Here is a 42,998-nt window from a genome sequence, read left to right as displayed (position 1 = left end):
GTCGCCTTGCCCAAGAGCCCGAGAGTCGTCCGCGTGCGAGCGGCCGTGACCCCGAGAGAGGCAAGCGCTGTCCGTGTGCCCGGCGCCCGGCCCTTGCCGGTTTCTCGGGCCTACGCCTTGCGCAGGCGGAAGGCCAGCGACAACCCCTCGTCGGTGAACGGGTCCCCGTAGGAGTCGTCCGCCTCGCCCTGGGCGAAGTCCGTGGCCAGGACCTCGTCGGCGATCAGGCTCGCATGCTCGGACAGTGCCGCGATGACCGCCGGGTCCGTGGCGGTCCAGCGCAGCGCGATCCGGTCCGCCACGTCGAGACCGCTGTTCTTGCGGGCCTCCTGGATCAGCCTGATCGCGTCACGGGCGAGGCCCGCCTGACGCAACTCCTCGGTGATCTCCAGGTCGAGGGCCACGGTCGCGCCCGAGTCGGAGGCCACCGACCAGCCCTCACGCGGGGTCTCGGTGATGATCACCTCGTCCGGGGCGAGGGTCACCGTCTCGCCGTCGACCTCCACGGACGCCGTGCCCTCGCGCAGGGCCAGGGACAGCGCCGCCGCGTCGGCGTCCGCGATGGCCCTGGCGACATCCTGGACGCGCTTGCCGAACCGCTTGCCCAGCGCGCGGAAGTTCGCCTTGGCCGTCGTGTCGACGAGGGAGCCGCCCACCTCCGAGAGCGAGGCCAGCGAACTGACATTCAGCTCGTCGGTGATCTGCGCGTGCAGCTCGGGGTGGAGGGACTCGAAGCCCGCGACCGCGACCAGCGCCCGGGACAGCGGTTGCCGGGTCTTGACGCCCGACTCCGCGCGCGTGGCGCGGCCCAGCTCCACCAGCCGGCGGACCAGGACCATCTGCCGCGACAGCTCCGGGTCGATCGTGGACAGCTCCGCCTCGGGCCAGGACGCCAGGTGCACCGACTCGGGCGTGCCCGGGGTGACCGGCACGATCAGGTCCTGCCAGACGCGCTCGGTGATGAACGGGGTCAGCGGGGCCATCAGCTTCGTCACCGTCTCGACGACCTCGTGCAGGGTGCGCAGCGCGGCCTTGTCACCCTGCCAGAAGCGGCGGCGCGAGCGGCGGACGTACCAGTTCGAGAGGTCGTCGACGAACGCGGACAGCAGCTTGCCGGCGCGCTGGGTGTCGTACGCCTCCAGGGACTGCGTGACCTGGTCGGTGAGCGCGTGCAGTTCGGAGAGCAGCCAGCGGTCCAGCAGCGGGCGGTCGGCCGGCGCCGGGTCCGCCGCGGACGGGGCCCACTGCGACGTGCGCGCGTACAGAGCCTGGAAGGCGACCGTGTTCCAGTACGTCAGGAGCGTCTTGCGGACGACCTCCTGGATGGTGCCGTGCCCCACGCGACGGGCCGCCCACGGCGAGCCGCCCGCCGCCATGAACCAGCGCACCGCGTCCGCGCCGTGCCGGTCCATGAGGGGGATCGGCTGCAGGATGTTGCCCAGGTGCTTGGACATCTTGCGGCCGTCCTCGGCGAGGATGTGACCCAGGCAGACGACGTTCTCGTACGACGACCTGTCGAAGACCAGGGTGCCGACCGCCATCAGTGTGTAGAACCAGCCGCGGGTCTGGTCGATGGCCTCGGAGATGAACTGCGCCGGGTACCGGCTCTCGAACAGCTCCTTGTTCTTGTACGGGTAGCCCCACTGCGCGAACGGCATCGAACCCGAGTCGTACCAGGCGTCGATGACCTCCGGGACGCGCGTGGCCTCCTGGGCGCACTCGGGGCAGGCGAAGGTGACCTCGTCGATGAACGGGCGGTGCGGGTCGAGGCCGGACTGGTCGGTGCCGGTCAGCTCGGAGAGTTCGGCGCGGGAGCCGACGCAGGTGAGGTGGCCGTCCTCGCAGCGCCAGATCGGCAGCGGGGTGCCCCAGTAGCGGTTGCGGGACAGCGCCCAGTCGATGTTGTTGTTCAGCCAGTCCCCGTACCGGCCGTGCTTGACCGTGTCCGGGAACCAGTTGGTCTTCTCGTTCTCCGCCAGCAGCCGGTCCTTGATCGCCGTGGTGCGGATGTACCAGGACGGCTGCGCGTAGTAGAGCAGCGCCGTGTGGCAGCGCCAGCAGTGCGGGTAGCTGTGCTCGTACGGCACGTGCCGCAGGAGCAGGCCGCGCGCGGCGAGGTCCTCGGTGAGCTTTTCGTCGGCCTTCTTGAAGAAGACGCCGCCCACCAGCGGCACGTCTTCCTCGAAGGTGCCGTCCGGGCGGACCGGGTTGACGACCGGCAGGCCATAGGCGCGGCAGACCTTGAGGTCGTCCTCACCGAAGGCGGGGGACTGGTGGACCAGGCCCGTACCGTCCTCGGTCGTCACATATTCGGCGTTGACCACGTAGTGGGCCGGCTCGGGGAACTCCACCAGCTCGAACGGGCGCCGGTAGGTCCAGCGCTCCATCTCGGCGCCGGTGAACGTCTGCCCGGTGGTCTCCCAGCCCTCGCCGAGCGCCTTGGCGACCAGCGGCTCGGCGACGACCAGCCGCTCCTTGCCGTCGGTCGCGACGACGTAGGTGACCTCGGGGTGCGCCGCGACCGCCGTGTTGGACACCAGGGTCCAGGGGGTGGTCGTCCACACCAGGAGCGCGGCCTCGCCCGCGAGCGGTCCGGAGGTGAGCGGGAAGCGGACGTAGACAGACGGGTCGACGACCGTCTCGTAGCCCTGCGCCAGCTCGTGGTCCGACAGGCCCGTGCCGCACCGCGGGCACCAGGGGGCGACGCGGTGGTCCTGGACCAGCAGGCCCTTGTTGAAGATCTCCTTCAGCGACCACCAGACCGACTCGATGTACTCGGGGTCCATCGTGACGTAGGCGTCGTCGAGGTCGACCCAGTAGCCCATCCGGGTCGTCAGCGAGGAGAAGGCGTCGGTGTGCCGCAGGACGGACTCGCGGCACTTGGCGTTGAACTCGGCGATGCCGTACGCCTCGATGTCCTGCTTGCCGGAGAAGCCCAGCTCCTTCTCGACCGCCAGCTCCACCGGCAGGCCGTGGCAGTCCCAGCCCGCCTTGCGGCCCACGTGGTAGCCGCGCATGGTGCGGAAGCGGGGGAAGACGTCCTTGAAGACGCGGGCCTCGATGTGATGGGCGCCGGGCATGCCGTTGGCGGTGGGCGGGCCCTCGTAGAACACCCATTCGGGGCGGCCCTCGGACTGCTCCAGGGTCTTGGCGAAGATCTTCTGCTCGCGCCAGAAGTCGAGCACCCCGTGTTCCAGGGCGGGCAGGTCCACCTGAGCGGGCACCTGGCGGTACGTCGGCGCTGTCATCTGCGGGCTTCCTCCAACGGAGAGTGCTGCCTTCCGTCGGAGGGACGAGAGCCTTCTGCCTGTCGACGCCGTGTGCGGCGCGCTCCCGCGGTACCACCCTCCTTGGCCCCCCGGTGCGTCGCGGACGCCGGTGAGCCCCCTCATTGAGGTCGCGATGCCGGTTCTACTCGCCGCGGCGGGGGTCCTCCACGGCTTTCTTCCAGCGGCTCCGGGGTGATCTTCACGTCGCGCTCGCCCCCGGGCTTCCACCGTCCCCGGGTCGCTCTGGGCTGCGTACGCCGCTACTCGTCCCCATCCACGCTTTTCGCTCCGCCCAGTGTACGGCGCCCCGGGGACAGCGGCCGACCCGGTTTCCGGCACCGGTGGCGGGGGATCCCCGCAGGTGGTGAGATGACCCGAATGGAGAGGTACGGGTGTTCGTATCCTGGGATGCCCGGCTCGGCGGATTACCCGGCGGGCAGTTGGGCACAACGCATGAAGGCTTGCCGCGCGGGGGTCGCGGGGCGGGCGGATCGGGCGGCGTGCCCCGTTGCCGCGGGACCCAAGTCGATTTATCGTCCCAGCACGATTCGCGAGCAAGATCACAATATGTGAAGGGGCCGCGGCCATGGTGGTGAAGAAGACCGCCGTACAGCAGTCGGCATCGGGCAGGTCCCGGGCCGCTGCCGCGGGTGCCTCCGGCGGCCCCGCCAAGGGCGTGGGAGGCAAGAAGGGCACGCAGGGACGGGCCGCGAAGACGTCGCCCACCTCAAAGCGGGCGCCCTCGAAGAAGGCGGCCGAGACGGCGGTGGCGAAGGGCCCGGCCAAGGAGACCGCCGGAGCGGCGACTCCCCGGAAGGCCGCCGCGCGGAGAAAGACGGCCGAGAAGGCCATGAGCAAGGAGACGGCACCGAAGGCCGCCGAGGAGAGCACTCTGAAGGAGCCGGCCGCCGAGGAGCCGCAGCCGAAGCGGCCGGCCGCGAAGGAGACGGCCGCGAAGAAGCCGACTGTGAAGGAGACGGCCGCTGGGAAGAAGGCGGCCGCCAAGAAGCCGGCTGAGAAGAAGACGGCGGCTGAGAAGCCGGCCGCGAAGGAGACGGCGCAGAAGAAGACGGCCCAGAAGAAGGCCGCCCGGAAGAAGACGGTCGCCAAGAAGGCGGCCAAGGGGTCGGCGGCCGCCGAGCGGACGGTGGCGCAGAAGGGCGGCTTGCCGAAGGACGCCGCCAAGGGCGCGGGCAGCAAGAGCACGGCCAAGAAGGCGGGCGCGGCGCAGGCCGCGAAGCAGACGGGAGCCACGACAGTGGTTGCGAAGAAGACTCCTGGCACGGCCACGGCGGCCAAGACCGCCGTCCCCAACGCACGCCTCGCCGCGGCGGCGGAACCCGGCGAACTCGCGGTCCGCCCGGGCGAGGACCCCTGGACGCCGGAGGAGGTCGAGGAGGCCCGCGCGGAGCTGCTGTCCGAGGCGACGCGACTGCGCACCGAGATCAGCTCCTCCGAGGCCTCACTCGTGGGCCTGATGCGGGACTCCGGGGACGGCGCGGGCGACGACCAGGCGGACACCGGCACCAAGAACATCACGCGCGAGCACGAGATGGCGCTGGCCGCCAACGCGCGCGAGATGCTCGTCCAGACCGAACGCGCCCTGCAACGGCTGGACACGGGCACGTACGGCCTGTGCGAGAACTGCGGCAACCCGATCGGCAAGGCCCGGATGCAGGCCTTCCCGAGGGCCACCCTGTGCGTCGAGTGCAAGCAGAAGCAGGAACGCCGCTACTGAGCGCGTGAGCCGTCACGGGCGTGCCGTAGTCTCATCCTCAGTCAGGTACCTAAGTTGAGGGACTCACGTGGCAGAGGCGGAGCGCATCATCGGTACGCCGGACACCCCGGACGACAGCGACGAGCGGACGGCCGGAGCGGACGAACAGCACATCCCGGCCGAGCGGCCCCGGGGCAGGCGCCGGATCGCCGTGCTCTTCGCGGTGGCCGTCTTCGCGTACGCCCTCGACCTGGTCAGCAAGATGATCGTGGTCGCGAAGCTGGAACACCATGCGCCGATCAAGGTCATCGGGGAGTGGCTGGAGTTCAACGCCATCCGCAACCCCGGTGCCGCCTTCGGGGTCGGACAGGCCTTCACGATCATCTTCACCGTGATCGCGGCGGCCGTGATCGTGGTGATCATCCGTCTGGCCCGCAAGCTCTACAGCCTGCCCTGGGCGATCGCGCTCGGGCTGCTGCTCGGCGGCGCGCTCGGCAACCTGACCGACCGGATCTTCCGTTCGCCGGGCGTCTTCGAGGGTGAGGTCGTCGACTTCATCGCCCCCAAGGGCTTCGCGGTGTTCAACCTGGCCGACTCGGCGATCGTCTGCGGCGGCATCCTGATCGTGCTGCTGTCGTTCCGCGGCCTCGACCCGGACGGCACCGTCCACCGGGACTGACCGCGGCGGACCCCGGATCCGGCCCACGGGGCCGCGGGACTCCCGTACGGGACTGTCGGTCCCGTCCGGCATACTCGACGGGTGAGCACGATTCCCGAGATCCGCACCCTGCCCGTGCCGGACGGCCTGGAGGGCGAGCGCGTCGACGCCGCCATCTCCCGCATGTTCGGCTTCTCCCGGACGAAGGCGGCGGAGCTGGCCGCGGCCGGCAAGGTACAGGTCGACGGCGCGGTGGTCGGCAAGTCGGAGCGGGTGCGCGGCGGGGCCTGGCTGGAGGTCGAGATGCCGCAGGCGCCCGCACCGGTCCAGGTGGTCGCCGAACCGGTCGAGGGCATGGAGATCGTGCACGACGACGAGGACATCGTGGTGATCGTCAAGCCGGTCGGTGTCGCGGCCCATCCGTCGCCGGGCTGGAGCGGGCCGACGGTCATCGGCGGGCTCGCCGCCGCCGGCTACCGGATCTCCACCTCCGGCGCGGCCGAGCGCCAGGGCATCGTGCACCGCCTCGACGTCGGCACGTCGGGCCTGATGGTGGTCGCCAAGTCCGAGTACGCGTACACGTCGCTCAAGCGCCAGTTCAAGGAGCGCACGGTCGACAAGCGCTACCACACGCTGGTCCAGGGCCACCCGGACCCGACCAGCGGCACCATCGACGCGCCCATCGGCCGTCACCCCCAGCACGACTACAAGTGGGCGGTCACCGCCGACGGAAAGCCCTCCGTCACGCACTACGACCTGATCGAGGCGTTCCGTGCGGCCTCCCTGCTCGACGTGAAGCTGGAGACCGGCCGCACCCACCAGATCCGGGTCCACATGGCCGCCCACCGCCACCCCTGCGTCGGCGACCTCACCTACGGCGCCGACCCCACGCTCGCCAAGCGGCTGCGCCTCGGCCGTCAGTGGCTGCACGCCGTGCGCCTCGGCTTCGAGCACCCCGGGGACGGCACCTGGGCCGAGTTCGCCAGCGACTATCCCGAGGATCTTCAGCAGGCGCTGGACCGGGTCCGCGAGGAGACCTACGCGTGACCCCGTCGTACACGGTGCGCGTCGCCGAGGACCCCGCCGACCGCGAGGCGTGCTTCGCGGTGCGCAAGGAGGTCTTCGTCGTCGAGCAGGGGGTCCCGCAGGACATCGAGTACGACGCGTACGACGCCGACGCCGTGCATGTCCTGGCGGTGGGCGCGGACGGCGAGCCGCTCGGCACCGGCCGGCTGCTGCACGGCGCGCAGGCCACCCAGAAGACCGGCGGCGACCCGTCGCTCGGCTCGCTGGGGCGGCTCGCGGTCCGCCGGGAGGCGCGTGGGCTCGGCGTCGGTGTGGCCCTGGTGCGGGCCATCGAGGAGGCGGCACGCGCGCGTGGCCTGACGGCGGTCGACCTGCACGCCCAGACGCACGCCCTGGGTTTCTACGAGCGGCTGGGCTATGTGCCGTACGGGCCGGAGTACCCGGAGGCGGGGATCCCGCACCGGGCGATGCGGCGCGCCCTGTAGCCGCCGGCACCGGGCGGGCGCAAAGGGGGACGGCGGGTGGGCGCAAAGGGGGACATGGCAGGCTTGAACACTGTTGTGTGATCGTCGACTCCCGGAGCGCCGGCCGTGGATCAGTTGGCCCTGTTGTTCGTGTTGCTGCTCGGGGCTCTGATCAGCGTCCCGGTGGGGGACCGGCTCGGGCTGCCGGCGCCGATCCTGGTGACCCTGCTGGGCATTGTCCTCGCGGTGCTCGACTTCGTGCCGAACGTGAACATCCCGCCCGAGCTGATCCTGCCCGCGCTGCTGCCGCCCCTGCTGTACGCGGCGGTGCGGCGCACGTCCTGGCGGCAGTTCGCGGCCAACAAACGGCCGATCTTCCTGCTGGCCGTCGCCCTGGTGTTCGTCACGACCGTCAGCGTGGCGGTCGTGGCCAACGCGATCGTGCCCGGACTGCCGATCGCCGCGGCGGTGGCGCTGGGCGCGCTGGTCGCCCCGCCCGACCCGGTCGCCGCCACCGCCGTTGCCGGGCAGCTGGGACTGCCACGCCGGCTGGTGTCGATCCTGGAGGGCGAGGGGCTGTTCAACGACGTCACCGCGATCGTGCTGTACCACGTGGCGATCGCCGCCGCGGTCGGCGGCACCTTCTCGCCCTGGCGGGCCGGGCTCGACCTGGTGCTGTCCGCCGTGGTCGCCGTCGCCGTGGGACTCGCCCTGGGCTGGGGCGCGAACAGGCTGATGGACGTGCTCGGGGACGCGACGCTGCAGATCGGGCTGACCCTGCTCGTGCCGTACGTGTCGTACGTGCTCGCCGAGGAACTGCGCGGCTCCGGTGTGCTGGCCGTGCTCACCACCGCGCTGTTCATCTCCGAGTACGCCACCGACGCCGACGATGTGATGACCCGGCTCGCCGGGCACACCTTCTGGGACATCGTCGACACGCTCGTCACCGGGGTCGCGTTCGGCCTGATCGGGCTCGAACTGCACAACGCGATCCGGACCGCCGCCGGTCACTGGGCCCAGATGCTCGGCTGGGCCGCCGCCGTGGTGGGCGTCGTGGTGTTCGTGCGGCTGCTGTGGCTGCTGCCCGCCACCTGGCTCACGAAACGGCTGCACGCGAAACGGGACTTCGACGAGGACATCCCGATGAGCATGCGCGAGACCGTCGTCATGTGGTGGTCGGGGATGCGCGGGGTGGCCTCGGTGGCCTTGGCGCTGGCCATTCCGCTGAAGGCCGACAACGGGTCACCGTTCCCCGACCGGGACGAGATCGTGTTCATCGCGTTCGGGGTGATCATGGCGACGCTGGTGCTCCAGGGGCTGACCCTGCCGTGGCTGGTGAAGCGGCTCGGCGTGCGGGCCGACACGGAGCGGGAGAAGGAGTTCGAGAAGCAGCTGGCGGTGCGGGCGGCGCGGGCGGCCAAGCGCAGGCTGCGGGAGATCGAGGAGGTCGAGGACCTGCCGGAGGAGCTGTCCGAGCAGATGCTGCGGCGGGCCTTCGACATCGGTGTGCGGATCAGTCCCGACATCGGCGAGGAGGAGCGCCGCGAGGCGCATGACAAGCGGGTGCGGCGGGTGAAGCGGCTGCGACGGATCCAGGGGGAGCTGCTGAGCGCGGCACGGCACGAGGTGCTGGCGGCGCGGAGCGAGCCGGGGGCGGATCCGGAGATCGTGGACCGGGTGCTGCGCCATCTGGACGTGCGCAGCCTGCGCTGATGCGATCGGCTCGGCTGGCTCGGCTCGGCCTGGCTCGGCCTGGCTCGGCCTGGTCCGGCCTGGTCCGGCCTGGTCCGGTCGGGTGCGGGACGGCGGTCGGTCGTGGGTGCCGGTCCGGGGTATGGGTCCTGGGGTGCCGGTCCTGGGGTGCCGGTCCTGGGGTGCCGGTCCGCGGGTGGTCATATGAGCACATGGGGGCTGTGGATATCCGGAGGCCCGGGTGGCGCCGCGCTCGTACTCTCGGATCATGGCTCGCAACATTGTGATCAGTGGTGGTGGGACGGGGATCGGGCGCGCGGCGGCCCGCGTCTTCGCGGCGGACGGGGACCGGGTGCTGCTGCTCGGCCGACGCGGCGAAGTGCTGGAGCAGGCGGGAGTGCCGGGGGCGCTGACGTACGCCGCCGACCTCGGCGATCCCGCGGCCGTGCGCGGCGTGGCGCGGTTCGTCGCCGAGGAGTTCGGCACCGTGGACGTGCTCGTGCACAGCGCCGGCGGCAACGGGGGCCGGGAGCCCGGGGGACCCGCCGAGGACCCCCTCAACGCCGTCGCGCACACCTGGTCGGTCAACTTCCGGATCAACACCCTGACCGCCGTGCTCCTCACAGAGGCACTGAAGGAGCGGCTCGCCGAGCCCGGCGGGCGGGTGCTGTTCCTCAGCTCCATCGCCGCCTACCGCGGCTCCGGAACCGGGGCGTACGCGGCGGCCAAGGCCGCCCTGCACCCCTACACCCACGATCTGGCCCGGCAGTTGGGCCCGCGCGGCATCACCGTGAACGTGGTGGCGCCCGGCTATGTGGAGGACACCGAGTTCTTCGGTGAGGCGATCGAGGAGGCGAGACGGGAGCGGCTGGTCGCCGAGACGTCCACCGGCCGGGCCGGCACCCCGGGGGATGTCGCGGCCACCCTGCACTGGCTTGCCTCGCCCGGCGCCGCACACATCACGTCCCAGATCGTCCAGGTCAACGGAGGTGCGGAACGCGGCCACTGACCGACCCGGCGCGGCCGCCGGCCGGCCAGGTCACCCCCGGTCCGTCCGTGGCGGCCCGTGCGCCCGCCGTGCTGCCGGGCCGTCCTGGGCGGGGATGCCGCCCGGCGGTTGCACCGCGTCCGCGGTGTTCACCCGGGGCAGCGCGTACGGGTGCTCCGCGCCCAGCCAGCGGATCATCTGCTCGCGCACCGTGACCCGGACCGTCCACACGTCGTCCGAGTCCTTGGCGGTCACCAGGGCACGGACCTGAATGGTGTTCGGCGTCGCGTCGGTGACCGCGAGGTTGCACGCGCGGCCGTCCCAGGCCGGGCACTCGCGCAGGATGTCGCGCAGCTTCTCCCGCATCGCCTCCAGCGGCGCCGAGTGGTCCAGGTGCCAGTAGACGATGCCGGTCATCTGCGGGGTGCCGCGCGACCAGTTCTCGAACGGTTTGGAGGTGAAGTACGACACCGGCATGGTGATCCGGCGCTCGTCCCAGGTCCGCACGGTCAGGAAGGTCAGCGTGATCTCCTCGACCGTGCCCCACTCGCCGTCCACGACCACCACGTCGCCGAGCCGCACCATGTCGCCGAACGCGATCTGCAGCCCCGCGAACAGATTGGCCAGCGTGGACTGGGCGGCGACACCGGCGACGATGCCGAGGATGCCGGCCGAGGCCAGCAGCGAGGCGCCGGCCGCGCGCATCGCCGGGAACGTCAGCAGCATCGCCGCCGCGGCCATCACGCCGACCACGGCGGCCACCACGCGCATGATCAGCGACACCTGTGTGCGCACTCGCCGGACCCGGGCCGGATCGCGGTGCACGCGGGCGTAGCGGGAGTAGGAGGTCTCGACGATCGCCGCCGCGATCCGCACCACCAGCCAGGCCGCCGACCCGATCAGCACCAGCGTCAGCGTCCTGCCCACGGCGACCCTGTGGTCAGGCAGCAGGCGGGCCGGCTCGTAGGAGCCCCTGAGCAGGGCAGCGGCCAGCAGCAGCTGGTACGGGATCCGGCCGCGCCGCAGCAGGCCCCACAGCGGGGTCTCGTGGTGCCGTGCGTCGGCCTTGCGCAGCAGCAGGTCCGTGGCCCAGCCGATGAGCAGGGTCAGAAGGACACAGCCACCGACCACGATCAGGGGGCGGAGCACGTTTTCCATGCCTGAAAACGTAACCGGCCCCGGCCGCCCTGAACCTGCGGATCGGTGACGGGAGGGATCAGACCGTGTGGCGCTGTCGTACCCGGCTGGCACGATGGCGGCATGAACATCATGCTCTTTCACTCGGCCTATGGCCTCAGACCGGCGGTGCGCGCCGCGGCCGACCGGTTGCGGGCCGCCGGGCACGAGGTGTGGACGCCGGACCTCTTCGCGGGGCGCACGTTCGAGACGGTCGAGGAGGGCATGGCCTGCAAGGACGAGATCGGCAAGGAGGAGCTGCTGAAGCGGGCCGTGCTGGCGGCGGCCCCCTACTCGGAGCGCGGACTGGTGTACGCCGGGTTCTCGCTCGGAGCCTCCCTCGCGCAGACCCTGGCCCTCGGCGACGAGAAGGCGCGCGGTCTGCTGCTCCTGCACGGCACGTCGGACCTCGCGCCGGGCGTCTCCGTGGACGGCCTGCCGGTCCAGCTGCATGTGGCCGAGCCGGACCCGTTCGAGACGGACGACTGGCTGAGCGCCTGGTATCTGCAGATGGGCAGGGCAGGCGCGGACGTCGAGGTGTACCGGTACGCCGGGGCCGGCCATCTGTACACCGACCCCGGGCTGCCGGACTACGACGAGGAGGCGGCCGAGGCCACCTGGCGGGTGGCACTCGGCTTCCTCGACGCTCTGTAGTCCCCGGCTACACCGGGTCGTAGGCGCGCTCGACCTTCTGGGTGCCGTTGCGCGTGCGGTACGAGCGCGCCCAGGAGGAGGTCGCGTCCGCGGCGGTGCGGTCGGACAGGGTGTAGTAGTCCATCTGCGCGCGGTCGGCGGTGAGGTCCAGCACGCCGTAGCCGTGGCGGTCGGTGTCGACCCAGTGGACGTGCCGGTTGGCCGCGCGGATGATCGGCGCGGCGATCGCCGAGACGGTGCCCTCGGGGACTTTCACGATGTCGTCGAGATTGTCGGAGGTGACTGAGGTGACCACGAACTCGGTGGCGGCCGACGGCGACAGCGGGTAGGTCCCGGCGTCCACGGGCACGTCGTTGGCCCAGGCCATGTGGATGTCGCCGGTGAGGAAGACGGTGTTGCGGATCGCGTTCGAGCGTAGATGGGCGAGGAGTTCGCGGCGGTCGTCGGTATAGCCGTCCCACTGGTCGGTGTTGAGGGCGAGCCCTTCCTGGGGCAGCCCGAGCAGCTTGGCGAGCGGCCCGAGCAGGTCGGCGGTCAGCGAACCGATCGTGAACGGCGCGATCATCACCGAGTTGCCGACCAGCCGCCAGGTGGTGTCGGACGCCTTCAACCCGGCCTTCAGCCAGTCGAGTTGCGCGCGGCCGGTGATCGTACGGTCCGGGTCGTCCACCGAACCGCTGCCCGTGGACACCTGCTGCGAGCGGAAGGAGCGCAGATCGAGCAGGGACAGGTCGGCGAGCCTGCCGAAGCGCAGCCGGCGGTAGGTGGTGCCCTCGGTGGCCGGGCGCACCGGCATCCACTCGAAGTAGGCCTGCCGGGCGGCCGCCTGGCGGATGCTCCAGGTGCCCTCGGCGCCCTCGGTGTGGTTCTCGGCGCCGCCGGACCAGGCGTCGTTGGCGAACTCGTGGTCGTCCCAGATCGCGATGACCGGCGCTCGCTGGTGCAGGGCCCGCAGATCGGGGTCGGTCTTGTACGCGCCGTGCCGGGCACGGTAGTCGGCGAGCGTGGTGATCTCGTGCGTGGGCGTGTGCGGGCGGACGACCCTGCCGCGGGTCCCGTAGTCGCCGGACCCGTACTCGTAGATGTAGTCGCCGAGGTGCAGCCAGGCGTCCAGGTCGCCGCGCGCCGCGAGGTGGCGGTACGCGGCGAAGTGGCCGGCCTCCCAGTTGGCGCAGGAGACCACGCCGAAGCGCAGGCCCGTGACGGTCGCGTCCGCCGCCGGCGCGGTGCGGGTGCGCGCCACCGGGGAGTCGGCGCCGCCGGCCGAGAAGCGGAACCAGTAGTCCGTGCCCGGCCGGAGGCCGCGGATGTCGGCCTTGACGGTGTGGTCGGCCGCTGCCGTCGCGGTCGTGGAGCCCCGGGCGACGACGTCCAGCAGGGCCTTGTCCCGGGCGACGACCCAGCTGACCTCGGTGTCCGGGCCGATGCCGGAGCCGGGGACGGCATCGTCGCCCGGGGTCACCCGGGTCCACAGCAGGATGCCGTCGGGCAGAGGGTCGCCGGAGGCGACGCCGTGCAGGAAGGCGGGGGCCTGCGCGGCGGCCCAGGCGGGCAGCGCCGCGGCGAGCGGCGCGGCGGTTATGGCCGCGCCGGCGGTGGCCGCGGCGGCCTTGACGACCGTACGGCGGCGTGGCGAGGGGGAGTTGGTGCCCTCGGGTGCTCTGTATCGTCTGGTCACGACCGATCAGGTTACTGATCGGTACGAACGAGAGCGGGCGAACATGGGGAAGTTCGCCCGCTCTTCATCCCGGCGCCAGATCCGGGCGCCAGATCCGGGCGCCAGATCCGGGCGCCAGATCCGGGCGCGGGATCCGGGTGTCAGCCCTTGAGGGCCGCGTCCACCACCCGGTTGAAGTCGTCCACCGTCATGGGCGGGTTGCCCTGGCTGTCAGCGGTGAGGATCTTGCCGTCCATGACGAAGCTAGGGGTGCCCGTCACGCCGTCCTTGTTGGTGTCGAAGGCCTTCGACATGGCGAGGGCCCAGGCGTCGTAGGTGCCGCTCTTCACCGCGTCCTGGAACTTGGTGTTGCCCTTCAGCGCCGGCACGGTGTCCGCGACCTTGATGAGGTAGTCGTCGCTCTTGAACTTGTCGTCGGTCTCCTGCGGGTGCCACTTCGCCGAGTAGAGAGCCGCCTTGTAGTCGAGGAACGCCTCCGGGCTGACGTTCAGCGCGGCACCCATGGCGCTCATCGCGTTCTTGGAGCCCTCGCCGTTGCTGCCGACCTTGCCCTTGCCCAGCGAGTCGCCGTCGAGGAATGTGCCGCCGATGTACTGGATCTTGAACTTGCCGTCGTCGACGTCCTTCTTCAGGATCGGACCGACGGTCTGCTCGAACTGGGCGCAGACCGGGCAGCGCGGGTCCTCGAAGACCTTGAGGGTCTTCTTCGCGCTGCTCTTGCCGATCTCCACGGTGGTGCCGTCGGTACCGGTGGTGTTGGCCGGGGCGACGACCTTGTCGTCCTTCTGGGCCTCCCAGTGGCTGGGCTTGTTGGCCTGGACGACGGCCCAGCCTATGCCGCCGGCGGCGGCGAGTACGGCCACCACCGAGCAGGCCACGACGAGTTGCCGCCTGACCTTGGCGCGCTTGGCCTGCCGCTCGCGTTCCTCGCGCAGCCGCTCCCGGGCCGCTGTCTTCGCCGCCTGGCTGTTCCGCTTGCTCATATTGGTGATCTCCATGTGGGACGCGCACATGTCGTGCGCGGGATACGTAGTAGGGGGGACTTCTGGTGCTCAGCTGTGTCCGGTCCGTCGCGACGGGCCGACGGCCTCGCTCAGGCGAAGGCCGAAGAGCCCGACGGGGCCGGGCGGCACGAGCACGGCGGTCCACGCCGTCCCAGGGAGTGCACGAGAAGCCGGTCGCGGGCGGCGGCCGCCCGCGGCGCGGGGCGCGGCAGCCGGCGCGCCGGAACGCGCCGCACCACCACCGCCACCGCGGCCACCGCCAGCAGCAGCGGCCGGAACGTGGTGGCGGCGACCGCGCGCAGCAGTTGCGCCAGCGCCCGCTCGCCGCGGCGCAGCCAGCAGGCCGCCAGGAGCCCCACGCAGACATGCGCGGCGAGCAGCAGCCAGGAGGCGGCCGGGTCGGCGTGCGCGAGCAGCGCGGAGGCGGGGCGGCCGGGGCCGCCGGTCACCTGGGCCAGCGGGGCGCCCACGGCGCCGCCCTGGCACAGCACGTCCAGCCCCACCGCGCGCAGCGGGCCGGCGACCGGGCCGCCGGCCCGGCCGTAGCAGGCGTGCTGGCCGGTGGTGAAGACCGTGTCGGCGGCCAGCTCCAGCGGAATCAGCAGGGCCGCGATATGGCCGAAACCGCGTTCGCGGCCCGCCAGGGCGTACGCGGTGACGAAGATCCCGGCGGCGACCGCGGCCACCGTCGGCAGCGGCAGCGGGACCTGGGACAGCAGCACGTGCGACGCGGTGCTGAGCGTCACGACGAAGGCCGTGAACAGCGCCGCGCGCACGGCTCTGAGCTGGGTCCCGGATATGTCCATAGCGGTGGAGAGTCTGTCACGTACTCATGTAGGAGACCCCTAAAGGGTGCCTGTGAGTCCCATGGATCACAGCCCACGAATCCGGCCGTTGCGGAACAGGTCGACGAAGATCTGGTGGTCGGCACGCGCGCGTGCGCCGTAGCGGTGGGCGAAGTCGGTCAGCAGGGCCGGGAAGCCGTCCTCGTCGGCCGCGATCGCCGCGTCGATGGCCCGCTCCGTGGAGAACGGCACCAGGGACTCGCCGGAGGTGTCGTCCGCCGCGGCGTGCATCGTCGCGGTGGCCCGGCCCAGGTCGGCGACGACGGAGGCGATCTCCTCCAGGTCGTCGATGTCGCCCCAGTCCAGGTCCACGGCGTACGGCGAGACCTCGGCGACCAGCTGGCCCGCGCCGTCCAGCTCGGTCCAGCCCAGCCACGGGTCGGCGTGCGCCTGCAGGGCACGCTGGGAGATCACCGTGCGATGGCCCTCGTGCTGGAAGTAGTCGCGGATCGCCGGGTCGGTCACATGCCGGGAGACGGCCGGGGTCTGGGCCTGCTTGATGTAGATCACGACATCGTTCTCCAGGGCGTCGCTGTTGCCCTCCAGGAGGATGTTGTACGACGGCAGCCCGGCCGAGCCGATGCCGATGCCGCGCCGCCCCACGACGTCCTTCACGCGGTAGGAGTCCGGGCGCTCCAGCGACGACTCCGGCAGTGTCTCCAGATAGCCGTCGAAGGCGGCGAGCACCTTGTAGCGGGTCGCCGCGTCCAGCTCGATGGAGCCGCCGCCGGGCGCGAAGCGGCGCTCGAAGTCGCGGATCTCGGTCATGGAGTCCAGCAGCCCGAAGCGGGTCAGCGAGCGCGCGTCACGCAGCGCGTCGAGCAACGGACCCTGCGCCGTGTCCAGCGTGAAGGGCGGCACCTCGTCGCGCTTGGCGCCGGTGGCCAGGGCGTGGACGCGCTCGCGGTAGGCGGACGCGTACACGGAGACCAGGTCGGTGATCTGCTCGTCGCCGAGCGCCTTCGCGTACCCGATGAGGGCGATGGAGGCGGAGAAGCGCTTCAGGTCCCAGGTGAACGGGCCGACGTACGCCTCGTCGAAGTCGTTGACGTTGAAGACCAGGCGGCCGTTGGAGTCCATGTAGGTGCCGAAGTTCTCCGCGTGCAGGTCGCCGTGGATCCACACGCGCGAGGTGCGCTCGTCCAGGTACGGTCCGGCGAGTATCCGGCCGGCACCCCGCTCGGCCTGCTCGGCGTCGAGGTCGTGGTAGAAGAGGCACGCGGTGCCCCGGTAGAACGCGAACGCCGAGGCCGCCATCTTCCGGAACTTCACGCGGAACGCGGCCGGGTCGGCGGCCAGCAGCTCGCCGAAGGCGGTGTCGAAGACGGCGAGGATCTCCTCGCCGCGCTGCTCGTCGTTGAGCTGGGGGACCGACATCGCTGGGTGCCTCCTGATGCGGATGGTGCGTGACATGGGGGGCGGATCTTCCTCCCTCCCGGCAACGTGCGACGGGTCGGGGGAGTGCCCGTCCTCTCGGGATGAAGGTACGCGGGGGAGCCCGCCGGGTGTCAGTGCCGAGGCATAGACTTCGACGCTGTCCCCCCGGACCGTCCGCAGACGATCGGAAGATCGTCGACGATTGTTTCCTTTGGAGGCCGAAACCGTGTCGAAGCCGCCCTTCACGCACCTGCACGTCCACACCCAGTACTCGCTGCTGGACGGTGCCGCGCGGCTCAAGGACATGTTCAACGCCTGCAACGAGATGGGCATGACCCATATCGCCATGTCCGACCACGGCAACCTCCACGGGGCGTACGACTTCTTCCACTCCGCTAAGAAGGCCGGGGTCACCCCGATCATCGGCATCGAGGCGTACGTCGCCCCGGAGTCACGGCGCAACAAGCGCAAGATCCAGTGGGGCCAGCCGCACCAGAAGCGGGACGACGTCTCCGGCTCCGGCGGTTACACCCACAAGACGATCTGGGCGGCCAACAGGACGGGCCTGCACAACCTCTTCCGGCTGTCCTCCGACGCGTACGCCGAGGGCTGGCTGCAGAAGTGGCCCCGCATGGACAAGGAGACCATCGCCCAGTGGTCGGAGGGCCTGATCGCCTCCACCGGCTGTCCGTCCGGCGAACTACAGACCCGGCTGCGCCTCGGCCAGTACGACGAGGCACTGAAGTCGGCCGCCGAGTACCAGGAGATCTTCGGCAAGGACCGCTACTTCCTGGAGCTGATGGACCACGGGATCGACATCGAGCGCCGGGTCCGCGACGGCCTCCTGGAGATCGGCAAGAAGCTCGGCATCCCCCCGCTGGTCACCAACGACTCGCACTACACGTACGCGCAGGAGGCGACCGCCCATGACGCGCTGCTGTGCATCCAGACCGGCAAGAACCTCTCCGACCCCGACCGCTTCAAGTTCGACGGCACGGGCTACTACCTGAAGTCCACGGACGAGATGTACGCCATCGACTCCTCGGACGCCTGGCAGGAGGGCTGCCGCAACACCCTGCTGGTGGCCGAGCAGATCGACACCACGGGCATGTTCGAAAAGCGCGACCTCATGCCCAAGTTCGACATCCCCGAGGGCTACACCGAGGTCACCTGGTTCAAGGAGGAGGTCCGCCGCGGCATGGAGCGCCGCTTCCCGGGGGGCATCCCCGAGGACCGCCAGAAGCAGGCCGAGTACGAGATGGACACCATCATCTCGATGGGCTTCCCCGGCTACTTCCTCGTGGTCGCCGACTTCATCATGTGGGCCAAGAACAACGGCATCGCCGTCGGTCCCGGCCGCGGCTCCGCGGCCGGGTCCATCGTCGCCTACGCCATGGGCATCACCGACCTCGACCCGATCCCGCACGGCCTGATCTTCGAGCGGTTCCTCAACCCCGAGCGCATCTCGATGCCCGACGTCGACATCGACTTCGACGAGCGTCGGCGCGTCGAGGTGATCAGGTACGTGACGGAGAAGTACGGCGCCGACAAGGTCGCCATGATCGGCACCTACGGCACCATCAAGGCCAAGAACGCGATCAAGGACTCCGCGCGCGTGCTCGGCTATCCGTACGCGATGGGCGACCGGATCACCAAGGCCATGCCCGCGGACGTCCTCGGCAAGGGCATCCCGCTGTCCGGCATCACCGACTCGCAGCACCCCCGCTACTCGGAAGCGGGCGAGGTCCGCGGGATGTACGAGAACGAGCCGGACGTGAAGAAGGTCATCGACACCGCGCGCGGTGTGGAGGGCCTGGTGCGGCAGATGGGCGTGCACGCCGCCGGCGTGATCATGTCCAGCGAGACCATCACCGAGCACGTCCCGGTGTGGGTGCGGCACACGGACGGCGTGACCATCACACAGTGGGACTACCCGAGCTGTGAGTCGCTCGGCCTGCTGAAGATGGACTTCCTGGGCCTGCGCAACCTCACGATCATGGACGACGCCGTCAAGATGGTGAAGGCCAACAAGGGCGTCGACATCGACCTCCTCGGCCTTCCGCTCGACGACCCGACGACCTTCGACCTGCTCCAGCGCGGCGACACTCTCGGTGTCTTCCAGTTCGACGGCGGCCCGATGCGCTCGCTGCTGCGCCTGATGAAGCCGGACAACTTCGAAGACATCTCCGCCGTGTCCGCCCTGTACCGGCCGGGCCCGATGGGCATGAACTCGCACACCAACTACGCGCTGCGCAAGAACGGCCAGCAGGAGATCACGCCGATCCACCCGGAGCTCGAGGAACCGCTCAAGGAGGTCCTGGACGTCACCTACGGCCTGATCGTCTACCAGGAGCAGGTGCAGAAGGCCGCCCAGATCATCGCGGGCTACTCGCTCGGCGAGGCCGACATCCTCCGCCGCGTCATGGGCAAGAAGAAGCCCGAGGAACTGGCGAAGAACTTCACCATCTTCCAGGCCGGCGCCCGTAAGAACGACTACAGCGACGAGGCCATCCAGGCCCTGTGGGACGTGCTGGTCCCGTTCGCCGGCTACGCGTTCAACAAGGCGCACTCGGCCGCGTACGGACTGGTGTCGTACTGGACCGCGTATCTGAAGGCGAACTACCCGGCCGAGTACATGGCCGGGCTGCTGACCTCCGTCAAGGACGACAAGGACAAGTCGGCGGTCTACCTCAACGAGTGCCGCCGCATGGGCATCAAGGTGCTCCCGCCGAACGTCAACGAGTCCGAGTCGAACTTCGCCGCGCAGGGCGACGACGTGATCCTCTTCGGCCTCTCCGCGGTGCGCAACGTCGGCACGAACGTGGTCGAGTCGATCATCAAGTGCCGCAAGGCCAAGGGGAAGTACGCCTCCTTCCCCGACTATCTCGACAAGGTCGACGCGGTGGTGTGCAACAAGCGCACCACGGAATCGCTCATCAAGGCGGGCGCCTTCGACACGATGGGCCACACCCGCAAGGGCCTCACCGCGCAGTACGAGCCGATGATCGACAACGTGGTCGCGGTCAAACGCAAGGAGGCCGAGGGCCAGTTCGACCTCTTCGGCGGGATGGGCGAGGACACCGGCAGCGAGCCCGGCTTCGGCCTCGACGTGGAGTTCACCACCGACGAGTGGGAAAAGACCTATCTGCTCGCCCAGGAGCGGGAGATGCTCGGTCTGTATGTCTCAGACCACCCGCTCTTCGGCCTGGAGCATGTGCTGTCCGACAAGGCCGACGCGGGCATCGCCCAGCTCACCGGAGGCGAGCACGCGGACGGCGCCGTCGTCACCATCGGCGGCATCATCTCGGGCCTGCAGCGCAAGATGACCAAGCAGGGCAACGCCTGGGCGATCGCCACGGTGGAGGATCTCGCGGGCTCCATCGAGTGCATGTTCTTCCCGGCCACGTACCAGCTGGTGTCGACCCAACTTGTCGAGGACGCCGTGGTGTTCGTCAAGGGCCGCCTCGACAAGCGCGAGGACGTGCCGCGGCTCGTCGCGATGGAGCTGATGGTCCCGGACCTGTCCAACGCGGGCACCAACGCGCCCGTGGTGCTCACCATCCCGGCGCTCAAGGTGACCCCGCCGATGATCAGCCGCCTCGGCGAGATCCTCAGTCACCACCGGGGCGACAGCGAGGTCCGGATCAAGCTCCAGGGCCCGCGCAAGACGACGGTGCTGCGCCTCGACCGGCACCGGGTGAAGCCGGATCCGGCGCTGTTCGGCGACTTGAAGGTGCTGCTCGGTCCGTCCTGCCTGGCCGGCTGACATCCCGCGGCGCGGTCCGCCGCGGCGGACCCGCACCGGGCCCGGCGGCCCGCACCAGCCGCGAGGGGCGCACCCGCGCGGGGTGCGCCCCTCGTGTGCCTGGGTCTCGCGGCCCCGTCGGGCCGTGCGAGTCCGAACCGGCGAGCGTCAGTTGTGGCCGAAGCTCTTCTTCTGCTTACGGGCACCATCCGCCGGACCGCCCTGGGTGTGCGCCATCGACGCCTCGTGGGACTCCGTCGTCGTCCGCGGCGACTGCTGCTGGGCCTGCTCGGCCTGCGCGGCGCGGTTCTGCGGGCCGGCCTGCTTGCGGTTCTTGTTCTTGGCCATGGTGATCTGCCTCCTGGGGAACTAGGGGTCAGGGCCGCCATCAGATTCACATAGGCTGGCAACAGTCGCATTTCGGATAATTACCGTGCGTGACAGGGTAGGTCAGGACAAACAACTTGGATACGCCACGCCGAAGATCGAGTTCGAACCGTTAACCCCCGCGTGGTCGGGCAGACTCGAAGCACAGCCCGAAGCAAACCTCCCGGGAAGAGGGTGAGTCGCGTGGACCGCTGCGTCGTCCTGGTGGACGCTGGGTATCTGCTGGGGGCCGCCGCCAGTCTCCTCGCCGGCGAGCCCTCCCGCTCCCGCATCACCGTCGACCACGCCGCGCTCATCCAGGCGCTGCGCGAACGCGCCGAGGCCGACACGGAACGGCCGTTGCTGCGCATCTACTGGTTCGACGGCGCCCCCGACCGGGTCCCGCAGCCCGAACACCGCCGGCTGCGCGTGATGCCCCGCGTCACCGTCCGGCTCGGCGCCCTGACCCGCAGCGACGGACGCTGGGCGCAGAAGGGCGTGGACGCGGCCATGCACGCCGAGCTGACCGAACTGGCCCGCAACCGCGCCTGCTCCGACATCGTCCTGGTCACCGGCGACGGCGACCTGCTGCCGGGCATGATGGCCGCCAAGGAGCACGGCGTCGCCGTCCATCTGTGGGCCGTACAGGCCGCCGACGGCGACTACAACCAGTCCGAGGACCTGGTCGCCGAGGCCGACGAGCGGCGCGTCCTCGACCGTACGTGGATCACCAAGGCCGTACGCGCCAAGGAACTCACCGGCATCTGCGCACCGCCGCCCGCGCCCCGGCCCGAGATCGCCGCGATCCTCTCCGCGCCGCTGCCCGAGTCCGCGCTCACCGCCGCCGAACCGTCCGCCGCCGAGGACGCCGAGCGCGCCCCGGCGGCCGGGACGGCGCAGGACGGCGAGCCCGAGCGGGTGCCCGCGCCCAAGGGCGTACCCACCCCCAAGGACCTCGCCGCGCTGCGCGCCCCCGGCGCCCAGCCCGTCCAGCACCCCGCGACCGCGACCCTGCGCTGGTCCTCCGACAAGGGCTGGGTGGACCGCCCCGGCGCCCCGGCCGAGTCCCCCGACGCCGCCTCCATGCCGACGCTGGCCCAGCTGACCACGGCCGAGCAGCGCTGGGCCGACCGTGAGGAGGACATCACGACGGTCGGCGGCGACCCCTACGAGGTCGGGCAGGTCTTCGCCCGGCGCTGGATGTCCCGCCTCGGGGACCCGGGCCATCTGCAGAAGCTGTCCGGCATGTACCCGCGGGTCCCGCACCGCATCGACGGCGAGCTGCTCAGGTACGCGGCCCGCTTCGGGCTCCTCGCCCACAAGGACGACCAGATCGACGAGCACGACCGTTACGCCATCCGGGCGGGGTTCTGGCGGGAGATCGACGTCCGGACCGCCGCCGAGCACGGTCCCGGCGGGGAGCGGGCCGAGCCGACGGCCCCCAACGGAGAGCGGGCCCCGCGCACCCCTTAGGCTCGTCCCTTGTGAGGACGCGCGCGGCACAGGCACTTCGGCACCCCGATGACCTCGTGTGCGCGGTGCGCGGACTGACCAAGACCTATCCGGCGGTACGCGGACGGCGCGGCGCCGCCGGGACGCCCGAGGTACGGGCCACCGACGAGGTGGAACTGGACGTCCGGCGCGGCGAGATCTTCGGACTGCTCGGGCCGAACGGGGCCGGCAAGTCCACCCTGGTGCGGCAGGTGACCGGACTGCTCAGGCCGGACCACGGCAGCGTCGAGATCCTCGGCCACGACATCGTGCGCCACCCCGAGCGGGCCGCCCGCATCCTCGCCTACCTCGGCCAGCAGTCCACCGCCCTCGACGAGCTGACCGTGTCCCTCGCCGCTGAGACCACCGGGCGGCTGCGCGGCCTCGACGTACGGCAGGCCCGCGCCGAGCGGGACGCCGTACTGGACGAACTGGGGCTCGCGCCGATCGCCGGGCGCGCCCTGAAGAAGCTGTCCGGCGGGCAGCGGCGGCTCGCCTGCTTCGCCGCCGCGCTGGTCGGCGAACGCCCGCTGCTCGTCCTCGACGAGCCGACCACCGGCATGGACCCGGTGGCCCGGCGCGCGGTGTGGGCGGCCGTCGACCGGCGGCGCGCCGAGCACGGCACGACCGTGCTGCTGGTCACCCACAACGTCATCGAGGCCGAGACCGTCCTCGACCGGGTCGCCGTCCTCGACCGGGGCCGGGTCATCGCCTGCGACAGTCCCGCCGGGCTCAAGGAGCGGGTGGCCGGCGAGGTGCGGGTCGAGCTGGTGTGGCGGGAGCGGGCGCCGCTGGAGGTGCCCGAGGTCGCCGTGCTGCGGGAGCAGGCCGTGGAGTCCGGCCGCCGCTGGACGCTGCGGCTGGGGCCCGAGGAGGCCCGGGCGGTCGTCGCCACGGTGACCGGCGGGGCCGCGTTCGCCGCCCTGGACGACTTCACACTCGCCACGCCCAGCCTGGAGGACGTGTACCTGGCACTGGGCGGCGCCGCGCGGCAGGGACTGGTGAAGGCATGACCGGGACCCCGAGGAGCGTGGTGCGCACGATGAGCGCCGGGGCCCTCGCGTCCGTACGGTCCCCGTGGGGCGGCCCGGCCGCCGTGGGGGACCCGGGCGTCGGAGGCGTCGGAGGCGTCGTAGGGGTCGTAGGGAAGAGGAGCAGCACGACGTGAGCGTCACACCCGTGAAGGTGCCGGCGGGCCGTGCCCCGGCCGTGGCGGACACGGCCGGTGGCCCGGCCCGGCTCGGACCGCGCGCGCGGCTGTGGCCGTCGCTGATGGCCGTCTACCGGGCGCAGCTGTCCCGGGCCCGGGTGGCGCGGATCCCGCTGCTGTTCGTCGCGACCTTCCAGTCGGTCGGCATCATGATCATGATGCGCGGGGTGGTGGACACCCGCGGCGAGGCGCAGTCCGTGGTGGCCGGTTCGTCGATCGTGGTCGTCGCCTATGTGGCGCTCAACCTGCTCGCCCAGTACTTCGGGCAGCTGCGGGCCAGCGGTGGGCTCGACCACTACGCCACGCTGCCGGTGCCGCCCGCGGCGGTGGTGCTGGGCGCGGCGGCCGCGTACGCGTCCTTCACCGTGCCGGGGACCCTGGTGACCGCCGTGTTCGGTTGTCTGCTGTTCGGACTGCCGCTGACGAACCTGTGGGTCCTGCTCGCGGTGATCCCGCTCGCCGGAGCCGCGCTCGCCGGGCTCGGCGCGGCCTGCGGACTGCTCGCGCCGCGCCCCGAACTGGCCACCCTCCTCGGGCAGTTGGGCATGTCGGCGGCGCTGCTGCTGGGCGTGCTGCCGCCGGACCGGATGCCGGAGATCATCCGGCTGGCCCGCGATCTGCTGCCGTCCACCTACGGCGTCGAGGCCTATGCGCGGACCTTCGGGGACCGCCCCGACTGGGCCCTCGTCCTCGCTGACCTGGGAGTCTGCGCCGGAGTCGGGGTGATTTCGCTGGCCGCGGCCACCTGGGCCTACCGCCGGGCCGCCGTCCGATGACGCGCCGCACAGCCCGGCCTGGCACGATGTCAGAGTGACCGCACCGCTGACTCCGCCTCCGCCGCCACACGACCAGTCCCCGCACCAGGCCTGGCAGGCGCCGCCTGACGGTGCGGTGGGCGGCGCGTACGAACAGGACGGTCCCGGAATGAAGTCCGAAGTGCGCGAGGGTGTGGTGGTCACCGTTGCCGTGGCGCTCTGCGGGGCGCTGCTCGGCCTGCTGTGGTGGCGGCTGGCCCCTCATGTGCCGCTGGTCGGGGACCATGTGGGCAAGAACTGGGTGGTCTACCTGAAGGACAGCGAGGGGGAGCAGGCGATCGGCGTCGACGGCACGTTCACGCTGCTCGCCCTGGCCTTCGGCGCGGTCAGCGCGGTCGTCGTCTTCCTGGTGCGGCGGCGCGGCGGTATACCGCTCGTGGCGGGGCTGGCCGTCGGCGGGCTGCTCGGCTCGCTGCTGGCGTGGCGGCTCGGCGTGTGGCTCGGACCCACCCAGGACGTGATCGCCCACGCGAAGGCCGTCGGCAAGGGCGTGTCCTTCTCGGCCCCGCTGAAGCTGGGCGCGTGGGGGGTGCTGCTCGCGTGGCCCGTGGCCGCGCTGGTGGTGCACCTCGCCCTGACAGCGCTGTTCGGCCCCCGCGACCCCGACCCCTACCACGCACCGTACGCGACCCCTCCGGCCTAGGACTGGCCTGGGGCAGCCCTGGACGCGCCGTTCGGGCACACCGATGACACGCCTGCCGGGCGCTTGAACGGTGAGGCCACACCGGGTTCGGCGTGGGCGGCGACATCCACCCACGGACCGCGTCCGGCCTGGCGTGTGGTCGATGACGGGTGCCGTGGTGGCGGGTCGGCGACGCTCCGGGTCGGTTGTGCCCTTGCCGGTGGTCGTCGGCGGTTTCGGCTGCCCGCGCGGGTCGTGCAGCCGGGGTCGGCCCGGTGCGTGGCCCGGGTCGGGGCGCCCGTATCCGCCCGTGCGACCCGGGTCGGCGCGGTGCGTGGCCCGGGTCGGGGCGCCCGTATCCGCCCGTGCGACCCGGGTCGGTGCGGTGCGTGGCCCTGGTTCAGTTGCCGGACCCGGCCCGTGCAGTTTCGGTCGGTTCGGCTGCCCGCATCCGCTTGTGCAGCGCCCGCCGGTCCGGTCTCCCGTACCCGTCCGTGCGCCCCGGGGCGGTTCAGCGAGAGAGTACGTGCGGGCTATGCCGGGCGGCTTTTGTGGTTTGCTCGGCGCTTCTTGGTGCGCCACTTGCGTTTCCGGGTCTTCTTCGACATGTCCCCTCTGCTTAACCGAGGAGACGACGTCCGTCGAGGGGTCACGCACGCCCGATGGGCGCGCGGACCGCATCGGTGAGCGCGGCCAGGTCGTCGGGGGACAGCTCGACCTCCAGGCCGCGGCGGCCCGCCGAGACACAGATCGTGGCGTGGACGGACGCCGACTCGTCGAGGACCGTACGGAGCGTCTTGCGCTGGCCGAGCGGGGAGATGCCGCCGCGCACGTAGCCCGTGGTGCGTTCGGCCAGCGCCGGGTCGGCCATGGCCGCGCGCTTGCCGCCCACCGCCGACGCCAGGGCCTTGAGGTCGAGGGAGCCCGCCACCGGCACCACCGCCACGGTCAGCGCGCCGTCGACGTCCGCGACCAGCGTCTTGAAGACGCGGTCGGGGGAGACGCCCATCGCCTCGGCCGCCTCCTCACCGTAGGAGGGATGGGCCGGGTCGTGCTCGTAGGAGTGGACCGTGAAGGCCACGCCCGCGGCGGTGAGCGCCACCGTGGCTGGGGTGCCGCCCTGCTGCTTCTTCGACTTCTTCGCCATCGGCTTTCGGGGCTCAGTTCAGACTGGTCGGGCCGCGCGTCAGGTCCGACGCCGGCAAGGACGGCAGATTACGGATGATGGCCGTCTCCGCGCGAAGGAGTTTCAGCTCGTCCCGCAGCCGGGAGGCGGTGTCCGGTGCCTGGAGCAGACGCTGCTTCGTCGGGGTGTCCAGCATCATCGCCGCCGCCACGAGGTAGGAGACCACCGACGGTTCGTCGGGGAGGTCGGAGCCCGTCGACAAGGACCGCTCCCGGGCCCCCGCCAGCCGCTTCTGGTACTGCCGGAACGCCCGCAGCACCCCCTCCGCCAGGGTGCCCGCGCCGTCGCCCGGCACCTCCGGCAGCTCCTCCAGCTCGGCGGTCAGAAACGGCCCCGACGCGTCCACCGACAGCAGCCGCACCCGCCGCGTCCCGGTCGCGAGCACCTCGAAGGTGCCGCCCGAGCGTTCCCGGATCGTCGCGGCGTCCGCCACACAGCCCACGCCGTGGAAGGCCCGGAGCGGGTCGGCGCCGAAACCGGCGGCCGGGCCGCGCTCGGGCACCGCCGTGGGGTCCGGCATGCCCGGTGCGCTGGGCGCCACCTCGTGGCCGTCGCGGATCGTCACGACGGCGAACCGGCGCGGCTCGTCCTCGGCGGTCTTCAGCAGCTCGCGCATCATGGCGCGATAGCGCTCCTCGAAGATGTTCAGGGGCAGCACCAGCCCCGGGAACAGTACCGAGTTCAGCGGGAAGAGGGGAAGACGGACGGTGGTCACGGCGTCACAGCCTAATGGTCACCGGCGGCGGCGTGTCCGCCGTGCTCACTCCGTGGCCGTCGGGGACCCGCCGCGGGGCCGCCGGGGAGAGGGGATCAGCCCGTCCCTGGTGGGTCGGCCGGCCCCCGTCGAAAGCTCCTCACGCAGTCGCAGAAAGAGCCCCAGCGGGTCGTCGGACACCCGGTCCCAGGGGAAGGACGTGACGTACGGGCCGGTCAGGCGGAACTGCTCCAGGGCGTCCGCCCTGCGGTCCAGGCACACCAGGACGTACGCCAGGAGGTTGCGCACCTCGGCCGGCCAAGGGTCGGCCGCGGGGTACCGGGCGGAGAGCGCGACCGCCCGGTCGGCGGCGGCGTCCAGGCGCTCCGGGGGCGCTCCGGCGCCCGGGCCCAGGCAGGTGAGGGCCGCGTGCGCGGGGAGCGCCTGGACGAGCGCGCCGGGCGGTGCGTCCTGGGCGGCGGACTCGGCGAAGTCGAGGCATTCCCCGTGCGAGCCGTGCCAGGTGGCGGCGAGGTAGCGCAGGGCGGCCACATGACAGCCGTAGTGGTGCGGGGAGCGGCGGACCGCCTCCGTCCACAGGCGCTCGAAACCGGTGTGCCCGGCGCGGGTGCCGCGCGCGTGGTCCAGCGCGATCCGCCACGGCACCGGGTCGCGGGGATCGGCCTCGGTGGTGGCGGCGACGAGCGGGCTCACCCCGTGCAGCAGCTCGGCCCGCGCCGGGGAGGCCCAGCACCGGTCCACCGCGAGCTGGGCGCGCAGCAGCAGGGCGTCCGGGTCGCCGGGGGCGCCGGCGTGCCACTCCTCGGCCCACTCGGCGCGGGAGCGGGCGAAGGCGGCCAGACGCCGTACGTAGCGGTCGCGGTCCTCCCACTGGGCCGTGCCGCGGGTGGTGGCGAGCAGCTTCGCCGCGGGCCGGTACTCGCCCCGGCCGGCCGCGACCAGCGCGGGGGCCAGCCGCTCGTCGGGCGCGTCGAGCAGCACCTCGTCGTCGGCCGGCGGTGCGTCGCCGTGGCGCGAGGCGGTTCGGGACCTCCGTGCGGAACGGAGCAGCGCGCGCAGCAGAGCCATGGTGTCGACCATTGAAAGTCCGCAGGTTCGGGCGGCGCCAGGGACTTCACGCAACCCACGGAAAGTTGTAGGTCTCCTGGTCAAGTGAGGGTAAAAGGTGACGGTTGCGCCCTTCTTGTGCACACCGGCGCCTAAGGGGCGCGGGGCCGTATCACCATGCGGCTCCGCCGCGCGGGCGCGACCAGCCACGACGCACCCGCAGCCGACCGACGGCCTGTCGCGGCCGAACCCGCGGAGCTACCCGCGTCTGAGCAACCGGGTCGCCCCCGCGGCCACCGTGGTCGCCAGGATCCAGCCCAGCAGGACCATCGCCGCGGCCAGCCACTGCCAGCCGCCGTGCAGCTGCCACTGGCTCGCCTGGCCCAGGTCGATCACCGGCAGCAGCAGGTCGAGGGCGAACAGGGCCGGGCTCCAGCCGGGATGCCCGTCCGAGTTCATCGGCTCCAGGGTGGTGTGCGCGAAGGCGAACGCGCCCGCCGCCCACAGCACCGCCATCCACACGGCGGCCCGGCCCGGCCGGTACCCGTAGGCGACCGTCCAGTCCTGGGCGTACCCCCACAGCTTGCCGGCCAGCGGCAGCGTCTCCCGGCGCCTGCGCTGCTTGGCGAGCAGCACCTCGCGCGCGTCCTCGTCCTCGCCGGCGCCGCGCAGCACCGCGGCCAGCCGCTCGTACGGCTCCGGGTTGTACTCGGCGGTCGCCGCCGCGACCCACTCCAGGCGTCGGGTCAGCGGGAACGGTCCCCGCGGCACCAGGGTCTCGTAGCCGAAGCCGCCCATGTGCAGTTTGCCCGGTCCCGGCCAGCTGCTCGCCCGGTCCACCAGGGTGACCACCCGCGCCCCCGACAGCACCACCTTGCCGTGCTCCGGCCGCTCCCCGAGGAAGCGCAGCTCGGGCGTCTGCACCCGGCGCAGCGACAGCTCCTGCTCGTCGGTGAAGACGAACCGGGCCCGCTCCAGGTCGACCGCGTCCCCGAACCGCCCGTCGTCGAGCCGCACCCCGCCCTGGCACTCGAAGCGCTGGATCCGGGTGCCGCGGGCCGGTGTGGTGCCGCTCAGCAGCGGGTTGCCCAGGCCGGCCGGGGTCAGGTACAGGGTGCGTTCCACGGTCAGCTGGGGCGCGTTCAGGGCGAGGCGGGTGTACGGGTTGGCCAGCCGCGCGCCGCGCAGGCTCAGCGACACGCCGACCTGGGCGCTGCGCAGGCTCAGCTCGCCGTGCGACTCCAGCAACTCCGCCTGGAGGTCCTGCCCGACGCTCAGGCCGTCCGCGGCTATCGAGCGGCCCGTACGGTCCCGGTAGACGACGGCCTGGTTGAGCAGCAGGTCCGTGCCGATCTGCGCGTCGGTCAGCCGGACCCCGTTGTGGAACCGGCAGCGCGGCAGATGCAGATCGCCCTCCGTGTGCACGCGGGCCGCCTCCAGGCGCGGCACCGAGCAGTCCACCAGCCGCACGGTCGTGAACCGGGCCTCCGGCAGCAGGACGTCCCGCTCGAACCGGCAGCCCTTCATCTCGACGTACGGCGTGACCGTGCCGCCCGCCAGGTCGAGGCTGCCGGTGATCCGCATCCCGGCCAGTTTCAGGGACGACACCCGGCCCGCCAGCGCGGGCGGCCCGTCGAGCAGCAGCCAGGCGATGATGCGGGCCCGCACGCTGCGCTCCGGCCCCCAGGGATGCCCGCCGTGGGGATCGTCGACGATGCCGTCCCCGCTGCTCAGGTCGTAGCCGCTGCCGTTGCGGAACGCCTGCCACATTCCGGCCTCGGCGGCGGTCAGGTCGTCGGGCACGTCCCCGGCGCGCAGGCCGGTCCCCTCGGTCACCGCTGTTCCCTCCTCACTCACGGTCACGCGCGGGTCCATCCCGTCGCGTACAACCGGTCATGCCCGCTGAGTGACGCCCCGAACGCGATACGTGAAGAGGATCTTCCGGCGTCCGGGCGAGTTCTGTATCAGCCATTGATACGCGCGCACCACCCGTCACCCCGGTCTGCGAGAATTGAGCCTGTGATCTCCCGAATCGATCTGCGCGGCGACGCCCTTCCCGAGGGCCCCGCCCTGCGCGACCTGCTGCCCCGAGCCGACTTCGACGTTCAGGCCGCACTGGAGAAGGTGCGCCCGATCTGCGAAGCCGTGCATCATCGCGGGGACGCGGCACTGATCGACTTCGCGGAGCGGTTCGACGGGGTACGACTGGAATCCGTCCGGGTGCCGGCCAAGGCCCTCACGGACGCGCTCGCGACCCTCGATCCGGCGGTCCGCGCGGCCCTGGAGGAGTCGATCCGCCGCGCCCGCCTCGTCCACCGCGAGCAGCGTCGTACGACGCACACGACCCAGGTCGTGCCCGGCGGGTCGGTGACCGAGAAGTGGGTGCCGGTCGAACGGGTCGGGCTCTACGCGCCGGGCGGCCGCTCGGTCTACCCGTCCTCCGTGATCATGAACGCGGTGCCCGCGCAGGAGGCCGGCGTCGCCTCCATCGCCCTCGCCTCCCCGGCCCAGGCCGAGTTCGACGGCCTGCCGCACCCGACGATCCTGGCCGCCTGCGCGCTGCTCGGCGTCGACGAGGTGTACGCGGCGGGCGGCGCGACCGCGGTCGCGATGTTCGCCTACGGCACCGAGTCCTGCGCCCCCGTGAACATGGTCACCGGCCCCGGCAACATCTGGGTCGCCGCCGCCAAGCGGTTCTTCACCGGCCGGATCGGCATCGACGCCGAGGCCGGGCCCACCGAGATCGCCATCCTCGCGGACGACACCGCCGACCCGGTGCACGTGGCCTCGGACCTGATCAGCCAGGCCGAGCACGACCCGCTGGCCGCGGCCGTGCTGGTCACCGACTCGGTAGAGCTGGCCGATGCCGTGGACAAGGAACTGGCGCCGCAGGTCGCGGCCACCAAGCACGTCGAGGACCGGATCGTCCCGGCGCTCGGCGGCAAGCAGTCCGCGATCGTGCTGGTCGACGGCGTCGACGAGGGCCTTCGGGTGGTCGACGCGTACGGCGCCGAGCACCTGGAGATCCAGACCGCCGACGCCGCCGCGGTCGCCGACCGCGTCAGGAACGCCGGCGCGATCTTCATCGGCCCCTGGGCGCCGGTGTCCCTGGGCGACTACGCGGCCGGGTCCAACCACGTCCTGCCCACCGGAGGCTGCGCCTGCCACTCCTCCGGTCTGTCGGTCCAGTCCTTCCTGCGCGGCATCCACATCGTCGACTACACCAGGGACGCGCTGGCCGAGGTCGCACACCATGTGGTCACGCTGGCGGAGGCGGAGGATCTGCCCGCGCACGGCGCGGCCGTCAAGGCGAGGTTCGGCTGGAAGGTACCGACGAGCAAGTGAACCCCGGAATCGACGATCTCCCCGTACGGGCCGAACTGCGCGGCAAGTCCCCTTATGGCGCGCCCCAGTTGGACGTCCCCGTACGGCTGAACACGAACGAGAACCCCTACCCGCTGCCCGAGCCGCTGGTCGAGCGGATCGCCGAGCGGGTGCGCATCGCGGCCCGCGACCTGAACCGCTACCCCGACCGGGACGCGGTCCAGCTGCGCACGGAGCTGGCCAAGTACCTGACGCGGACCGGCGGATACCCGCTCGGCATCGAGAACGTCTGGGCGGCCAACGGCTCCAACGAGGTCATCCAGCAGCTGTTGCAGACCTTCGGCGGCCCGGACCGCACGGCGATCGGCTTCGAGCCGTCGTACTCGATGCACGCGCTCATCGCGCGCAGCACCGGCACCGGCTGGATCTCCGGCCCCCGCCACGAGGACTTCACGATCGACCTCGCCGCCGCCGAGCGGGCGATCGCCGAGCACCGCCCGGACGTCGTCTTCATCACCACCCCCAACAACCCCACCGGCAACGCGGTTCCGCCCGAGACCGTCCGCGCGCTGTACGACGCGGCACAGGCGGCCAAGCCGTCCATGGTGATCGTGGACGAGGCGTACATCGAGTTCAGCCACGGCGACTCGCTGCTGCCGCTGCTCGCGGGCCGGCCGCACCTGGTCGTCTCGCGGACCATGTCCAAGGCGTTCGGCGCGGCCGGGCTGCGGCTCGGCTATCTGGCCGCACATCCGGCGGTGGTGGACGCCGTCCAGCTCGTCCGGCTGCCGTACCACCTGTCGGCGATCACCCAGGCGACCGCGCTGGCCGCCCTGGAGCACACCGACACACTGCTGAAGTACGTCGAGCGGCTGAAGGCGGAGCGCGACCGGCTGGTGCGCGAACTGCGCGCGATCGGCTACGCCGTCACGGAGTCCGACGCGAACTTCGTCCAGTTCGGACGGTTTGCCGACGCGCACGAGGCCTGGCAGCGGATCCTCGACCGGGGCGTCCTGGTCCGGGACAACGGCGTACCGGGATGGCTGCGGGTGTCCGCCGGAACCCCCCAGGAGAACGACGCGTTCCTCGACGCGGTACGTGAGTTGAAGAAGGAGCAGAGTTCATGAACCGCGAAGGACGCGTCGGACGCGTCGAGCGCACCACCAAGGAGACCTCGGTCCTGGTCGAGATCGATCTCGACGGCACCGGGCGCACCGACATCGCCACCGGCGTCGGCTTCTACGACCACATGCTCGACCAGCTCGGCCGGCACGGTCTGTTCGACCTGACCGTGAAGACCGACGGCGACCTGCACATCGACTCCCACCACACCATCGAGGACACCGCCCTCGCGCTCGGCGCCGCGTTCAAGCGGGCGCTCGGCGACAAGGTGGGCATCTACCGCTTCGGCAACTGCACGGTCCCGCTGGACGAGTCCCTCGCCCAGGTCACCGTCGACCTGTCCGGCCGCCCCTACCTGGTGCACACCGAGCCCGAGAACATGGCGCCGATGATCGGCGAGTACGACACCACGATGACCCGGCACATCCTGGAGTCCTTCGTCGCCCAGGCGCAGATCGCGCTGCATGTGCACGTGCCCTACGGGCGCAACGCGCACCACATCGTGGAGTGCCAGTTCAAGGCACTGGCACGGGCCCTGCGCTACGCGAGCGAGCGGGATCCGCGCGCCGCCGGCATCCTCCCGTCCACGAAGGGCGCCCTGTAGGCCATGAACGGACTGTCCACCCTGCTGATCGTCGTCGGCCTGTTCCTCGTCGGCGGCATCATCTCCTTCGTCAAGCAGAAGATGCCTGCCAGCCTGATCGTGCTGGTGTCCATCGGCGCCGCGATGTGCCTGGTCGCCGGCGTGCTGCGGCTGGAGGTGTGGAATTGAGCGCAGCCCGGAAGGTCGTCGTCTTCGACTACGGCTTCGGCAATGTGCGCTCCGCCGAGCGCGCCCTCGCCCGCGCGGGAGCCGATGTCGAGATCACCCGTGACTTCGACCGGGCGATGAACGCGGACGGCCTGCTGGTGCCCGGCGTCGGCGCCTTCGCCGCCTGCATGCGGGGGCTGCGCGCCGCCCGCGGCGACTGGGTGATCGACCGTCGGCTGTCCGGCGGGCGCCCGGTTCTGGGCATCTGCGTCGGCATGCAGATCCTGTTCGCGCGCGGCATCGAGCACGGCGTGCAGACCGAGGGCCTCGACGAGTGGCCCGGCTCGGTCGAGCCGCTTCAGGCGGAGATCGTGCCGCACATGGGCTGGAACACCGTGACCGCGCCGCCCGGCTCCGAACTGTTCGCCGGCCTGGAGGCGGACGCCCGCTTCTACTTCGTGCACTCCTACGCCGTCCACGACTGGACCCTGCAGACGCACGGCACGCAGCTGCTCGCCCCCAAGGTGACCTGGTCGAGGCACGGCGAGCCGTTCGTGGCGGCCGTCGAGAACGGCGCCCTGTGGGCGACGCAATTCCACCCCGAGAAGTCCGGCGACGCCGGAGCCCAGCTCCTCACCAACTGGATCGGAACACTGTGAGCAAGCTCGAACTCCTTCCCGCCGTCGATGTCCGGGACGGCCAGGCGGTCCGCCTCGTGCACGGCGAGTCCGGGACCGAGACCTCGTACGGCTCCCCGCTGGAGGCCGCCCTCGCCTGGCAGCGCTCGGGCGCCGAGTGGCTGCACCTGGTCGACCTGGACGCCGCGTTCGGCACCGGTGACAACCGCGCGCTGATCGCCGAGGTCGCGGGCGCCATGGACATCAAGGTGGAACTGTCCGGCGGCATCCGGGACGACGCCACCCTCGCCGCCGCGCTCGCCACCGGCTGCACCCGGGTGAACCTCGGCACCGCCGCCCTGGAAAGCCCCGAGTGGGTCGCCGGGGTGATCGCCGAGCACGGCGACCGGATCGCGGTGGGCCTGGACGTCCGCGGCACCACGCTGCGCGGGCGCGGCTGGACCCGGGACGGCGGCGACCTCTACGAGACCCTGGCGCGCCTCGACAAGGAGGGCTGCGCCCGCTACGTCGTCACCGACATCGCCAAGGACGGCACGCTGCAGGGCCCGAACCTGGAGCTGCTGAAGAACGTCTGCGCGGCCACCGACCGCCCGGTCGTGGCCTCCGGAGGCGTGTCCTCGCTGGACGACCTGCGGGCCATCGCCCAGCTGGTGCCCCTCGGTGTCGAGGGCGCCATTGTCGGGAAGGCCCTGTACGCGAAGGCGTTCACCCTCGAAGAGGCCCTGGAGGCTGTGTCGTCATGACGTCCGAAGCCGTGCGGCGCGCACAGAGCGGAAGTCCCTGGGAAGAGAGCTTCGGTTTCGCGCGCGCCGTCGCGGTGGGCGATCGCGTGCTGGTGGCGGGCACCACGTCCTTCAAGGGCCCGGTGCTGCACGGGGAGGGCGACCCCTACGAGCAGGCGAAGATGGCGTTCACCAGCGCGCTGGAGGCGATCGCCGAGTTCGGTCTTGGGCCCGCCTCGGTGATCAGGACCCGGATGTATCTGACCCATCTGCGCGATGTCGACGAGGTGGGCCGGGCCCACAAGGAACTGTTCGACTCCGTGCGCCCGGCCTCGACCCTGCTGGTCGTGGCGGGCTTCGTCGACCCGCGCATCCTGGTCGAAGTGGAACTGGAGGCCTTCCGGGGCCACCATGGGCAACAAGCAGCAAGAGGAGCCGTGGATTCATGACCCTGGCGGTCCGAGTCATCCCCTGCCTGGACGTGGACAACGGGCGGGTCGTCAAGGGCGTCAACTTCCAGAACCTGCGCGACGCGGGCGACCCCGTCGAGATGGCCAAGGTGTACGACGCCGAGGGCGCCGACGAGCTGACCTTCCTGGACATCACCGCGTCCTCGGGCAACCGGGAGACGACGTACGACGTGGTGCGCCGCACCGCCGAGCAGGTGTTCATCCCGCTGACGGTCGGCGGCGGCGTGCGCACCGCCGAGGACGTGGACAGGCTGCTGCGGGCGGGCGCCGACAAGGTGGGCGTGAACACCGCGGCGATCGCGCGCCCCGAGCTGATCCGCGAGATCGCCGAGCGGTTCGGGCGCCAGGTGCTGGTCCTCTCGGTCGACGCGCGCCGCACCCCGGCGGGCGGCTTCGAGGTCACCACCCACGGCGGGCGCCGCGGCACCGGCATCGACGCCGTCGAATGGGCACACCGGGCCGCCGAGCTGGGCGCGGGGGAGATCCTGCTCAACTCCATGGACGCGGACGGCACGAAGGACGGCTACGACCTGGAGATGATCGCGGCCGTACGCAAGCACGTCACCGTCCCGGTGATCGCCTCCGGCGGCGCGGGCAAGCCGGCGGACTTCGCGCCGGCCGTCGCCTCCGGCGCCGACGCGGTGCTCGCTGCCTCCGTCTTCCACTTCGGCGACCTGCGGATCGCCCAGGTGAAACGCGCCCTCCGAGAGGCCGGCCACCCGGTGCGCTGACGCTCCGCTCCGGAGATACGAAAGGAAAGTTGCGCAAGGATTATTGTGCAACTTTTCTTTTATATCTACGGTGAGGGCATGGCACGCGAGGAGACCCGCCCCATCACCGATCTCGGCACCCTGAAGGCGCTGACCCATCCGCTGCGCCTGCGGCTGTACCGCCTGCTGTACATCGCCGGGACCGCCACCGCCTCGCAGTTGGCCGATCAGGTCGACGAGGCGGTGTCGCTGGTCAGTTACCACTTGCGCAAGCTCGCCGAGCACGGGCTGATCGAGGAGGCCGAGCGGCAGAGCGGCGACGGCCGTGAGCGGTGGTGGCGGCCCTCCTCACAGGGCGTGACCGTCCGGGACAAGGACTTCCGGGACGCCCCCGAGCGGGCGGCGGCGCACCTGGCCGCCACCCGGCTCTTCCACGACCAGCGCGCCGAGATGTACCGGCGCTACCTCGACGAGCGGGCCACCTGGAGCGCCGAGTGGAACGCCGCCGCACCGGACAGCGAGTCGCTCGTCAGGCTCACCGCTGGCGAACTGGACGATCTGCGCGCGGAGTTGATGGCCCTGCTGCGCCGGTACGAAGACAGGAGCAGGTCCGCCGAGGCCGCCGGTGACACCGCAGGGCGCGAGAACGTCGCACTGCACGTGTACGGATTCCCGTTCCGCGTCTGACATTCCACGTTCGAGATCCCACGTTCGAGATCCCGCGTCCGACATTTCGCCTCCGAGATCCCGCGTCCGAGTCTCCCGTCCGAGTTTCCGCGTCCGAGAGAGGCCGCCGCCTTGTCCACCGCCACCGGCCTGCCCGCCGCGTCCGGCACCGGCGCCGCGCGCCCCGCCCACCGGGACCCCAACGTCCTGCGCTGGCTTGGCGCCTACACCTGCTCCATGCTCGGCGACAACGTCTACTACATCGCGCTGTCCTGGGCCGCCGTCCAGGCCGGGACGCCCGCCCAGGCGGGTCTCGTCATGTCGGCCAGCGCCCTGCCGCGTGCCCTGCTGATGCTCGGGGGCGGCGTCGTCGCCGACCGGCTCGGGCCGCGCCGGGTCGTCATCGGCAGCGACGCGGTGCGCTGCGCGGCCGTCGTCGCGGTGGCCGTGCTGCTTCTGCTCACCAGCCCTGGACTGTGGCCGCTGGCCCTGCTCGCCCTGGCCTTCGGCACCGTCGACGCCGTGTTCATGCCCGCCGTGGGCGCCCTCCCGGCCCGGATCACCGGCGAGGACCAACTGGCCCGGGTGCAGGGCCTGCGCGGGCTGGCCATCCGCTTCGCCAGCGTCGTCGGCGCCCCGCTCGGCGGCCTCGGCGTGGCGATCGGCGGCGCGGCGGCCGCGTTCGGCCTGGCGGGCCTGCTCATCGCCGTGTCGGTGCCGCTACTGGTCTCGGTACGGTTCCGCCCCCTGCCGACCGACGGCACGATCCCCGGCCGGGGCGCCGTACCGATACCCGAGCCGCGTCCCTCGGAGCCGGGCCCGGTCGGGCCACATGGCACCGAGCCACATGGCGCGGACGCATATGTCGCTGGGCCACATGGCGCGGCGCCATATGCTGCCGTGCCACATGTCGCCGCGCCGCGCGCGGCCGAGCCACCTGTTGGCGAAGGCCATGTCGGCGACGGCCATGTCGTTGAAACACATGTCGTTGGACCACATGTCCTCGAAGCGTGTTCTGCCGAGCCGCCTGTCGCCGAGTCGCGAGCCGCCGAGCGGACCGACGGCTCCGCCGTCCGGTTCCGCGCCTGGGGAGACCTGGTGGCCGGGCTGCGCTACATCCGCGGGCACCGGGTGCTGGCCCCGCTGATGGCGGCCATCGCGCTCGGCGACTTCGGTTTCGTCGGCCCGCTCAACATCGGCCTGACCCTGCTGGCCGACCGGCGCGGCTGGGGCGCGTCCGGGATGGGCTGGGTGCTCGCCGGCTTCGGCACCGGCGCGGCCGCCGTGTCGCTGCTGCTGGCCGTCCGGGGCCGACTGCCACGGGCCGGCCTGGTCGCCGGGTACGCGATCCTCGCGGGCTCCGTCGCGATCGGCGCCCTCGCCTTCGTCCCCCACCTCGTCGCCGCCGTCGGCACGGCCCTGCTCATCGGGCTGTTCGCCGGGCTCAGCGGCGCCCTGTGCGGCGCCCTGCTCCAGACCCAGACCGACCCCGCCTACCTGGGTCGCGTCACTTCCGTCGCAAGCCTGGTCAGCCTGGGCCTCGCGCCGCTGAGCATGCCGGTCGCGGCGGCCGCGATCGGTGCGTGGGGCCCCGGCCCTGTGTTCGTCGTCAGCGCTGCGGTCTGCGGGCTCGGCGGCGCCGTCGCCCTGTGTGTAGCGGGCCTGCGCCACGCGGAACTCCCCGGCTGACACCTGCCACCGATCCTCACCGCCCGACGGGTGAAAATCCGCCGCCTCCCCGACGCCGGGGACACCCGACGACCCCGCTGCGGCCGAGGTACGGCACCCCTCGAATGCCCCCGCAGACACCGCACCCAAGGCGAGGCGTCCCGCCGACACCCCTTACGGACAGGGGGCACCGACGAAACACTCGTCGTACGGGGACGAGTTGACGGACGCTCTGACCAGGTCGCGAGCGAGGGGCGCCTCGTCCGGCGGGAAAAGATCTCCGACAGCGTGGGAGACGATCTCCGCGCAAGGGTGCATCGTCCCTGGTCAGAGAGTTCCGTCGGTGCGCCGACAGCGCCTGGCGCGCCCCAGGCGGCTGCGTCGGCCCCCCATGACGAAAGGCACCCGGCGTGCTCCGGGGGGTGCGTCGGCATCCCTTGTGAGGGCTGCCCGGCGTGCTCCGGGGGCGTCGGCGTCTTTCGTGGGAGGTGCCCGGCGCGCTCTGGGGTTGTGTCGGCGTCCTTTGAGGGAGGGGCCTGGCGCACCCCAGACGTCCCCTCGGCCACTCCCTGCGGGAGGTGTCCGGTGCGCCTCCAGGCGTCCCCTCGGCCACTCCCTGCGGGAGGTGTCCGGTGCGCCTCCAGGCGTCCCCTCGGCCACTCCCTGCGGGAGGTGTCCGGTGCGCCCCCAGGCGTCCCCTCGGCCACTCCCTGCGGGAGGTGTCCGGTGCGCCCCCAGGCGTCCCAGTGACGACTCTCTGCAGGAGGTGCCAGGCGCGCCCAGGGTTGTGTCCCTTGCGGGAGGCGTTCGGCGCACTCCAGGCGTCCCCGCGACGAGTCCCTGCGGGAAGTGCCCGACGTACCCAGGGGTTGTGTCGGTGTCCCCTGGGGGAGGGGCCTGGCGCGCCCCAGGTGTCCCCGCGATGACACCAGGCGTCCCCTCGGCCACTCTCTGTGGGAGGCGCCCGGCGTGCCCCGGGTGTGTTGTTGATGGCTTCCCGCCGGAGGCGGGCGGTGTGTGTCAGATGCCCAGTTGCTTCGATTCCCGGAGCTTGGCGATCGCGTTCTCGTCGCCCGCGAGGTCCACCTTGGCCGCGCTCTGCCGGCCGAACGCGAACAGCAGCAGCTCGGACGGCTCGCCCGTCGCCGTCACCACCGGCGCGCCCCGGTGGGCGACCGCCGTCTGGCCGTCGGGGCGGCGCAGCACCAGGCCCGTCGGCACACCCCGGCCCAGCAGCCGGGCGGTGCGCTCCAGCCGGGACCACAGGGCCTCCTGGAAGACGGGGTCGAGTTCGCGTGGCGTCCAGTCCGGCTGGGCCCGCCGCACGTCCTCCGTGTGGACATAGAACTCGACGGTGTTGGCGGCCTCGTCGATCTGCTTGAGCTGGAAGGGTGAAAAGCGCGGCGGGCCGGTACGGATCAGCTGGATCAGCTCCTCGTACGGCTTCGCGGCGTACTCGTCCATCACCTTCTGCAGGCGCGCCGCGAGCTGCTTGACCAGCTGGCCCCCGGCGGCGTCCGGGCGGCGCTCGCGCACCACCACATGCGCGGCCAGATCACGGGTCTGCCAGCCCTCGCAGAGGGTCGGCGCCTCGGGGCCGGTGGTTTCCAAGAGGTCGGCGAGCAGAAGCCGTTCACGCTTGGCGAAGGTCGACATACCGTCAGCCTACGACCAGGTCCCGGCTCCGCCCACCCGTCGCCGGCACCGCCACCCCGCGCGCCCACCCACTGGACAGGTCACGGCGCTGTCGGTGCCGCGCGGCACAATGGCACCCATGACCAGCTCGCCCCAGCCCAGCAGTCTCGATGCGGAGATCGCGGCGCGCCTCAAGCGCAGCGCCGACGGGCTCCTGCCCGCCATCGCCCAGCAGTACGACACCGGAGAGGTGCTGATGCTGGGCTGGATGGACGACGAGGCGCTGCATCGCACGCTGACCACCGGCCGCTGCACCTACTGGTCCCGCAGCCGCCGCGAGTACTGGGTCAAGGGCGACACCTCGGGACACGTCCAGTGGGTGAAGTCGGTCTCCCTCGACTGCGACGCCGACACCGTGCTGGTCAAGGTCGACCAGGTGGGCGCCGCCTGCCACACCGGCGCCCGCACCTGCTTCGACGCCGACGTGCTCCTCAAGGACACCGGCACCGGCGCGCCGGCCGGGGAGTCCGGCTCCCCGCGGGCGCGTTCGAACAGCGCGGGTCAGTAGGGTCGGCCGCCATGGACCTTGAGACGTTCCGCAAGCTGGCCGGCGACCGCCGGGTCATCCCCGTCACCCGCAAGCTCCTCGCCGACGGCGACACCCCGGTCGCGCTGTACCGCAAGCTCGCCGCCGAGCGCCCCGGCACCTTCCTGCTGGAGTCGGCGGAGAACGGCCGCGCCGCGTTTCAGTGGTCCCGCTACTCCTTCGTGGGCGTCCGGTCGGCCGCGACCCTGACCGAGCGGGACGGACGGGCCCACTGGCTCGGCACCCCGCCCGTCGGCGTCCCCGTCGACGGCGACCCGCTGGCCGCCCTGCGCGCCACGATCGAAGCCCTGCACACGCCCCGCGACCTCGCCCACGACCTGGGTCTGCCGCCCTTCACCGGAGGCATGGTCGGCTACCTCGGCTACGACATCGTCCGCCGCCTGGAGCGGATCGGACCCGGCGAGCGTGACGACCTGAGGCTGCCCGAGCTGACCATGATGCTCACCAGCGATCTGGCCGTCATGGACCACTGGGAGGGCACGGTCCTGCTGATCGCCAACGCGATCAACCACAACGACCTCGACACCGGCGTCGACGAGGCCCACGCCGACGCCGTGGCCCGCCTGGACGCCATGGAGGCCGACCTCTGCCGCCCGGTCGCCCAGCCCCCCGCGGTGCTGCCGCCCTCCGCGCTGCCCCCGTACACCGCGCGCTGGGGCGGCCCCGACTTCCAGGCGGCCGTCGAGGACGTCAAGGAGCGCATCAGGGCCGGCGAGGCCTTCCAGGTCGTCCCCTCGCAGCGCTTCGAGACGCCGTGCACGGCGAGCGCACTGGACGTCTACCGGGTCCTCAGGGCCACCAACCCGTCCCCGTACATGTATCTGCTGCGGCTGCCCGACGGCTCCGGGGGCGCCTTCGACGTGGTCGGCTCGTCGCCCGAGGCACTGGTCAAGGTCGAGGAGGGGCGGGCCATGGTGCACCCCATCGCCGGCACCCGGCCGCGCGGCGCCACCCCGCAGGAGGACCAGGCGCTCGCCGACGAACTGCTCGCCGACCCCAAGGAGCGCGCCGAGCACCTGATGCTCGTCGACCTCGGGCGCAACGACCTCGGCCGGGTCTGCGAGCCCGGCTCGGTGGAGGTCGTCGACTTCATGTCCATCGAGCGGTACTCGCACGTCATGCACATCGTCTCCACGGTCACCGGCCGGGTCGCCGACGGCCGCACCGCCTTCGACGTGCTGACGGCGTGCTTCCCCGCGGGCACCCTCTCCGGCGCGCCCAAGCCCCGCGCCATGCAGATCATCGACGAACTCGAACCGTCCCGGCGCGGCCTGTACGGCGGCTGCGTCGGCTACCTGGACTTCGCGGGCGACTCCGACACGGCCATCGCCATCCGTACGGCGCTGCTGCGCGACGGCACCGCCTACGTCCAGGCCGGCGCGGGCGTCGTCGCCGACTCCGACCCGGTCGCCGAGGACCAGGAGTGCCGCAACAAGGCGGCGGCGGTGCTCCGCGCGGTGCACACGGCGAACCGTCTCGGAAGGGGCTGAGTGAACCCCGGGTGACGTAACGCCCGGGGTTCAGGCGATAGTGGAGTACGTGACAGCCGTACCTCACCCCCGTTCCGAAGCCGCAGGAGCCGCATGGGCCGGCCGTCGGAGCCTCGCCATGGCGTTGCTGTGCGGCGCGCTCGGCGCCGCCGTGGCGCTGCTCGCCACGCGCCAGCGCTGGGCGGAGGGCACCGCCACGGTGGCCGGCGGCGCCTTCCCGCTCACCGCGAAGGGCAGCGACGTGACGGGCGTCCCCGCGGCCCTCGCCATAGTGGGCCTCGCCGCCCTCGTCGCCGTCTTCGCCGTCCGCAGAAGCGGCCGGCTCGCGGTCGCGGCCCTGCTCGCGCTGTCCGGCGCCGGCACGGTCGCCGCCGCGCTGACCGGCGCCTCCGACGGCTCCGCGCTCGACGAGAAGGCCGCCGAGGCCACCGGCGACACCTCCGCCGGCGTCGCCGCCCTCAGCCACACGGCCTGGCCCTACGTGGCCGCCGTAGGCGGCGTGCTGCTCCTGCTCGCCGGGCTCCTCGCGCTGCGCTACGGCCGTCTGTGGCCCGCCATGTCCGGCCGCTACGAGCGCGGCACGGCGCGCCCGCGCCGCACCCCCGCGGCCGTCGACCCCGACCGGCCCGAGGACCTGTGGAAGGCCCTGGACCGCGGCGAGGACCCGACGTAAACGTAGGCGCTCCGCTGGTTCGGCCGTGATACGTCGTGGGTTGGCCGCGGGTGCGTTGTGGGCTTGAGCCGTGATGCGTCGTGGGTTGGCCGCAGGCGTGTGGTGGGCTTGGAGCCTGATGCGTCGTCGGTCGGCTGCGGGTGCGTTGTGGCTGGTCGCGCCCACGTGGCGGAACCGCATATCGGTACAGCCCCGCGCCCCTTCGGGGCGCTGTGTCCGGGGGGTGTGGCGAAGCAGACGTTCGTCGGGGGCACCCCTGCTCACCGGCGGGCCACCCGTACGGGACAATGGGCGGTGATGAGCGTCCGGCTCACACACGCACACAGCAACGAGGAGCAAGCAATGGCGGGCAGCAGCCACGGTCACACCCCGGCCGCCTGGACCGGTGTCATCATCGCCTTCATCGGGTTCTGCGTCGCGGGCGCCTTCATGGTGATGGCACAGCCGCTCGGTTTCTGGGCCGGCATGGCGATCGTGGTGCTCGGCGGTGTCGTCGGCCTCATCATGCGCTCCATGGGCCTCGGTCAGCCGAAAGACGTCCACGCGGTCCCGCAGCCCCGGCCCGCGGTGACGCCCGAGCCCGCCGGCGCCGAGAGCTGACCCGGCGGACGACCGCCTCGTCGGCGACCACGCGTGAGGGGCGCCACGGCACCGTACAGGCCGCCGCGGCGCCCCTCACGCGTGCCCACGGCCACAGGGGGGACAATGCGAGACGTGAACGCCGACAGTGAGCATCTGGTGCCGCGCACGGGCCGCGCGGGCGTCCTCGGCCGGCTG

The 42,998-nt window shown here is 71.9% G+C and carries 38 protein-coding genes and 1 pseudogene (1 of these 39 only partly in view); 27 read left to right on the top strand and 12 right to left on the bottom strand.

What is annotated here, in order from left to right:
* Nucleotides 1-110: 110 nt before the first annotated feature.
* Nucleotides 111-3,248, bottom strand: coding sequence for an isoleucine--tRNA ligase (gene ileS / locus ABT245_RS20515; protein ID WP_351735519.1), 3,138 nt, complete (start codon nt 3,246-3,248; stop codon nt 111-113).
* Between the two features lie 607 nt (nt 3,249-3,855).
* Here ileS and ABT245_RS20510 point away from each other — a divergent pair.
* The 6 genes from ABT245_RS20510 (at nt 3,856) to ABT245_RS20485 (ending at nt 9,835) form a co-directional block, all read left to right on the top strand.
* Nucleotides 3,856-5,007 (top strand): TraR/DksA C4-type zinc finger protein, encoded by a 1,152-nt coding sequence (locus ABT245_RS20510; RefSeq protein ID WP_351735517.1) that lies wholly within the window; start codon nt 3,856-3,858, stop codon nt 5,005-5,007.
* Between the two features lie 67 nt (nt 5,008-5,074).
* The gene (lspA, locus tag ABT245_RS20505; protein ID WP_351735515.1) at nt 5,075-5,665 is read left to right on the top strand and encodes a signal peptidase II; all 591 of its coding nucleotides are present in this window, start codon (nt 5,075-5,077) and stop codon (nt 5,663-5,665) included.
* An 81-nt stretch (nt 5,666-5,746) separates the two neighbouring features.
* Nucleotides 5,747-6,691, top strand: coding sequence for an RluA family pseudouridine synthase (locus tag ABT245_RS20500; RefSeq protein WP_351735513.1), 945 nt, complete (start codon nt 5,747-5,749; stop codon nt 6,689-6,691).
* Nucleotides 6,688-7,155, top strand: a complete 468-nt coding sequence (locus ABT245_RS20495) for a GNAT family N-acetyltransferase (RefSeq protein ID WP_351735511.1) — start codon at nt 6,688-6,690, stop codon at nt 7,153-7,155. Before ABT245_RS20500 ends, ABT245_RS20495 begins: the two co-directional genes overlap by 4 nt.
* A gap of 105 nt (nt 7,156-7,260) precedes the next feature.
* Nucleotides 7,261-8,847, top strand: a complete 1,587-nt coding sequence (locus ABT245_RS20490; RefSeq protein ID WP_351735509.1) for a Na+/H+ antiporter — start codon at nt 7,261-7,263, stop codon at nt 8,845-8,847.
* A 247-nt stretch (nt 8,848-9,094) separates the two neighbouring features.
* Complete coding sequence (locus tag ABT245_RS20485; protein ID WP_351735507.1) at nt 9,095-9,835, top strand: SDR family NAD(P)-dependent oxidoreductase; 741 nt, start codon at nt 9,095-9,097, stop codon at nt 9,833-9,835.
* A gap of 30 nt (nt 9,836-9,865) precedes the next feature.
* Here ABT245_RS20485 and ABT245_RS20480 read toward each other — a convergent pair whose 3' ends face one another.
* On the bottom strand, nt 9,866-10,972 hold the full coding sequence (locus ABT245_RS20480) for a mechanosensitive ion channel family protein (RefSeq protein ID WP_351735505.1): 1,107 nt from the start codon (nt 10,970-10,972) through the stop codon (nt 9,866-9,868).
* 102 nt (nt 10,973-11,074) lie between these two features.
* Between ABT245_RS20480 and ABT245_RS20475 the strand changes: the two genes are divergently transcribed.
* Nucleotides 11,075-11,644 carry a dienelactone hydrolase family protein gene (locus tag ABT245_RS20475; RefSeq protein WP_351735503.1) on the top strand — a complete coding sequence of 190 codons (570 nt, stop codon included), beginning with the start codon at nt 11,075-11,077 and terminating at the stop codon, nt 11,642-11,644.
* Between the two features lie 7 nt (nt 11,645-11,651).
* Here the strand turns inward: ABT245_RS20475 and ABT245_RS20470 are convergent, their stop codons facing one another.
* From ABT245_RS20470 to ABT245_RS20455, 4 genes are all read right to left on the bottom strand, one after another.
* The gene (locus tag ABT245_RS20470) at nt 11,652-13,322 is read right to left on the bottom strand and encodes an alkaline phosphatase D family protein (RefSeq protein WP_351735501.1); all 1,671 of its coding nucleotides are present in this window, start codon (nt 13,320-13,322) and stop codon (nt 11,652-11,654) included.
* Nucleotides 13,323-13,462: 140 nt separating this feature from the next.
* Nucleotides 13,463-14,305 (bottom strand): DsbA family protein, encoded by an 843-nt coding sequence (locus tag ABT245_RS20465; RefSeq protein ID WP_351735499.1) that lies wholly within the window; start codon nt 14,303-14,305, stop codon nt 13,463-13,465.
* Nucleotides 14,306-14,415: 110 nt separating this feature from the next.
* On the bottom strand, nt 14,416-15,132 hold the full coding sequence (locus ABT245_RS20460) for a hypothetical protein (RefSeq protein ID WP_351735497.1): 717 nt from the start codon (nt 15,130-15,132) through the stop codon (nt 14,416-14,418).
* A 66-nt stretch (nt 15,133-15,198) separates the two neighbouring features.
* On the bottom strand, nt 15,199-16,548 hold the full coding sequence (locus tag ABT245_RS20455; RefSeq protein WP_351735496.1) for a DUF2252 domain-containing protein: 1,350 nt from the start codon (nt 16,546-16,548) through the stop codon (nt 15,199-15,201).
* Nucleotides 16,549-16,774: 226 nt separating this feature from the next.
* On the opposite strand from ABT245_RS20455, the gene dnaE reads away from it, so the two are divergent.
* Nucleotides 16,775-20,314, top strand: coding sequence for a DNA polymerase III subunit alpha (gene dnaE, locus ABT245_RS20450; protein WP_351735494.1), 3,540 nt, complete (start codon nt 16,775-16,777; stop codon nt 20,312-20,314).
* Nucleotides 20,315-20,461: 147 nt separating this feature from the next.
* Here dnaE and ABT245_RS20445 read toward each other — a convergent pair whose 3' ends face one another.
* Nucleotides 20,462-20,641: a hypothetical protein gene (locus ABT245_RS20445; RefSeq protein WP_351735492.1), complete on the bottom strand. Its 180-nt coding sequence runs from the start codon at nt 20,639-20,641 to the stop codon at nt 20,462-20,464.
* A 222-nt stretch (nt 20,642-20,863) separates the two neighbouring features.
* Here ABT245_RS20445 and ABT245_RS20440 point away from each other — a divergent pair, with 222 nt between their 5' ends.
* From ABT245_RS20440 to ABT245_RS20425, 4 genes are all read left to right on the top strand, one after another.
* Entirely contained in the window at nt 20,864-22,132 is a 1,269-nt protein-coding gene (locus ABT245_RS20440) for an NYN domain-containing protein (RefSeq protein ID WP_351735490.1), read from the top strand.
* A 56-nt stretch (nt 22,133-22,188) separates the two neighbouring features.
* The gene (locus ABT245_RS20435; RefSeq protein ID WP_351735559.1) at nt 22,189-23,163 is read left to right on the top strand and encodes an ABC transporter ATP-binding protein; all 975 of its coding nucleotides are present in this window, start codon (nt 22,189-22,191) and stop codon (nt 23,161-23,163) included.
* 151 nt (nt 23,164-23,314) lie between these two features.
* Nucleotides 23,315-24,136 carry an ABC transporter permease gene (locus tag ABT245_RS20430; RefSeq protein ID WP_351735488.1) on the top strand — a complete coding sequence of 274 codons (822 nt, stop codon included), beginning with the start codon at nt 23,315-23,317 and terminating at the stop codon, nt 24,134-24,136.
* A gap of 34 nt (nt 24,137-24,170) precedes the next feature.
* On the top strand, nt 24,171-24,818 hold the full coding sequence (locus tag ABT245_RS20425; protein ID WP_351735486.1) for an AAA family ATPase: 648 nt from the start codon (nt 24,171-24,173) through the stop codon (nt 24,816-24,818).
* A 628-nt stretch (nt 24,819-25,446) separates the two neighbouring features.
* On the opposite strand, the gene ybaK is transcribed toward ABT245_RS20425, so the two are convergent.
* From ybaK to ABT245_RS20405, 4 genes and pseudogenes are all read right to left on the bottom strand, one after another.
* Nucleotides 25,447-25,944 (bottom strand): Cys-tRNA(Pro) deacylase, encoded by a 498-nt coding sequence (gene ybaK, locus ABT245_RS20420; protein ID WP_351735484.1) that lies wholly within the window; start codon nt 25,942-25,944, stop codon nt 25,447-25,449.
* Nucleotides 25,945-25,957: 13 nt separating this feature from the next.
* Nucleotides 25,958-26,698, bottom strand: a complete 741-nt coding sequence (locus ABT245_RS20415) for an LON peptidase substrate-binding domain-containing protein (RefSeq protein ID WP_351735482.1) — start codon at nt 26,696-26,698, stop codon at nt 25,958-25,960.
* Nucleotides 26,699-26,709: 11 nt separating this feature from the next.
* Nucleotides 26,710-27,778, bottom strand: a pseudogene (locus ABT245_RS20410) (hypothetical protein).
* Nucleotides 27,779-28,003: 225 nt separating this feature from the next.
* Complete coding sequence (locus ABT245_RS20405; RefSeq protein ID WP_351735480.1) at nt 28,004-29,581, bottom strand: oxidoreductase; 1,578 nt, start codon at nt 29,579-29,581, stop codon at nt 28,004-28,006.
* A gap of 183 nt (nt 29,582-29,764) precedes the next feature.
* Between ABT245_RS20405 and hisD the strand changes: the two genes are divergently transcribed.
* The 10 genes from hisD to ABT245_RS20355 all read left to right on the top strand — a co-directional run bounded on the left by hisD (nt 29,765) and on the right by ABT245_RS20355 (nt 37,837).
* Nucleotides 29,765-31,090, top strand: a complete 1,326-nt coding sequence (gene hisD / locus ABT245_RS20400) for a histidinol dehydrogenase (RefSeq protein WP_351735478.1) — start codon at nt 29,765-29,767, stop codon at nt 31,088-31,090.
* A complete protein-coding gene (locus ABT245_RS20395) occupies nt 31,087-32,196 on the top strand; it encodes a histidinol-phosphate transaminase (RefSeq protein ID WP_351735476.1) in 1,110 nt (369 codons plus the stop codon). The genes hisD and ABT245_RS20395 overlap by 4 nt, the downstream gene beginning before the upstream one ends.
* Entirely contained in the window at nt 32,193-32,795 is a 603-nt protein-coding gene (gene hisB / locus ABT245_RS20390; RefSeq protein ID WP_351735474.1) for an imidazoleglycerol-phosphate dehydratase HisB, read from the top strand. Before ABT245_RS20395 ends, hisB begins: the two co-directional genes overlap by 4 nt.
* Nucleotides 32,796-32,798: 3 nt before the next feature.
* A complete protein-coding gene (locus ABT245_RS20385; RefSeq protein ID WP_351735472.1) occupies nt 32,799-32,963 on the top strand; it encodes a CG2302 family histidine operon protein in 165 nt (54 codons plus the stop codon).
* Nucleotides 32,960-33,601 carry an imidazole glycerol phosphate synthase subunit HisH gene (gene hisH / locus ABT245_RS20380; protein ID WP_351735470.1) on the top strand — a complete coding sequence of 214 codons (642 nt, stop codon included), beginning with the start codon at nt 32,960-32,962 and terminating at the stop codon, nt 33,599-33,601. The genes ABT245_RS20385 and hisH overlap by 4 nt, the downstream gene beginning before the upstream one ends.
* Nucleotides 33,598-34,323, top strand: coding sequence for a bifunctional 1-(5-phosphoribosyl)-5-((5-phosphoribosylamino)methylideneamino)imidazole-4-carboxamide isomerase/phosphoribosylanthranilate isomerase PriA (gene priA, locus ABT245_RS20375; protein WP_351735468.1), 726 nt, complete (start codon nt 33,598-33,600; stop codon nt 34,321-34,323). Before hisH ends, priA begins: the two co-directional genes overlap by 4 nt.
* On the top strand, nt 34,320-34,751 hold the full coding sequence (locus ABT245_RS20370) for a RidA family protein (RefSeq protein WP_351735466.1): 432 nt from the start codon (nt 34,320-34,322) through the stop codon (nt 34,749-34,751). The genes priA and ABT245_RS20370 overlap by 4 nt, the downstream gene beginning before the upstream one ends.
* Complete coding sequence (gene hisF, locus ABT245_RS20365) at nt 34,748-35,503, top strand: imidazole glycerol phosphate synthase subunit HisF (protein ID WP_351735464.1); 756 nt, start codon at nt 34,748-34,750, stop codon at nt 35,501-35,503. Before ABT245_RS20370 ends, hisF begins: the two co-directional genes overlap by 4 nt.
* A 78-nt stretch (nt 35,504-35,581) precedes the next feature.
* Complete coding sequence (locus ABT245_RS20360) at nt 35,582-36,169, top strand: helix-turn-helix domain-containing protein (RefSeq protein WP_351735462.1); 588 nt, start codon at nt 35,582-35,584, stop codon at nt 36,167-36,169.
* Nucleotides 36,170-36,280: 111 nt separating this feature from the next.
* Complete coding sequence (locus tag ABT245_RS20355; RefSeq protein ID WP_351735460.1) at nt 36,281-37,837, top strand: MFS transporter; 1,557 nt, start codon at nt 36,281-36,283, stop codon at nt 37,835-37,837.
* 999 nt (nt 37,838-38,836) lie between these two features.
* Here the strand turns inward: ABT245_RS20355 and ABT245_RS20350 are convergent.
* Nucleotides 38,837-39,472 (bottom strand): TIGR03085 family metal-binding protein, encoded by a 636-nt coding sequence (locus ABT245_RS20350; protein WP_351735458.1) that lies wholly within the window; start codon nt 39,470-39,472, stop codon nt 38,837-38,839.
* Between the two features lie 118 nt (nt 39,473-39,590).
* Between ABT245_RS20350 and hisI the strand changes: the two genes are divergently transcribed.
* The 5 genes from hisI to ABT245_RS20325 all read left to right on the top strand — a co-directional run.
* Nucleotides 39,591-40,019 carry a phosphoribosyl-AMP cyclohydrolase gene (gene hisI / locus ABT245_RS20345; protein WP_351735456.1) on the top strand — a complete coding sequence of 143 codons (429 nt, stop codon included), beginning with the start codon at nt 39,591-39,593 and terminating at the stop codon, nt 40,017-40,019.
* Between the two features lie 11 nt (nt 40,020-40,030).
* Nucleotides 40,031-41,548: an anthranilate synthase component I gene (locus ABT245_RS20340; RefSeq protein ID WP_351735454.1), complete on the top strand. Its 1,518-nt coding sequence runs from the start codon at nt 40,031-40,033 to the stop codon at nt 41,546-41,548.
* Nucleotides 41,549-41,588: 40 nt separating this feature from the next.
* The gene (locus ABT245_RS20335; RefSeq protein WP_351735452.1) at nt 41,589-42,221 is read left to right on the top strand and encodes a TIGR02234 family membrane protein; all 633 of its coding nucleotides are present in this window, start codon (nt 41,589-41,591) and stop codon (nt 42,219-42,221) included.
* 342 nt (nt 42,222-42,563) lie between these two features.
* On the top strand, nt 42,564-42,821 hold the full coding sequence (locus ABT245_RS20330) for an HGxxPAAW family protein (protein WP_351735450.1): 258 nt from the start codon (nt 42,564-42,566) through the stop codon (nt 42,819-42,821).
* 105 nt (nt 42,822-42,926) lie between these two features.
* Nucleotides 42,927-42,998 carry the beginning of a DUF2752 domain-containing protein gene (locus ABT245_RS20325; RefSeq protein WP_351735448.1) on the top strand. It continues 378 nt past the right edge of the window, so only the first 72 of its 450 coding nucleotides appear in the window; its start codon is at nt 42,927-42,929; the stop codon falls past the right edge of the window.

The organism is Streptomyces sp. NPDC001508 (genome assembly GCF_040298665.1).
In the GTDB taxonomy this organism is placed as follows: domain Bacteria; phylum Actinomycetota; class Actinomycetes; order Streptomycetales; family Streptomycetaceae; genus Streptomyces.
The sequence above is the reverse complement of the archived record's forward strand: the minus strand, read 5'-3'. Positions and strand labels throughout refer to the sequence as shown.

Bases quoted from the DNA above. Each gene is read 5' to 3' on its own strand.
- ileS (WP_351735519.1), bottom strand. From the start codon at position 3,248: ATGACAGCGCCGACGTACCGCCAGGTGCCCGCTCAGGTGGACCTGCCC.
- ABT245_RS20510 (WP_351735517.1), top strand. From the start codon at position 3,856: ATGGTGGTGAAGAAGACCGCCGTACAGCAGTCGGCATCGGGCAGGTCC.
- ABT245_RS20485 (WP_351735507.1), top strand. From the start codon at position 9,095: ATGGCTCGCAACATTGTGATCAGTGGTGGTGGGACGGGGATCGGGCGC.
- ABT245_RS20480 (WP_351735505.1), bottom strand. From the start codon at position 10,972: ATGGAAAACGTGCTCCGCCCCCTGATCGTGGTCGGTGGCTGTGTCCTT.
- ABT245_RS20475 (WP_351735503.1), top strand. From the start codon at position 11,075: ATGAACATCATGCTCTTTCACTCGGCCTATGGCCTCAGACCGGCGGTG.
- ABT245_RS20465 (WP_351735499.1), bottom strand. From the start codon at position 14,305: ATGAGCAAGCGGAACAGCCAGGCGGCGAAGACAGCGGCCCGGGAGCGG.
- ABT245_RS20460 (WP_351735497.1), bottom strand. From the start codon at position 15,132: ATGGACATATCCGGGACCCAGCTCAGAGCCGTGCGCGCGGCGCTGTTC.
- ABT245_RS20455 (WP_351735496.1), bottom strand. From the start codon at position 16,548: ATGTCGGTCCCCCAGCTCAACGACGAGCAGCGCGGCGAGGAGATCCTC.
- ABT245_RS20445 (WP_351735492.1), bottom strand. From the start codon at position 20,641: ATGGCCAAGAACAAGAACCGCAAGCAGGCCGGCCCGCAGAACCGCGCC.
- ybaK (WP_351735484.1), bottom strand. From the start codon at position 25,944: ATGGCGAAGAAGTCGAAGAAGCAGCAGGGCGGCACCCCAGCCACGGTG.
- hisB (WP_351735474.1), top strand. From the start codon at position 32,193: ATGAACCGCGAAGGACGCGTCGGACGCGTCGAGCGCACCACCAAGGAG.
- ABT245_RS20385 (WP_351735472.1), top strand. From the start codon at position 32,799: ATGAACGGACTGTCCACCCTGCTGATCGTCGTCGGCCTGTTCCTCGTC.
- ABT245_RS20370 (WP_351735466.1), top strand. From the start codon at position 34,320: ATGACGTCCGAAGCCGTGCGGCGCGCACAGAGCGGAAGTCCCTGGGAA.
- hisF (WP_351735464.1), top strand. From the start codon at position 34,748: ATGACCCTGGCGGTCCGAGTCATCCCCTGCCTGGACGTGGACAACGGG.
- ABT245_RS20360 (WP_351735462.1), top strand. From the start codon at position 35,582: ATGGCACGCGAGGAGACCCGCCCCATCACCGATCTCGGCACCCTGAAG.
- ABT245_RS20350 (WP_351735458.1), bottom strand. From the start codon at position 39,472: ATGTCGACCTTCGCCAAGCGTGAACGGCTTCTGCTCGCCGACCTCTTG.
- hisI (WP_351735456.1), top strand. From the start codon at position 39,591: ATGACCAGCTCGCCCCAGCCCAGCAGTCTCGATGCGGAGATCGCGGCG.
- ABT245_RS20340 (WP_351735454.1), top strand. From the start codon at position 40,031: ATGGACCTTGAGACGTTCCGCAAGCTGGCCGGCGACCGCCGGGTCATC.
- ABT245_RS20330 (WP_351735450.1), top strand. From the start codon at position 42,564: ATGGCGGGCAGCAGCCACGGTCACACCCCGGCCGCCTGGACCGGTGTC.